This window comes from Rossellomorea sp. SC111 (assembly GCF_024733565.1).
Classification (GTDB): domain Bacteria; phylum Bacillota; class Bacilli; order Bacillales; family Bacillaceae_B; genus Rossellomorea.
On sequence record NZ_JANIOC010000009.1, the window covers coordinates 172,892 to 215,641 of the forward strand.

40 protein-coding genes and 2 other annotated features are annotated in these 42,750 nt (G+C 45.6%); of the genes, 9 read left to right on the forward strand and 31 right to left on the reverse strand.

All coding sequences use genetic code 11. The features are described from left to right. Positions 1-1,257: FMN-binding glutamate synthase family protein (locus NQ095_RS13615; protein WP_258264011.1), on the forward strand; the 1,257-nt coding region annotated here is incomplete at its 5' end. A 263-nt stretch (positions 1,258-1,520) separates the two neighbouring features. Here the strand turns inward: NQ095_RS13615 and NQ095_RS13620 are convergent. Then, entirely contained in the window at positions 1,521-2,000 is a 480-nt protein-coding gene (locus NQ095_RS13620; RefSeq protein WP_258264012.1) for a hypothetical protein, read from the reverse strand. A 515-nt stretch (positions 2,001-2,515) separates the two neighbouring features. Between NQ095_RS13620 and NQ095_RS13625 the strand changes: the two genes are divergently transcribed. Beyond that, positions 2,516-4,201, forward strand: a complete 1,686-nt coding sequence (locus tag NQ095_RS13625; protein ID WP_258264013.1) for a phosphatase PAP2 family protein — start codon at positions 2,516-2,518, stop codon at positions 4,199-4,201. A gap of 39 nt (positions 4,202-4,240) precedes the next feature. Here NQ095_RS13625 and NQ095_RS13630 read toward each other — a convergent pair whose 3' ends face one another. The 14 genes from NQ095_RS13630 to NQ095_RS13695 form a co-directional block, all read right to left on the reverse strand. Next, positions 4,241-4,798 carry a GNAT family N-acetyltransferase gene (locus NQ095_RS13630; RefSeq protein ID WP_258264014.1) on the reverse strand — a complete coding sequence of 186 codons (558 nt, stop codon included), beginning with the start codon at positions 4,796-4,798 and terminating at the stop codon, positions 4,241-4,243. A 731-nt stretch (positions 4,799-5,529) separates the two neighbouring features. Then, positions 5,530-5,703, reverse strand: coding sequence for a hypothetical protein (locus NQ095_RS13635; RefSeq protein ID WP_156030071.1), 174 nt, complete (start codon positions 5,701-5,703; stop codon positions 5,530-5,532). Between the two features lie 97 nt (positions 5,704-5,800). After that, positions 5,801-6,397: a hypothetical protein gene (locus NQ095_RS13640; protein WP_258264015.1), complete on the reverse strand. Its 597-nt coding sequence runs from the start codon at positions 6,395-6,397 to the stop codon at positions 5,801-5,803. Continuing rightward, a complete protein-coding gene (gene proS / locus NQ095_RS13645) occupies positions 6,394-7,824 on the reverse strand; it encodes a proline--tRNA ligase (RefSeq protein WP_258264016.1) in 1,431 nt (476 codons plus the stop codon). Before proS ends, NQ095_RS13640 begins: the two co-directional genes overlap by 4 nt. Before the next feature lie 74 nt (positions 7,825-7,898). Further along, positions 7,899-8,103, reverse strand: a binding site (T-box leader). Between the two features lie 46 nt (positions 8,104-8,149). Beyond that, positions 8,150-9,175, reverse strand: coding sequence for a hypothetical protein (locus tag NQ095_RS13650; protein WP_258264017.1), 1,026 nt, complete (start codon positions 9,173-9,175; stop codon positions 8,150-8,152). A gap of 27 nt (positions 9,176-9,202) precedes the next feature. Beyond that, positions 9,203-10,426: an MFS transporter gene (locus tag NQ095_RS13655; RefSeq protein WP_258264018.1), complete on the reverse strand. Its 1,224-nt coding sequence runs from the start codon at positions 10,424-10,426 to the stop codon at positions 9,203-9,205. Between the two features lie 59 nt (positions 10,427-10,485). Then, positions 10,486-10,736, reverse strand: a binding site (T-box leader). Positions 10,737-10,788: 52 nt separating this feature from the next. Beyond that, complete coding sequence (locus tag NQ095_RS13660; RefSeq protein WP_258264019.1) at positions 10,789-11,430, reverse strand: hypothetical protein; 642 nt, start codon at positions 11,428-11,430, stop codon at positions 10,789-10,791. Continuing rightward, on the reverse strand, positions 11,420-11,968 hold the full coding sequence (locus tag NQ095_RS13665; protein ID WP_258264020.1) for a sigma-70 family RNA polymerase sigma factor: 549 nt from the start codon (positions 11,966-11,968) through the stop codon (positions 11,420-11,422). Before NQ095_RS13665 ends, NQ095_RS13660 begins: the two co-directional genes overlap by 11 nt. A gap of 124 nt (positions 11,969-12,092) precedes the next feature. Beyond that, positions 12,093-12,293, reverse strand: a complete 201-nt coding sequence (locus NQ095_RS13670; protein ID WP_034761269.1) for a hypothetical protein — start codon at positions 12,291-12,293, stop codon at positions 12,093-12,095. Positions 12,294-12,618: 325 nt separating this feature from the next. Continuing rightward, positions 12,619-14,067 carry a carbon starvation CstA family protein gene (locus NQ095_RS13675; RefSeq protein ID WP_258264021.1) on the reverse strand — a complete coding sequence of 483 codons (1,449 nt, stop codon included), beginning with the start codon at positions 14,065-14,067 and terminating at the stop codon, positions 12,619-12,621. 261 nt (positions 14,068-14,328) lie between these two features. Further along, entirely contained in the window at positions 14,329-15,042 is a 714-nt protein-coding gene (locus NQ095_RS13680) for a LytR/AlgR family response regulator transcription factor (RefSeq protein WP_258264022.1), read from the reverse strand. Further along, positions 15,039-16,778 (reverse strand): sensor histidine kinase, encoded by a 1,740-nt coding sequence (locus NQ095_RS13685; RefSeq protein ID WP_258264023.1) that lies wholly within the window; start codon positions 16,776-16,778, stop codon positions 15,039-15,041. The genes NQ095_RS13680 and NQ095_RS13685 overlap by 4 nt, the downstream gene beginning before the upstream one ends. 117 nt (positions 16,779-16,895) lie before the next feature. Next, positions 16,896-17,738 (reverse strand): YihY/virulence factor BrkB family protein, encoded by an 843-nt coding sequence (locus NQ095_RS13690; RefSeq protein ID WP_258264024.1) that lies wholly within the window; start codon positions 17,736-17,738, stop codon positions 16,896-16,898. 17 nt (positions 17,739-17,755) lie between these two features. Further along, a complete protein-coding gene (locus tag NQ095_RS13695; protein ID WP_258264025.1) occupies positions 17,756-18,175 on the reverse strand; it encodes a hypothetical protein in 420 nt (139 codons plus the stop codon). Between the two features lie 256 nt (positions 18,176-18,431). On the opposite strand from NQ095_RS13695, the gene NQ095_RS13700 reads away from it, so the two are divergent. Continuing rightward, on the forward strand, positions 18,432-18,659 hold the full coding sequence (locus NQ095_RS13700; protein WP_258264026.1) for a DUF1128 domain-containing protein: 228 nt from the start codon (positions 18,432-18,434) through the stop codon (positions 18,657-18,659). An 80-nt stretch (positions 18,660-18,739) separates the two neighbouring features. On the opposite strand, the gene NQ095_RS13705 is transcribed toward NQ095_RS13700, so the two are convergent. From NQ095_RS13705 to motA, 10 genes are all read right to left on the reverse strand, one after another. Further along, positions 18,740-19,255 carry a type 1 glutamine amidotransferase domain-containing protein gene (locus NQ095_RS13705; RefSeq protein ID WP_258264027.1) on the reverse strand — a complete coding sequence of 172 codons (516 nt, stop codon included), beginning with the start codon at positions 19,253-19,255 and terminating at the stop codon, positions 18,740-18,742. Positions 19,256-19,330: 75 nt separating this feature from the next. Beyond that, on the reverse strand, positions 19,331-20,638 hold the full coding sequence (locus tag NQ095_RS13710; RefSeq protein WP_258264028.1) for a lysine N(6)-hydroxylase/L-ornithine N(5)-oxygenase family protein: 1,308 nt from the start codon (positions 20,636-20,638) through the stop codon (positions 19,331-19,333). Between the two features lie 203 nt (positions 20,639-20,841). Beyond that, positions 20,842-21,840, reverse strand: a complete 999-nt coding sequence (locus NQ095_RS13715) for a class I SAM-dependent methyltransferase (protein ID WP_258264029.1) — start codon at positions 21,838-21,840, stop codon at positions 20,842-20,844. Then, positions 21,837-23,153, reverse strand: coding sequence for an FAD-dependent oxidoreductase (locus NQ095_RS13720; RefSeq protein ID WP_258264030.1), 1,317 nt, complete (start codon positions 23,151-23,153; stop codon positions 21,837-21,839). Before NQ095_RS13720 ends, NQ095_RS13715 begins: the two co-directional genes overlap by 4 nt. A gap of 274 nt (positions 23,154-23,427) precedes the next feature. Continuing rightward, a complete protein-coding gene (locus NQ095_RS13725; protein ID WP_258264031.1) occupies positions 23,428-25,860 on the reverse strand; it encodes a PAS domain-containing protein in 2,433 nt (810 codons plus the stop codon). A gap of 131 nt (positions 25,861-25,991) precedes the next feature. Further along, positions 25,992-26,921, reverse strand: a complete 930-nt coding sequence (locus tag NQ095_RS13730) for a pseudouridine-5'-phosphate glycosidase (protein ID WP_258264057.1) — start codon at positions 26,919-26,921, stop codon at positions 25,992-25,994. Between the two features lie 19 nt (positions 26,922-26,940). Further along, positions 26,941-28,035 (reverse strand): carbohydrate kinase, encoded by a 1,095-nt coding sequence (locus tag NQ095_RS13735; protein ID WP_258264032.1) that lies wholly within the window; start codon positions 28,033-28,035, stop codon positions 26,941-26,943. A gap of 131 nt (positions 28,036-28,166) precedes the next feature. Beyond that, a complete protein-coding gene (locus tag NQ095_RS13740) occupies positions 28,167-29,558 on the reverse strand; it encodes an alanine/glycine:cation symporter family protein (RefSeq protein ID WP_258264033.1) in 1,392 nt (463 codons plus the stop codon). Between the two features lie 319 nt (positions 29,559-29,877). Continuing rightward, a complete protein-coding gene (gene motB / locus NQ095_RS13745; RefSeq protein ID WP_258264034.1) occupies positions 29,878-30,669 on the reverse strand; it encodes a flagellar motor protein MotB in 792 nt (263 codons plus the stop codon). Next, positions 30,656-31,447 (reverse strand): flagellar motor stator protein MotA, encoded by a 792-nt coding sequence (gene motA, locus NQ095_RS13750; protein WP_258264035.1) that lies wholly within the window; start codon positions 31,445-31,447, stop codon positions 30,656-30,658. The genes motB and motA overlap by 14 nt, the downstream gene beginning before the upstream one ends. 177 nt (positions 31,448-31,624) lie before the next feature. Here motA and NQ095_RS13755 point away from each other — a divergent pair, with 177 nt between their 5' ends. Then, on the forward strand, positions 31,625-33,106 hold the full coding sequence (locus NQ095_RS13755) for a methyl-accepting chemotaxis protein (protein ID WP_258264036.1): 1,482 nt from the start codon (positions 31,625-31,627) through the stop codon (positions 33,104-33,106). 44 nt (positions 33,107-33,150) lie between these two features. Further along, entirely contained in the window at positions 33,151-33,336 is a 186-nt protein-coding gene (locus NQ095_RS13760) for a histidine kinase (RefSeq protein ID WP_375162840.1), read from the forward strand. 38 nt (positions 33,337-33,374) lie between these two features. Here NQ095_RS13760 and NQ095_RS13765 read toward each other — a convergent pair whose 3' ends face one another. Then, positions 33,375-33,752 carry a DnaJ family domain-containing protein gene (locus NQ095_RS13765; RefSeq protein WP_258264038.1) on the reverse strand — a complete coding sequence of 126 codons (378 nt, stop codon included), beginning with the start codon at positions 33,750-33,752 and terminating at the stop codon, positions 33,375-33,377. A gap of 187 nt (positions 33,753-33,939) precedes the next feature. Between NQ095_RS13765 and NQ095_RS13770 the strand changes: the two genes are divergently transcribed. After that, positions 33,940-34,107, forward strand: a complete 168-nt coding sequence (locus tag NQ095_RS13770) for a hypothetical protein (RefSeq protein WP_258264039.1) — start codon at positions 33,940-33,942, stop codon at positions 34,105-34,107. A 103-nt stretch (positions 34,108-34,210) separates the two neighbouring features. Here the strand turns inward: NQ095_RS13770 and hmpA are convergent, their stop codons facing one another. Then, positions 34,211-35,419 (reverse strand): NO-inducible flavohemoprotein, encoded by a 1,209-nt coding sequence (hmpA, locus tag NQ095_RS13775; RefSeq protein WP_258264040.1) that lies wholly within the window; start codon positions 35,417-35,419, stop codon positions 34,211-34,213. Positions 35,420-35,580: 161 nt separating this feature from the next. Here hmpA and NQ095_RS13780 point away from each other — a divergent pair, with 161 nt between their 5' ends. After that, a complete protein-coding gene (locus NQ095_RS13780; RefSeq protein WP_258264041.1) occupies positions 35,581-36,030 on the forward strand; it encodes an RrF2 family transcriptional regulator in 450 nt (149 codons plus the stop codon). 141 nt (positions 36,031-36,171) lie between these two features. On the opposite strand, the gene NQ095_RS13785 is transcribed toward NQ095_RS13780, so the two are convergent. Next, positions 36,172-36,564, reverse strand: a complete 393-nt coding sequence (locus NQ095_RS13785) for a hypothetical protein (RefSeq protein ID WP_258264042.1) — start codon at positions 36,562-36,564, stop codon at positions 36,172-36,174. Positions 36,565-36,792: 228 nt separating this feature from the next. Here NQ095_RS13785 and NQ095_RS13790 point away from each other — a divergent pair, with 228 nt between their 5' ends. Beyond that, on the forward strand, positions 36,793-38,025 hold the full coding sequence (locus NQ095_RS13790) for an aminopeptidase (protein WP_258264043.1): 1,233 nt from the start codon (positions 36,793-36,795) through the stop codon (positions 38,023-38,025). Between the two features lie 248 nt (positions 38,026-38,273). On the opposite strand, the gene NQ095_RS13795 is transcribed toward NQ095_RS13790, so the two are convergent. Further along, positions 38,274-38,858, reverse strand: a complete 585-nt coding sequence (locus tag NQ095_RS13795) for a DUF6944 family repetitive protein (protein ID WP_258264044.1) — start codon at positions 38,856-38,858, stop codon at positions 38,274-38,276. A gap of 186 nt (positions 38,859-39,044) precedes the next feature. On the opposite strand from NQ095_RS13795, the gene NQ095_RS13800 reads away from it, so the two are divergent. Then, positions 39,045-40,334: an MDR family MFS transporter gene (locus NQ095_RS13800; protein ID WP_258264045.1), complete on the forward strand. Its 1,290-nt coding sequence runs from the start codon at positions 39,045-39,047 to the stop codon at positions 40,332-40,334. A 42-nt stretch (positions 40,335-40,376) separates the two neighbouring features. On the opposite strand, the gene NQ095_RS13805 is transcribed toward NQ095_RS13800, so the two are convergent. Both NQ095_RS13805 and NQ095_RS13810 read right to left on the reverse strand, forming a co-directional pair. Then, positions 40,377-41,840, reverse strand: a complete 1,464-nt coding sequence (locus NQ095_RS13805) for a hypothetical protein (protein ID WP_258264046.1) — start codon at positions 41,838-41,840, stop codon at positions 40,377-40,379. 33 nt (positions 41,841-41,873) lie between these two features. Next, on the reverse strand, positions 41,874-42,750 hold an 877-nt coding region (locus tag NQ095_RS13810; RefSeq protein ID WP_258264047.1), incomplete at its 5' end, for a hypothetical protein.

Consider the following 42,750-nt stretch of genomic DNA (forward strand, 5'->3'; position numbering starts at 1 on the left):
TACATACGTAACACCCTTTTCCCTGTCCAACGGGACGAACTCCGCATCGACAACTCACAAAAAGTCAAAACCAAAATTTACAAACTTGATAAAGATAATTTACTAAGCCGAAGGGAACATCGCGAAGAATCTGAAGCAGATCCCTTTCTCCTGAAAGACGAAGATGCCCAGGTCATCGGGCAACAAACCTGCAGACATCCATTCAAAGTGAAAGGGCTCATCGGACAATCCGCCATGAGCTACGGGTCCCTTGGTGAGCAGGCCATCACCGCCCTGTCAACCGGATTGAAACTCGCTTCAGGTTCCTGGATGAACACCGGTGAAGGCGGATTATCCAAACATCACCTGAAAGGCGGAGTAGACATCATCTGCCAGATCGGCCCCGGCTTATTCGGCGTCAGAACAAAGGACGGCGAATTTTCATGGGAAGAATTCAAGAAAAAGAGTGATCTCAAGGAAGTGAAGGCATTCGAATTGAAACTCGCACAGGGTGCAAAGACCCGAGGCGGGCACGTTGACGGAAAGAAAGTGACAGAGGAGATCGCCAACATTCGTAACGTGGAGCCATGGAAATCCATCGACAGCCCGAATCGGTTCAAGGAATTCAGCAGCAACGAACAAATGCTGGACTTCATCGAACAACTCCGGGAAGTTGGCGGCAAACCCGTCGGAATCAAACTGGTCGTCGGGAACACGGATGATATCGAGAGCCTCGCTTCCTATATGGGCACGTCAGGAAAACATCCCGACTTTATCACGGTTGACGGAGGAGAAGGGGGGACTGGGGCTTCCTATCAAGAACTGGCGGCTTCTGCCGGGGTTCCGATCAAATCGGCTCTTCCCTTCCTTCACGACACCCTCTTGAAATACGGCGTACGGGACAAAGTGAAAATCTTTGCTTCCGGAAAATTATTAACACCCGACAAAATTGCTTTTGCACTCTCCCTCGGTGCCGACTTTGTCAACATCGCAAGGGGACTGATGTTCTCCGTGGGCTGCATCCAGGCTCAAGTATGCCACACGAATAACTGTCCCGTCGGCGTTGCCACCACCGATAAGAAACTGCAGCGGGCACTGATCGTCGAAGAAAAGTCATTCCGCGTCTGCAACTACATCATCTCCCTCCGCGAAGGTCTGTACAACCTGGCCGCTGCCGCGGGAATCGATACACCGACGAAGTTCGGGCGTGAGCACATCGTATTCAGGGATGAAGACGGACGATTGCACCCGATCAAGCCGGAAAAGGCGATGTCATAATGGAAAGAAGCAGCCGATCGGTGTAAGTAGTTCAGTGTTAAGGTAGAAAAATTAAATTAACACCATAATTTCAAGTCCAATTCACAATAGAATTGGACTTTTTATTTTTGTTGATATACCAATGTTTAAGGGCAAAAGGTGTGGTAAGAAACTAACTCCCGCACAAAGATTAGGGATTACTGATAAAGTGTTCGATATAAAAGATATACTTTACCTTAGATAAATTAGTTCACAAAAGAAGGAGCATCATAACTCGATGCTCCTTAAAAGTTTATATTCAAGGTGTTCTTTAACCCCATAATAAGTTCTGGATGTTTTTCCTTAGATGAATAGATTATTTCTTTCTTGTTGGTGCTTTGAAATTGAATACTTCCATCTTTGAAAAAGTTCATATGAAACACTTTATTGTCCATATTTTTAGAGTCGGATAAAACAAACGTATAATTCCCTTGATTGTTTAATTCTTTGACCTTTTTACTCATTTCATTTTGTGAAGGTTTTATAACATCCATTTTATTAACTTTCTCTATAAACGAATTGATTTCTTTTTCGTCAGTGATATATTTGCTTGTTGCTTCTGACGAAACACCCTTAGCATCAACCCCTTGAATATACAAAACAGTGTATTTATCAACATTTGGAATATCTATTGATGTACTTGTAGCTTTCTTCTCTCCAATTGCACAGCCGCTTATTAATACAGTGCTGATTATAAACAATAATAAGATTCGAACAGTTCTCATACAATCCCTCCAGACTTTGTAATTAAATGGTATATGAAAAGTTGCCATGATACAAAGAAAATTTTATGAATTATCTTCCAATCACCTCAATTAATTTCCAATAAATATTTACTTTCCTTTAAACAAATTAAAGAACAATTGTTTCCTTTTTCAAATTTTACAATAACAAATAACTAAAAAAGGTGTCGTATATTGCTGACACCTTTTTATATGCTATTTATACTGTTATTTTAGCCTCAAATACAATGCTACTTCCCTTGTTTATTGGTGGTTTTTTTAAGAATTTCTATTTCAAAACTGAACTACTTACGATTGGTGTCGGCTGCTTTTTTTCGGAGGTGACAGGTTGGTTATCGACCGTTCTCCATTTTCCCACAAAGCCCGCACCCTCTCCTCATACAGACCAAGCGGACAGTCAACCGATCACCCTCCCACAAAAAAACAAATGAAACCTCCCCGCCCCCTCATCCGTATATACACTATAAACAGAATCACAACCTTGAAAGGGGAACACTATGGGAAACATCTTACTATTTTCATTGATTGTCGGATTGGTCATGGCCTTATTGCTCGTACCGATGGCTGTCATGAAAAAACAAAATAAAAAAGAGGGATATCCATCCTTTCCGGCCCTGTTTGGAGCCACTCTCATCATCACATCACTTGTCGTATTCGTCTTCTATTACCTGACGAATCTCGATCAGAACTTCACAAGCATGTGGATCCTGTTAATCATTGCTTCAGGATTCGGCGCTGCACTCGCAACAGGGAAAGAACGAATGGCGAAAGGGGTTCTGTTCCTTGCCACCCTCTTGGTCGGTGCTTACTTCATGACAGCTTTTGTCTTCAATGCCGATGAGAAATTCGAATCGGCGAAGATGGACGTCAAAACCGAAATTCAAGCTTTTGATGAAAAGGAAACGCCGGCAAGCGTCCCTCCACAATTTGCCCGGAACAAAATGAAAAAAGCCTTCGGGCAGGTTCCGAATACGAGTTATTATGAGCTCGGCAATCTGCAGATCCAGAAGGTGGACGGAGAGTATGTCTACATCGCTCCCGTCGAATTCTCCGGATTCTTCAAATGGTTCAAGGGAGACGAGACTCCAGGGTACTTCAAGCTGAGTGCAACGGATTCAAACGCAAATCCTAAATTCGTCAAAGAAGAGATGGTCTATACTCCTTCAGCTTACTTTAATAAAAAAATTGAGCGCCACATCCGATTGAACTATCCGAAGGAAATCTTCAACGGGGACGTGCAGCTTGAAATCGATGATGAAGGGAAACCATTCTATATCCAAACTTACGGAAACTTCATCTCTGCACGTAACGGCTTTGAAGTGAAAGGGATTGTCATGGTCGATCCGCAATCAGGTGATACCAAATCCTATGCCATCAAAGATGTCCCTGAGTTCATCGACGGCGCAGTTTCACCTGAAACGGTGAGCCTGCAGAACAGCTATTTCGGTAACTATGTCAAAGGATTCTGGAACAGCCGCTTCGGTAAATCGGATGTAAAACTTCCTTCAGATGAAGGAACGGAAGCGAACGTAAGCCCTATTTTTGATGAAAATGGTGACATGTATTATTTCACCGATTTCACGTCACCTAAAGAAGGCGTCGATTCCATGCTAGGCTATTCCCTGACAAACTCAAGAACCGGTGAAGCAACGTTCTACACTGGTAACCTGGAAGAATCGTATATGGATTCACAAGGTGCCCTGCAGATCATCCAGAAGAAATTCATCGAGAAGAAATGGGACGGAGAAATGCCTGTTCTCTATAACTTCTACGGTGAAGCAAGCTGGCTGACGCCGGTGCTTGATGCGAATGGTTTCTTACAGAACTACTTCATCGTCTCGGCAGCCAATCCGGAAATCTCTGCCTATGCAAATACTCCGAATCAGGCACTGAAAGCCTATAAGACAGCTCTGCAACGCGGCGGAGGAAGCGTCGACGGCAGCTCAAAAGCAGAGGAGAAAAAAGCCAATGGTACGGTCGTCCGGGTCTACAAAGAAAAATCCGGTGACTATACCGTCGTTTCCTTCCTCCTCGACGACGGAAAGAACTATATCGTTTCTTCTGAAAACAGCTTACTTGCGATCTACTTGAAAGAAAATGACAAGGTGAACGTCACGTATATGGATACAGGTGAGGCATTCCTCCCTGTAAAAGATATGTCGATCGAAGGATTGCAACAGTAAAGAAAAGGCCGGAATCATCAACTGATTCCGGCCTTTTCTCTATTCTCCCGCATTCACATAGTACACCAGATTATCCGTCCACTCCCCAAATTCATAAATGAACCCTTTTCGTGTACATTCATACTCCATGCCCACTGCTTCCGCAAGTCGGATCGAAGGCGTATTGTCCAGATTGATATGGGCTTCGATACGGTGGAAATTCAATTTTACGAATGCCAGCTGTAGAGCTGCCTTCATCGCTTCCTTCCCGTAACCACGGTTCCAGTAACGATTATGTACCGTGTAGCCTGCCCTGCCCCAGTTAAAGTTGTACCGCATCAGCGTCGAGAAATCGATCGTCCCGATATTCGCGCCATTCTCTTTCAGGAAAATCCCGAGGATATACACTTGATCTCCCTCGATCATCTCGTCATGCTTCTCAAGCATCTCACTGAACCAGAACTCCGTGCACTCACTCATATCCTGATAGCCGACATCATATTTATGCTGTGACGGGAGCCTGTTCAGATGTTCCCTTAACCAGTTTTCATAATCACTGTTCACGAAGGGCCTGATCACCAATCGTGGTGTTGCGATGGTTAAGTCCTTATGCTTCATCCTCTCCGCACTCCCTCTTATGTAATATGTTAATAGTACCAACCACTTAAGTAGAATGGTAGTTCTTTTCGCAAAATTATTGTTTCTTACATAGGAACTGCCAAGGCTCTGTCTAAGTGTAAGTGCGATAAATGGTGATGGGAACGGCTTCGCTTTCCGGCGGACGAACGACTAATCCTCCTCAGCTTCGCTTCCGGGGTCTCGGCACGCCCGTTTTTCCGCAGGAGTCTACGCCGTTCCCCTCACCATCTTGAAGAGATATCGTGACAGAGCTTGCTAGTAAAAATATTTATAAATTTGGATCTTACTATTAGTTCATATGGACACTGCATACGGTGAAAAAGGTGTTTTCTCGACGTGCATGCTAGTAGATTTGGCTTTAACACCCGTAAAGTTGATTGGAGTGGAAGGTGCTCGACTCCTGCAGGAAACGCTGGACAGTACGAAAAGCGCAGGCGGCTCGCACAGACCCGACAAGCATAATATGAAGGGGCCGGGAAGGCGCTCTTTGCCTTCTTGGACTATTCATATTATGACCTCGAGGGGCTAGCCGACGGAGCTGGGCAGGTGAGACCCCGGAGGCGTAGCCGAGGAGGCTCACCGCCAGCCCCGCGGAAAGCGAGCACCTGCAGCGGAGATCAACCACCACTCGCTACCTTAGCACAAAGTATGCGAAAAGAACCTTTTCAAAAAAACGGAAGGCGCTTCTCTACGGAGAAACGCCTTCATCATTATTTTTCATTATTCCACTCTTCCTCTAATTCCTTTTCGATCTCCTCATCGGATAAATACTCCTCATCCAGCTGCTGAACATGCTCGGTGATCCGGTTGAGCTTGGAATGCACGATCCATAGGCTGATTACCACGAATACCATGAAAAAAATGACGATGAGTCCCACATCCATATTAATCGACGCCTCCTTTACCTATATTTATTAAGTAAACATAGAAAAAAGAAGACTTTCGTCAGAAAAAGTCCGGAAAGGTCCGAAAGTCCCCTGCTTATCCGGAACTGACGTAATACCAGTGTTTATCGAGCTTCTCAAGGTCCATAAACTCTCCCCCAAAATCACCTGACTCAGGTTTATTCCCTGAAGAAGAATAGACAAATCCGGAGAAGCTGTCCAGGATGCCACGATAGGTAAAAAAGAGAACCAGCATTTCATCATTCTTCTTCTCTACCAATATATCTCCGCCACCCCTTGATAACGTTTCATATTCTTCCGGGAGGTGTATAACCGAATCATTGTATGGAACGTTGGGTGTAATGGCACCTTCCCGCACTTTCTTTACCACTGTGTCCCGATCGGCACGGTTTTTTTCATAATCCATATTCAGAACGACCTTTGTAATCGGGAAAAAGAAAATGAAAATCACGGTCAAAGATTGAAGGATTAATGCTTTCCATTCCCTTCTTTTAAAAACGGCAATGATGGAAAACACGATAGTGACAAGGAAAAAACCGCCTGCCATCAACCAAAGAAAAGGCATCAAAAACGGTGTCAGGATGTGGACGAGGTGCCACTGAAAAAACGCCAGTGCCACCAGCATCACACTGCTGACTAGGGACAAAACGAGAACGATACTCTCCTTCCTCAATACGCCTTCGCCCAATACACCAAATGTTTCCCATCCTTTTCACAGCATACGCATGTATCAGACACCTGCTCCTGTTCAAACGGCATGCATCGTGATGTGGCGCTCGTTTCTTCCTTGATCTTATCTTCACAGGCTCGATTTCCGCACCACATCGCTTTGATGAAACCACCACTTTCATTAACCGTCGTTTTGAACTCTTCAAAGGTTTTGGCGATCGTTGTTTTTTCTTCACGGTGCTTTCTCGCTTTTTCCAATAGATTGCGCTGAATGTCTTCTAGCAGTGCAGCTACTTTCCCTTCCAGCTCTTCCATCGTGACCGTGACTTTGTCTCCGGTATCGCGTCTCGCTAAAATCACCTGCCCGTTCTCGATGTCCCGTGGACCGACTTCAAGGCGGAGTGGGATTCCCTTCATTTCATACTCATTGAACTTCCAGCCAGGCTTTTTGTCACTGGCGTCAATCCCGACGCGGGCAACACCTGCAAGTTGTGTCTTCAGATTATAGGCAAAATCAAGGACGCCATCCTTATGCTGGGCAATCGGCACGATCATCAGTTGTGTCGGAGCAATCCGTGGCGGTACGACAAGACCCCGGTCGTCCCCGTGCACCATGATCATCGCCCCGATGATGCGGGTCGTGAGTCCCCATGATGTTTGCTGTACATGTTGGAGCTTGCCGTCACGGTCCGTGAACTGGATGCCGAATGATTTCGCAAATCCGTCCCCCAGATGGTGGGATGTCCCAGATTGCAAAGCTTTCCCATCATGCATCAAACTCTCGATCGTGTACGTATATTTCGCACCGGCAAACTTCTCTTTCTCCGTTTTCTGCCCCTTTATGACAGGAATCGCAAGCATCTCCTCACAAAGCTCCGCATAGACCTCGAGCATTTTCACCGTTTCATCATGTGCATCCTGGTCTGTTTCATGACATGTATGCCCTTCTTGCCACAGGAATTCAAGCGTTCTGAGGAATGGACGGGTCGTCTTTTCCCAGCGGACCACATTCGCCCACTGGTTGTAGAGCTTAGGCAGATCCCGGTAGGAATGGATGATATTTTTATAATGCTCACCGAATAACACTTCGGACGTCGGACGGACGCAGAGTCTTTCCGCTAACTCCTCATCACCGCCATGGGTCACCCATGCGACTTCAGGTGCAAACCCTTCGATGTGATCTTTCTCTTTTTGCAGCAGGCTTTCCGGGATGAAAAGGGGCATATACACATTTTCATGCCCGGTTCCCTTTATTTTCGCATCAAGGGCACCCTTGATATTTTCCCAAATGGCGTATCCGTAAGGTCTGATGATCATCGAACCCCGGACGCTCGAGTAGTCGATAAGCTCCGCCTTCGTCACGACATCTGTATACCACTGGGCAAAATCCTCATCCATGCCCGTTACATCTTTTACAAATTGTTTAGCCATTTTAAGCACCTCATTTTTCATTGGATTGTTTTATCAGCTAACTGCCGGTAGAAACAAAAAAAGCCCTGCTTCTCATCAGGGACCATTTCTGGCGGTACCACCCTGATTCAAAGCAAAGCTTTACACTCATTCCATGATAACGGTTTCGGACCGCTGATATCTTCATTCGATACAGAACTTAGAGGCAGGTTCAAAGGTTCATCAATGGGAGCTTCTCACCAAACCGCTCCCTCTCTTAAAAGACAAGATCCCTTTACTGATCCTCTTCAATGTTTCAGTTATTTTAGATGATTATATAGAGATTTGATGGGAGTGTCAATATCTGTTAGAGGGAATAAATTCGTTCCATTTCCCGTTCAAAGAAATCATTCCCATTCCTTTTATCAAAATCACACGCAATTTCCTCTGCCACTTCACTCATCACATCCACGGCAAACCCCGGGCGATGCCCCGCTTCCAGGAGCTTCCGGTGGAGGACGATTGCACTCATATAAAAATAGAACATCCCATACGGGTCTTTCCCGCTGTCGGCATACTCGATGTGGCGCTCCAATACTTTGATGCCCCTGAGAGGTTCCGTTAAAGCAAGAAACTGGATATGCTCCGAGGCCTCAATGAGAAAGTGGGGTTTATCGTAAATGAAAAAGTATCCCTCGGATTGGTAACGGCGGGCTTCCTCCACCCGGCCGTCCTCATAATAAGGAAGGAGCAGCTTACTGTACGTAAGATGGGGGATTTCACCACAGCTCACTTCCTTTGACAACAAAAGCTTTTCGAGTGGAGCCGCTTTTTCCTTTTCTCCGGTAAAATAGAAGTACTCAAGCTGAGTCTGATATTCACACGCTTCACAGTCCGCCAGGGAATCCCGTTCTGCGGCGAGCCATTTACGATAATAGGCGTGAGCGTCTTTCACTTCGCCAGTCTTCAAAGCCCGTTTATGCTGATGCTGATAATAAGGGCGAAGACTGTATCCGTAGCGGTCATACGCTTCCTGGAAGTCATTGAAAAAAGCATCCAGAAGTTCCACTTCAATGCCCGGCATCTTCACGAGATGCTCCGCCATCCATTTATAGATCCAGAGGAAGCTTTCCACCCACTCCTCCAAGTTCTCTTCATTATCTAAAAAGAACCCGTTGCACCACTCGAAATGATCGAATAATTCCTCATACTCCCCAAGATAGTTGACGGTTCTCATGATTCCGAACCGGCAGCAGAATTCCTTATAGAGATCCCTTTCTTTTTGGGCGATGAACAACAGATCCTCCAACCCATCCCACTTCTCAAAGCTCGCTTCTTCCCGACTCATCAGCTCTTCCCATTTATCCCAATATTGATCCACCGTCATCTTCATCCGCGAACCCCCTTCATGAGTGTGTTTTTATTTATTATAACATTCTGACTTATAATTTAACTGTTTTTTCCAAGAATTCTTCCTTAACGCTCCCCCCAAAACGAGGGTGACCCCAAGCATGACCATCGAACCTGCAACGACAGCTGTCCGAACCGATACCACCTCGGCCCCCACTCCGATCAGTATCGTTAAGATGATGACAAGTACACCTTCCAACAACCCATACAGGCTCCCCACCCGTCCCATGATATCAACGGGGATATGTTCTTGATAAAAAGTCTCGAACCCCGTTGTCGCAAACGCCAGCGCAAAGGATAAAAGAGTGAATCCAATCGCAGCTGTCATGAAATCGTATGAAAATGCATACATGATATATCCCAATGAAACGACCACAGAGCCGACACCCATAAGGTGCATATGATGAAGTTTATGAGACAGCGCAGCATTCAGGAGGGATCCCAGTACAAACCCTCCCCCTGCAATGCTTACAAGATATCCGTAGGTGCTATTGGAGAGTTGCAGCACCTCTTTTGAAAAAGCGGCTTCAAGGGAATCGATCACGGCCGTCATCACAAGAATGCAGGTGAACAGAACATACAGGACCATCACATACGAGGCTTTCTTGCTGAACCCCCATACGACTCGCCAATCAGCCTTGACCATCTCCCAGTTGATACCGCTTATGTGAACCGGCCCCCCATCCGCAAGCTTCGGTAAAAAGAGAGTGATCATTCCCGATAATAATAGGGCGAGGGCATTTATATAAAGGGCAAACGTCGGCGTCCCCAACATGAACATCAGCCCGGCCACCCCGGGACCGATCAGAAACGCCCCCGACCCGATCAGTCCCCGAAGAGCATTGAACCGCTGCCTGTTCCCCCTCGGAATCAAGGTCGTGATATACGCCATCGATGCCGGATAAAAGATTGCACTCCCCATGTTGATGAAAAGCACAATGGCGTACATCCACCACTCCGCTGAAACGAAAGGTAGCATCGCGATTAACACCGCCCTGAAAAAGTCCAGTGCCGCCATAAGATTCCGCTTGTTGACCCGGTCAATCAAACTCCCGGCCCAACCGTTTGTGAAAAGCGTCGCAACCGGCTTCAACACGTACAACATCACCACCGCCACCGGTGATCCCCACTCATCCAATACAATCAAATTAAGGGCAATCAGATAAATCCAACCCCCGATACTCGAAATCCCGATACCCGATAACAGCAACAAAGGATCCTTCCATTTTTTCATCCACTATTCCTCCCCGCGATTTTGGTAAAACAAAAAAATCCCACCCCCAAGACCTTGGTCTTGGGGGCGAGATTATAGATCGCGGTGCCACCCCAGTTCACCAGCATGTCACCACACCGGCCTTTTCGGGTACGGCCGATCGGCTTATACCCTAGCTCCATAACGGGAGCTCCCGTCACACCATCCCCATTCCCGGTTCCGATGCACTGCTCAGAGCCTTGGTTCAATACCGTCCTTCCTGCCCCTTTTCAGCTGCCAGGGCTCTCTTTAAAGAATTCGGGATATCTACTCTTCTCTTCATGGCATTTTTTTGAAATTTTTATTATGGTAGCATGAATGGGGTGGGATTGTAAATAAAAATATCACATGATCATCTTTTGTTTCAACAAATCTTCATACCCTGGTTTTCGTTTGATGATATGGATGATAAGTTCCCGAAGTTCATCCAGTTCCCTGGCGTCAGCAGTCGTATTGCAATCAGAATACCGGTATTCATACATCTCCTTATTCATCCTGATTTTCATGGCATAGCTTCTACTCGGTTGGATATAACAACTGCCCTCATCTGAAAGGTATTTTTCTTCTTTTAAATCCAAACTCTTCACTTTTGTAAAAATCTCCTCGGTCTCCTGTTTTGTAAAGGTCAATTCTTTCCTCTCCCCCTCCTCGCTTGTCAGGGAGTCAGTGAAAGTACTTATCTTCATGCCGCCACCGTACAGAATCTCTACATCAAAATTAGACTTATTGGTAAAGAAACCACTCAGTTTCTCATTCCCCAAGAATCCCCATTGTTCACCCTTCACCACCGCAAACAGAAAAAGGAGGAGGAGAATCATCCCCATACTGATAAGGGGGGCATACCATCTGCGGCGATACTCTTTTTTCGGTACTTCACCGTCAGTTCTATCCCTGACCTCCTCCTTCATTTTGTCGCTAAAATCAAAGCCCCTCAATCCCTCATCCGTCATCTTCCTAATTTGTCGCTGAAGTTCCCTATCCATCATAAGGCACCCCTTTTGGATACATTTTTTTCAGTTTCTCTTTAGCTGTTTTCAATCTCGTTTTTGCTGTATTGATATTGATTTCCAGGCATTCGGCGATCTCTGAAATCTTCAATTCCTCATAATAATAGAGAAACAGTACTTCCCTATACTTAACGGAAAGGGACAGTAACTTCTGATGCAGTTCCCTGCTTGTTTCTTTATGTAAGGCTTGAGTTTGAGGGTTATTCGTAAACTCATGTATTATTTCATGTAGTTTATTCGTAAACAGAAGCTTCCTCGTTTCCCATTTTTTAAGATGATCCTTACTCTGATTGATCGCAATCCGAATGATCCAGGTTTTCAAAGATGATTCATTCCGAAACGAATCTACCCCCTGATAAAACCGAATAAACACCTCTTGGGCAATATCTTCGGCTAAACGGTAATCTTTCACGTAGGAATAGGCTATATACAACACTTCTTTGCCATATAGACTCATCACTTCTTCGAGCAAGTCATCCTTAGTAGGAGTCACTTCGTATACGCTATCCTCATTCAAAGGGAACTCACCTCTTTTCTACTACTTTGACGAACGTGGAGGGGAAAAGGTTTGATTTTTTGTGGAGCGGGATTTCAAAAAGGCAAAAAAAAGAGCACTCCACCCGAGCGCTCCTCTCCCCATATTAGCTTCCCATCTTCCGGCGGGTATTGCTTGGCTTCTTCGTTTGCTGACTTTGCATGCGTTGGTTGGATGCAAGGCCGCCTGTTGCCTGCTTGCCGCCTGCCTGTGCTTCTTTCTTCTTCGCAAGCTGCTGCTTCATCGCTTCCTGAAGGCTGATTTTTTTCTTTTCTGGCTGTATTTGTTGGTCATTAGTATTCGACATAATGGGATCTCCTTTTTGAGACTACTAAATTTTTGAAACTATCTCCATTATAATACATCCTTCAGAATAAAGACATCTGCCTGACAAATAAAATAGCCAACCCCCTGAAGGATTGGCTTAATGATTTCTAGTGATATCCATTCTGTCCGTTTGCAGAACCGGATGTTTTTTGTTTCGGTGTATGTTTCCCGTTTTGCTTTGTGCCGCCGTCTTTTTTCGTTTTCTTTGTCATGCTGAATCACTCCTACCATATAGTTTGTGAATCATATTTATTTTGTGCAAAAAAAGAAAAGAGTTTCCCGGTAATAACCGGAAAACTCTCCATTTATGCTGCTGGCTGCGGCACGTCTTCGTCGACCTGAATGACCGACCCGTCGTTTAAGCGCTTTCTCAATGTGTAGATAAAAGCCAGGATCGCTGCGATCGTCACAATGGATGCTCCCATATAGGCTGTCACCATGGAAAGACCGAATCCGATCGGAGCATTCAGGATATACGTGAATGTCACCATCGTCATGAAGATCGCCGGGATCGTTGCGACCCAGTGTGGTTTCTTTTGCAGGGCAAGGTACATGGCACCTACCCAAAGAGCAATCATCGCCGTCGATTGATTTGCCCATGAGAAGTATCTCCATAAGAGATTGAAGTCCATACGTGTCAACACGACTGAAATCACGAACAGGGGAACCGCGATCCATAGGCGGCTGGACATTTTCACTTGTCCTACTTTGATGTAATCCGCAATGATCATACGTGCACTTCGGAATGAAGTATCCCCGGATGTGATCGGGAGAACGATGACTCCAAGGATGGCAAGCGTTCCGCCGATGGAACCAAGCATCAGAACAGACACTTCACTCACGACCGCTGCCGGTCCTCCGTCTTTCAAGATCGCATTCAGTTCATCAGGCTCGAACAAGCTCATCGCTGCCGCTGCCCAGATCATCGCGATGATCGCTTCTAAAATCATCATGCCGTAGAAAATCTTGCGTCCGTTCTTTTCGTTTTGAGTCGTTCTTGAGATGATCGGTGATTGTGTTGCGTGGAAGCCTGAGAGCGCCCCACACGAAATCGTCAAGAATAATAAAGGAAAAATAGCGATAGAATCAGGGTGCATATTCGTTAAAGATACTTCAGGAATATCCGCTCCCGTGATCACCAATCCCGCTCCGATTCCTACTGCACTGATCAAAAGCAGTGCCCCGAACAGCGGGTACACTTTACCGATGATTTTATCAATCGGCAGTAACGTTGCCACAATGTAGTAAATGAAAATCGCTGCGATGATGACACCGAGTGAAATCCACGCAGGAGTCAGATTCGCAATCAGGGCTGCAGGTGCAGTCACGAAAACCGTCCCTACCAGGACAAGTAAAAGAATCGAGAATGCGTTCACCACATGCTTCATCGTTTTACCAAGGAATCTTCCGGCAAGCTCCGGTAAATGAGCCCCTCCATTACGGATTGAAATCATTCCCGTCAAGTAATCATGAACCGCTCCGGCAAAAATCGCCCCGAGGACGATCCAAAGGAAGGCAACCGGTCCGTATAATGCTCCCATGATCGGGCCGAAGATCGGACCGACACCGGCGATATTCAACAGCTGGATCATGGAGTTCTTACCTGTTTTCATCGGAACATAATCCACTCCATCCGCCTTTGCATATGCAGGGGTGGAACGACTTTCATTCACTCCAAAAATCTTTTCGATAAATTTTCCATATGTGAAGTAACCAATAATTAAGACAACAATCGAGATCAGGAATGTGACCATGTATATGATCCCCTTTCGTTCAGTTATGAATACGCTTTCATTATAGCAAGCACATTCACATTTTCGACACATTCTGTCCAAGATGTTATAAATACGTGCTGAAATGCAGGAAGCAGGGATTGACGTGCTTAGGGAAAAGGGCGGTGCCAGGCACTGATTGTGTACTTGGTGCCTGGTACAAATCGAGTGTTTTGTGCCAGGCACCAAAAACAAAAAATGTACCAGGTACAAATCCTCCCCATTGTACCTGGTACACTACAACTACAATTCCAATCGCTCCCGCAATTCCTTCACATAATTCCGGCTCACAGGGATCGCCTCATCAGCTCCATGAACCTTCAGCTGGTACACGCCGCTCCCCCATGGAATCAATTCTTCCACAAAGGGCAGCTGAACGAGATAGCTTTTGTGGACGCGGAAGAAAGGATAGGTGCCGAGTTTCGCTTCCAATTCCTTGATCGGCATCCTGCACGTATATTTCTTTTTTTTCGTACAGATAAATGTTTCCCGCTCTTCTCTGAAAATATAGAGAATATCCTCCGGCCTGACGAATACAATCTTATCCTCATCATGCACGGCCAGTTTTCCCAGGGATGGATTCTCACGGGGTTCGACCTTTACTAAAGACTTCAGCCTCTCCATCGTTTGTGCAAGCTGATCTTCTTCAAAAGGCTTCAGCAGGTAGTCGACAGCCTCGACCCTGAACGCCTTAAGGGCATAGTCAGGGTACGCCGTGGCAAAGACGATTTCCGGCTTATGCTTCATGTTCTGAAGGGCTTCTGCGAGATCCACTCCGCTCATGCCAGGCATTTCGATGTCCAGGAATAGGACGTCGGGCTCTTTCGTCAAAATGATCTCAAGGCCTTTTTCCGCTGAGCTTGCTTCCCCGACCACCTCCGCCCAGGGATAACTTCCAAGGAGATGCTTCATTTCCTCCCGGCTGTACGGTTCATCATCGATTATCGCGATTTTCATTCCGGTTCACTCCTTACCGTAAATCTAACGGTGGTTCCACTTTCCTTTGAAGATGATACCTTTAGCCCTGCTTCTTTTCCCATCATCATTTCCAGGCGTTTGTTCACATTGTATAGACCGATTCCCGTGCCTGACTGTGATTCTACCGGCTCCGACACTAGCTTGCTCAACCTGTCTTCATTGATTCCACAACCATTATCTTTAACACTGACGGTCACTTTGTCTCCTTCTTTCCTTATGGAGATCGTTAATACAAATCCTTCTTCGACATTCTTCATCCCATGCTTGATCGCATTTTCCACGAGCGGTTGCAGGGTGATGGAAGGGACTTTCGCCTGTAAGGCATCTTCATCGATTTTATACACGACTTCAAGACGGTCAAAGAATCTTGCTTCTTCAATGGCCAGGTACGCTTTCACATGCTGACCTTCTTCTTTAAGGGTGGAGGTTGATTTCGTGCTCCCCGTCAGATTCTGTCGGACGAATTGGGAAAGGGAAATAAGCAGTGTCCTGGCCTTATCCGGATTGATCCGCGTCAATGACACGATGACATTGATCGTATTGAACAGAAAATGGGGGTTGATCTGGGCCTGCAGCGCCCTCACTTCCGACTCTTTCGCAAGCTCCTTATGGGTATCGATTTCCGCAAGTTCCAGCTGATGACTAAGGAGGGTGGCGATCCCCTTCGTTAATTCCATCAATATCGGTGAAATTTCCTTTTCAGAATGAAAATAGAATTTTAGGGTCCCGACGATCTCGTCCCCATTTAGTAGCGGTGCCATGATGGCCGCTCCCAATGGACATCCGTTCCGGTCACACTGGATATCATCCCGTCCCACCTTCATCAGCTCACCGGTCTCGATGACCCGCTTCGTTGCTTCCGTCTGAATCGGGCGCCCTTCGTGATGATGATCAGAAGCAAGTCCGACATGGGCGAGGATATGGGACGTGTTCGTAATCGAAACGGCTAGTGCATTGACATCCCTCATGAGGATCTCACATGTTGCCCGGGCTGACGATGCATTCAATCCTTTTCGCATATATTTCACCGTGCTGTCTGCCAGGCGCAGTGCTTTCTGGGACTGAGCAGCCCCCATCCGTTCCTCTTCTTGAAATACACTTTTGATGATAAGCAGGAAAATCCCTGTTCCGACACCATTGGCCAGAATCATCGGCCAACCGATATCAGACACGAGCAAATATGCATCGTCAAATGGTTTTGACAATAACAGGATGAGAAGCATCTGCATCCCTTCCGCAAGAAAGCCGACCAGAAATGCCTTTTGTGGGGAAACAAGCCTGTTTTTCTTTTCCCGCTTGCCGATCCAGCCTGCCAACAGACCTGCCAGTACCGTCGAGATACCGCATGAGAATGCCGTGAACCCTCCAAGGAAAAAGCGGTGGACACCCGCAACCAGTCCTGCCCCGAGACCGATCCATGGGCCACCGAGTAGTCCTGCTACCACAACGCCGATTACCCTCGAGTTCGCAATCGCTTCATTCTGTTGAAGATGCCACTGCCATTTTGTATATTCTTCCTGAAAAGGATTCACGATCAACCCTGTATATGTACCAACGATGCCGAAGAAACCAAACAAGAGGATAAGGAGGAACGTCTGGGATTTCTGCACATGTGTCCGTTTTTCAATCAGGTGACGAAAGAAGCCGATCCTCGTCATCACAAAGGCAATCGTCACGATGATGCCTAATCGTTCGATCATTGCGGCAATTAACATATGCCCCGCCTCGCTTTCTATATCACATAAAAAAAGAAGACCCTTTAAACACGAATGTTTAATAGAATCTTCCCCTACTCCTACCTTTACTATGTCCAGGGAATGATTTCCCCTATTTTAACACGAATCTTTGTCTTTAATCGTCACAAGTGCATTGATTTCTCCACCGATCATAATGATGATTCCTGTCAAGTAGAACCAGATCATGAGCACGATGATCCCACCAATGCTGCCGTATGTCGCCGAATAGTTCCCAAAGCTCCCTACGTAATACGAAAAAGCCAAGGACGCGAGTACCCATCCAAGAGTCGCAAAGATCGCTCCCGGAAACGCACTTATACATTTGATCCGTTTACTTGGAGCAAAAAAATACAATCCGACGAAAATGATAAAGAGAATGATGGGTGTGATGGCCCAGCGAATCCCGTTCCAAATCGTTAAAAATTGATCTGAAAATCCGAATTGAGAAAATAAGAAAAGACCAATCTGCTTACCGAATACCGGAAGCAGGAGTGCGATGACAAATACCAGGATCATGGCAAATGTCAATAGAATGGACATTAGGCGCGTGGCAATGAACGATCTTGATTCTTCGACATCATATGCCCGATTCAAGCTCTTCACAATGGCATTCATTCCGTTGGACGCCGACCAGATCGTGGCGATGATACTGACGGACAGTAAGCCTGAATTGCGGTTGGACATGACGTCCTGCAGTGTTTCCTCAATCATCGACATCGTTTCACCGGGTGCAAAATCCCTCACCAATCCGAGAATGTCCCCCTGATCAAAGGGCAGATATGGAAGAAGTGTGACGACAAAAATCAGCAGTGGAAAGAGCGATAAAAGAAAATAATAGGCAATTTGCGCGGCAAGGCCCGTTATGTCATTCGCACTGATATTGGCGAAAAGACTTTTCGAAAATCCTTTCCAATCTCCTTTGACCGTCTTATCCGACATGCTTTCACCTCATTTCATTAATATCCCTTAAATGAAGAAGCAATCGGCTGACTTTCTTCATCCTGAGCAGTTAGTTCATTTGATGTTTCTTGAACTGAAAACGTATCTTTGTACGTTTCTGAAGAGTCTTCAAACGTTTCTTTCGTCTCCTCTATGATCTCTTTCACCTGAGGGGTCATCCCTTTGATTTCATCCACCTTTTCACTGATGAAGTGGATGTCCCTCGAGACCTGATCGGCCGTCATGCGCAGTTTCTCATACACTTCCCTGGAAGATTCAAGCAATCTCTGAGGATTTTTTGAATAGGCGGATATATAATGTCCGCTATTTTTTAAAGTGGAACCCACTTCCTGACGCGTGGATCTGTCCAGGAGAGACAGAAGACCCCCTGCAACAGCACCAAGCATGACCCCTTTGTAAAACTTATTCCTTCCCATATGTATTACCCTCCTCCAAAATAATCGGCTCCAGCCGGATTCCACTTAATCATACACTTCCTGGCAATAATAGATACCAGGTACTCATCCATTTCTCACGTAATAGCTTATCTATTCATTTCCCATTCCTTAATAGTGTAAAACATTCTCCGAAAAAAATCCTCCAGGAGTCACTTCTATCCATGGCTTATTGACAGGAAGATAGAATCATGGAAAGATGAATGTACTACATTGTACGTCAGAAAGGACGATTTAGATGGATTTATCACAAAATAATGCAGAAAATATCAATTTCATGGTCACAGCAATCAAAGAAAAATTAAGAATGGTCAATGCAGGTGCCGTCAAGCCTGAAGACTTTAATGAAGAAATGTACGAAGATCTCCACGACCTATATGTCATGGTGAATCGCAAGGATCATTTCAGCCCGAGCGAAATGAATGCCATCATTGAAGAAATGGGTAACCTTAGGAAAAAAGCGTGAACAGCAACTAAAAAAAGGGGACATTCCCACAAAGGTACAAAATACCTTGGGGAATGTCCCCTTTCATTTAACTGCCTGCCTTATTTAGAAAGAAGCGCGAGTGATTCACGGTTGAAAGCCGGGATATCATCAGGCGTCCTGCTGGTTACAAGCTGGTTGCCGCACACGACGACTTCTTTATCTTCGTATGTCACACCTGCATATTCCATATCGACTTTAATCGACTTGAATCCAGTCGCTTTTCGTCCTTCCAATGCTTTGGCCGTGATTAATAATTGTGGACCGTGACAAATCGCGAATACCGGTTTTTTCTCATCCATGAAATGCTTTGTGAATTTCACGAAACGGTCATCTGCGCGCAGCTGATCCGGAGAAAATCCGCCTGGTAATAACAAGGCATCAAAGTCTGCAGGATTGACGCTATCGATGCTTTCATCGATTTTCACCGTTGCATCGCCCTGTTTGCCTTTGACTGATTTCCCTTTTTCTTTTTCAATCGTCACGACTTCGTGCCCTGCTTCTTTAAACGCTTTTTCAGGATCTGTGAATTCTACGTCTTCAAACATGTCTGTAATTAATGTTGCAATCTTAGCCATAAAATTTAACACTCCTAGTATTGTTTGATTTATTATCACACTTATACTTTACCCGGCACACAAAAAGTAAAACCCTTATTTATCCATAGTGAATTGAGAGAAAATCGTATCTCTTTGTACTTCATACACTTCTTTCCCCACGATGTCGTTGATGATATGGATATTCCGGTCGACGGCCAATCCAAGATTCGTCGCACTGGCACCGTGGGAGTGCTCAAGATTCGTCACGGTGTAAAAATGATGATCTCGATCCGGGTTTTCTTTAAACTGAAGCTTATAGTTCCGGGAGACTTTAAATTTCTTATCATCTTCCCACACGATTTTGTCTTCGAACTCCTCAAAGAACCATTCAGGAATATTCGGCTTGTACCCTGTCGCTAAAATCACCTTATCACTTTGATAATTAAATTCGCGATCTTCCTGCCATTGGCGGCAATTCAGGACGTAACCATCTCCTTCATGCCGGATTTTGTTCACTTCCGTCAGGGGCTGGATGGTCGTGCGGGGTGACCGGTCGCTGACGGAATGGTTATAGAGAATGTTATAAATATTGTTAAGGGTGTCCGGATCGATCCCGTTCCTAAGCTGATCGAGGGTTTTAAGGGCTTCCAACCGCTTTTCATACGTCAGTCCATGGAAATAGTCCACGTAATCCGGGGCAAAGAATTCCTGCCCGAGCTTTGACGATTCAAGCTGCAGAATCCCTTCGGAACGGGTCAGCCACGAAAGCTGATACGAATGATTCTTTTGCTCCTTCAATAAATCAAAGAACACCTCGGCTGCACTTTGACCGGAACCGACAATCGTAATGGATGCCCCTTCCATCGTCGTTTTTTTATGAAACAGATACTTGCTCGTATGATGGACGTCTTCATCCGGCAACCCTTCCATTCCTTCTAAAATAAGGGGTTTACTTCCCGTTCCCATCACAATATGCTTCGCATAATAAACCTCACGTTCATCTTCCAGCCGGTTATCGACCACCACTTTATAACAGTCGCCAACATCCGTCACCCCGATCACTTCGCTATGAAATTGACAAGAGCTCAGCTGACTCGAGACCCAGCGGGCATACTCATTGTATTCCTGACGCGGCATTTCAAACTTTTGAAAAAAGAAAAATTTATATAAACGATTATGGGTATGTAAATAATTCAAATAACTATACCGGCTCTGTGGATTCGCAAATGTCACGAGGTCTGCTATGAAAGGCACCTGCAGATCTGTCAGGTTGATCAGCATTCCCGGATGCCACTGAAATTCCGGGGTCTGATCGAAGAACTTCACCTTTAGATCGGTCCTTTCCTCCATCAGGGCAGCCAAACTCAAATTGTAAGGCCCTATCCCGATTCCGATACAGTCGAATATTTCATGTTTACTCAATCGGCTCTCCTCCACATTCATGATCTACTTTTCTATTTTTACCCTAAAATGACGAGTGTTTACCCTGTTTCACGAAAATAATTATGAGGAATGTGTGACCATGGGGTTTTAGCTGGTGAATCTCTTAGGTGTATTTCAGAGGAGAATCTCAAGCTAATTCCGTAGTTGAGCTATAAGTAAACTCTAAAAAAACGGATCCCTTCTTACAAGGATCCGTCTTTCCTGAAAATCATCACGTACCATCCGCCTTCTTTCACGATCGGCTCGACGGACTCGACGTTGAAATGAGTTTTTCCCGCAAGTGTCTCCATCTCCTTCTGTGAAGGAATAGGGTACAGGTTCTGGAATGTCATGAAGAAGCTGTTGAAGGCACTGGAGAATTGTTTTCCATGCTTGGATTTCTGCATCGGTGTCAGGACGAAGAACACCCCTTCGGACCCGAGCCACTCAGATGCTTTTTCAAAGAATTGCAGTCGTTCGGATGGATCGATATAGTGAAAGAGATTGTTGGCCATGATCATATCAAAGTGCTGTTCGGGCTCATATTCATGTAAGTCCCCACAGTGGATATCGATGTTTTCAAATTCTTTCAGGGATTGTTCCGCTGCCTTGGCGACGGCTTCATGGATCTCGATTCCCACCATTTTTTTATCCGGATAACGCTCTCCAATCCTCTTTACATACCCTCCCTCTCCGCATCCCAAGTCCAGGATGGAGTCCGCATTGTATTTTTTAATCGCCTTCTGCACCTTTGGAAAGGCAAATCGTTCCAATAGAATCGACGTTTTCGCAACGGTTGAGCCATGGACATCGGAGTTGAAGTGCTGTTTCGTCTGATTCCGTAGTAGTTGAGGGTACGATAACAGAGCCGGGATATGGAGTTCCATCATTTCTTTCAGCAGGATCCCGGATGAGTGGGGATCTTTTTTGGATGTAGGAAGCTTCCATCTGTTCCTCGTCGTGACTTTTGCGTCCTCAACCCGTTTCAGATGCTTGATGGTGATTCCTACTTCCACCCACTGTTCAAGAAGATCCATTTCGATGTTTTGAGCAACCGCCACCTCCTGGATGGAAGCAGGCTTTGTGAATTTTTCGAACAGGTCCATCTCATAACCTACATAAGCATGCCAGCTGTACAGGAAAGGGACATTCTTCTTCATCCAAGTTCGAGCCCGCCATACCTTTACCATTTCTCCAATCATTTTAGTGCCTCCTTTCCTTTCCAGGGGTAATCCTGGTCTGACGTAAATGTAGTCGTATATTTTTCTTCTGGTGTTAACGAATCATGTCTGATCGGGAGCATGCCCCCCTGGATCATACGGTCATAAAGGGTCTCCCTCCACATGCCGAGACCTGAAATGTTCAGCATCTGTTTATAATGGGAAATCGAGTCTCTCTCCATCCTCTGCAGGCTTTTATTCCGGAGCCAGCCGACGGGTCGGTAAGGATAAGAATAGACGAGGGCGGATAAGTGACTGAGGTGCATTTGATGGGCGACCCTTTTTTTTCTTACGTTTGGATACCATTCCAAATTGACCGGATCTAATTTCCCCTCTTTAAACATGTCACATAACAGTTCCCCAAGGATGCTGCCATCCTGAATCGCCATATTCATCCCTTCACCCGCCATGGGATGGACCGTATGGACGGCGTCTCCGATAAGGGCGAAATGATCCTTCACATAGGTCTCAGCGTGATATTTCAGTGGGACCATGAGCTGGATTTCCTTCCAATCATCTATCTGATTCACATACCCGTCCAGATCCGGGCACATTTCAATGTAGAGTTTATGAAACTCTGAAATCGGTTTTTTCCGGAGTGTTTTGTATTCACCTGCAGGAATGAGATAAACCGACCTCACTTCATTGTCCGGTAGTGGAAATAAGCCTAAAAATGATTGATATGTAGAAATGATGCGCCCCTTCACCATTTCCTTTGGCCGTGGGAATGTGACCGTGAGGAAATGATGATTATACTTTTTCTCCTTCACATCCACTTCCATATAGTTCCGGGTGACCGAGCTCCTTCCCTCTGCCCCGATGATGAAATCACTATGAATCTCCTCTTCTGCCTTCGACTCCCGATTTTCGACGGTCACCGTATGCCCATTTATCTTTTTACAGACGGTATTCGCCCGATAATGGAAGGATGGATACGCTTCCCCTTTTTTTCGCAGGATGTCCTTTAGCGTTTCGTGATGGATCATGAGGGAAAATGGATACGGAGTCGGTAGGATGGAATAGCTCATGGTTGAATGGTCAGCCTTCAATTTGGCCCGTTTCAATTCAATCAGTTCCAGATCGGAGATGCTGTGTCCGTTTTGAAAGACATCGTCTATGACTCCCAGGGAATCGAATATTTCCAGGCTTTTCGGCTGAAGAAGCTCACCCTTGTAAACGGAACCCTTCCCTGGCAACCGCTCTACGACGGTTACATCGATGTTACACTGGGCGAGTTTCAGACCGAGTGTCAGACCGCCGATGCCTCCACCGCTTATAAAGACGTTCGTCTTCATCTCTCTTCACCTCTTTCCATTCATTTATCCTATTTCCAGGATGTTGAAACTTGCCGGTGTGCTCTCGCCAAGAAGTGACAAGTTCCTTCCATGAGAACCCTCATGAAGAAATTTGTAGAAGATGCTATTTCCCGGGAAAATATTAAAGTTCCAGGAGACACCCCCTATGGTTTCCTACAGTATTTGTCGGATTATCCCCCCTTGAAAAATCGACAATAACCGGGTAAATAAAAAAACTCCACGACAAGATTCACCTCTCATCGTGGAGCAAGATCTATTTCTGTTTTGCAATCGGCAAAAGGATCGTGACGGTGGTCCCTTCGCTGACGTTGCTTTGAATCGATAGGGAACCATGATGCTCTTTGATGATTTTTTGACAAATCATCAGCCCGAGACCGGTCCCTTTTTCTTTCGTGCTGTAAAACGGTTCCCCCAGATGCTTCATGCGTTCAGGCGGGATCCCGCTCCCATTGTCCTGGATCGAGATTTTCCCATGGCCATCGACCTTTTCCAGCTGAACATTGAGGAGTCCGCCTGCAGGCATGGCTTCCAGGGCATTTTTCATCACATTCAAGATGACCTGTTTCATTTGATGGGAATCACAATAGATTTCAGCTTCCTCCACAGAGAACCTCACATCGACCCCCTGCTTCAGGCATTCCATCTTGATGAATTCCACAGAACTTGTGAGAAGGGTTGTCAGGGAGGTCAGGGAGAATTTGACGGCCCTTGGTTTTGCCAGTGCCAGAAACTCATTGGTAATGATCTCGATCCGGTCGAGTTCTCCTTGGATAACACCAAGATAAAAGTCATCCTCGGCATTTTCCTTCATGAGCTGGAGGAATCCTTTCAGAGTCGTCAGGGGATTCCTGATTTCATGAGCGACGCCCGCTGCAAGCTGACCGATCATCGCCAACTGCTCTGACTTCTTCAGCAGGTCTTCGTTAAGCTTCTTCTCGGAAAGATCACGTATGATGGCAGAAATACCGATTAAACGTCCACCATCATTCAGAATCGGATTCATATTAAAAGCAATCTCAACCGGGGAGCCGTTTTTCCGGTACCGGACGGTTTCATAGTCTTTGATCCGTTTCCCGGCCATCACCGTGGCCAGGTTTTGTTTAAACTGTCCGACCTGCTCTTCCTGATGGAGAAAGGTGATTTCCCTTCCAGTGATTTCATCCTTCGTCCAACCGAACATCGATTCAAACTGTTGATTCACCTTTAAGACCTTTCCTTCCGGATCCAGAAGGGCGATCCCGTCTCCTGCATGCTCGAAGTATGCTTCCAGGAGCTCCTTCGCTTCTTTCAGTTCTTCTTCCATCTGCAGTTTTTCCGTGATGTCCTGTCCAAAACCGTAAATTCCGATCACCTTGTTCTTTACTCGGATAGGGATATTGGTGACAGCTACATGGCTTTTGCCACCTTCTCCATTTTCAAAGGTGGTCACGAATCTTGACGCTTCCCCTTTAAGGGCGATTTCAAATTTTTTGATGGCCGTTTCCTTACTGCCTTCTGCAATGAAATCACTGAAGTGACTTCCGATCATATGCGGTGAAATGTGGTCCCACTGGGTTTTCACAGTCGGATTCACTTCTTGTATGATCCCGTTTGTATCGACCATATAAATATTATCTGGACTGTATTTTACGATCGATTTATACTTTTGTTCGCTTTCGATCAGTTTTCTCTGTATGTCCTTGATCAGGGAAATGTCTGATATGGAAACGATGATTTCCACCACGGCGCTATTTTGAATAACGGGGACAATGGAAGCCAAATACTCCAATTCCTTGTATTCGTCTTCATATGTCAGCTCTTCCCCCGTTTCCCATATCCGCTTTAACTTGGGCTGGATCTTTCCTAAATGGTGGGAATCGAACACTTCCTGGATCGTTTTCCCAATCACTTTAGAAGGAGTCAAATTCAGCTTATTCAACAGCTCACCCGCTGCCATTTCAATGACAAAATCCTGATCGCTTTTCTTTATCTTGTACGTGATCGTCTTTTGAAGGCGGAGGGTGTTTTCAAGTTCCACCTTTAAGGACATCAATTCATTTTCATACTTTTTCTTTTCAGTGATGTCGTGAAGGATGATCCCCACGCTATCCACCGTTCCGTCACTCTTATAATTGGCTGGGGAAATAGTAATATTGCAGGTGATTTTCCGTTGTGACCCCAAATTGAAAGTAACTTCTTCCCCTGTCGTATTCAAGCCTTTCAAACCATTTTTGACGATGGAATGAAAGGGTTGATTCTGCAGCGGGGGCTGCTGACAGAGGGGTTCTCCCAGAATGGCATCAGAAATCCGGAACAGCTCCTGGAAAGACTGATTCATTTCCATCACGTTTCCTGTTTTATCAATGATACATACACACGTAGGCGTGTTGTGGATAAGGGCTTCATAAATCGCCGAATGAGAATGAATGGAATCGTCGTGTGATACGGCGGACCCCAGTGGGATCATCATAACCAATTCTTTGGACTCATCAATCTGTTTTCGCTTGAACCCGTAGTATTGATGATGCAAGCGAATCGAATAATCTTCATCTTCCACCATTTTCAGGAGAAGATTGTCTTCTTTGAGGGTGATTCCCCTCCATTCTGCATTTTGTTCTATAAAAGATGGTTGTGTCACATCGATTATTGCTGCCGGGACTGGAATTGAATCTACATTCAATGCATGATAAGAGTGCATTTGAGCCATAGTACCTTCCTTTATCGTAACGTTATTACCCCCATTTTACCCTACCTTTTGCAACATATAAACGAGGAATCTCAATTCACAAGAAAAACCCGGGCACACATTTATGCCCGGGTCACTTACAGTCATCTACATTAAATCGCTTCAATCCGGCTAAGTCCGGCATATCGAACGGCAATCTCTGCGCCGATATGAGCATTATGCTTCACGAGGGCGATATTGGCCGTCAGGCTCTTCCCCTCAGTCAGCTCCTTTACTTTTCCAAGCAGGAATGGAGTGGCATCCTTTCCTTTGATCCCTTCTGATTCCGCATCTTTTAATGCTACTTCAATGATACGTTCCATTTCCTGGTCATCCATGGCATCCTCTTCCGGAATCGGATTTGCCACAACCACTCCTCCCTTCAGACCTAGTTCCCATTTCGCTTGCAGGATGCCGGCTGTCTCCTCTGCTGATTCAACTTTATAATTCACGGAATAAGGACTGCTTCTTGTATAAAATGCCGGCAATGAGCTGGTTCTGTATCCTAAAACGGGTACTCCCTTTGTCTCCAGGTATTCGAGGGTCAAGCCGATATCCAATATGGACTTGGCCCCTGCACACACAACTGCCACATTCGATACGGCCAGTTCCTCAAGATCCGCCGAAATATCCATTGTCACCTCAGCGTTCCGGTGCACTCCCCCGATCCCACCCGTGACAAATACCGGGATGTCGGCAAGCTCTGCACAAATCATCGTTGCCGCCACTGTCGTCGCCCCTTCTTTACCAGAGGCCAGAATATAAGGGATATCACGGCGGCTCGCCTTGACCACGTCTGTTGCCTGCCCTAAATATTCAAGCTCCTCCTGGGATAATCCGATTTTAATCTTTCCGTTCAGGATCGCGATCGTTGCCGGTACAGCGCCTTTTGATCGAATGATATCTTCAACTTCCCTTGCCGTCTTCACATTTTGCGGATATGGCATGCCGTGAGAGATGATCGTCGATTCCAGTGCAACGATCGCTAAGCCCTTCCTTTTCGCTTCTTTTACTTCCTCTGAGTATTCCACATATGAAGTGATTTTCAAAACTATTTCCCCCTTAATAATAGAGACTGAACTCCTGTTGCAGCTTGCTTTCGTTAAGAGTCGGTGCCACCGTATGTCTCGACTGAAGTGTGATCGACGAACAAATCACCCCGATCCTGCACGCCCCGTCCGTATCGGACCCCTTTAAATAGCCAAATAATATGCCGGCTACGAGGGCATCACCAGCACCGGTCACATCCTGTACTTCAACCTTCGGAGGCAGAATGGCCGTTGCTTCGTTGTATGTAGTGTAATAAATCAGTCCCTGATCTCCACGGGTAATGACAGCACGCTCGGCGCCCCTCATTGTCAGTTCCTTCGCCGCCTTGAAATAATCACCCTCCGTTTCGATCGTCATATCCAGATACATCTCTGCTTCCCTTTTATTGCAAATGAACCATGACACACCCTCCAAAGAAGTAGGGAGCTTCTTGACCTTCGGAGCCGACACAGGGATCACTGCCAGAGGAACTCCTTCAGATTGACATCTTCGTATGATGTACTTCAGCACATCTTCCGGAAAATTCGTATCGAGAAGCACCATTTCTGAAGATGCAATCAATCCCCATCGCCTTTCTATAAACCCAATGTCAACGCTTTCATAAATATTCATGTCTGCCAAGGCAAATAACAGTTCACCCTTTTCGTCCAATACGGCAGAGTAAGCGCCTGTGCTTTCATTCAATAGCTTCTGGCACCCGGATACATCTGCGAAGGTTTTCGTCTCGTTCATGAGCCAGCTGCCTTCTGTATCTTCTCCTACGACGGTTATGAGATTAGTAGACTTCCCGAGTCTACCAAGATTCTCAGCAACATTTCTCGCCACCCCCCCACTCGTCTGTTCCGATCTCGCAGGATTGGACGTTTCCGGGATCATCTCACCCAGCAACTGCAACTTTCGGTCGATGTTGGCTCCCCCTATGCAAGTGATCCCGTTCCCCTTTGGAATCACATAGGCACGGCCTAAGATCTTTCCCTGCCTGACCAGATTGGAAATATAACCGGCTACGGCCGATCGTGAAATCCCGCTTCGCTCAGATAATTCCTGTTGCGTCATAAACGGATTCTCTTCAATGAATGACAATAAAAGCTGTTCTTTCTCGTTCACTTTCTCCCACTCCTATAAAGAAAAGTAACTTTTGTTAATATTCTAAACTTTTGTTTTATTTTACACAAGTTGGAAGTTCGCAAAACAAAAAAAAAGACTTGTTCTTCCCTTCGGAAAAACAAGTCTAAAGTTTAAGATATTTTCTTTTCTTTCACTTTACCTGTGTCCTTTAAGTAGTATTCGTCGGAAGTAAAGAACTCATTGGTGAGTCTTTTAACCTCTTTACTCAGTAGAAGGACCGCGATGATATTCGGAATCAATATTGCCGCCAATGCTAAATCAAGGAATTGCCAGATGACCTTGGCCGCTCCGACAGATCCAAAAACGATGGCAACGGTATAAACCACTTTGATCCCCTGTGCCGCCTTCCAGCCGAACAGGAATTCAGCCTGTTTTGCCCCATAAAAGACAATGACGATGATCGTGGACAAGACGAAGAAAATCAATGAAATCGTGACGAGGATCCCGCCAAACTCTCCGAAATAGTTCGTAAATGCCTCTGTTGTAAGGGCTGAAGGATCATCTAAAGCGTTTTCTGCCGTCCACACCCCTGATGATAAGACGACAAACGCCGTAGCTGTACAGACAATGATGGTATCAATCACGATTCCGACAATCGCCCACAGACCCTGTCGCACAGGATGATCCGTCTGTGCCGCTGCATGAGCAATCGGAGCCGTTCCGAGCCCTGCTTCATTGGAATATAATCCACGGGCAAACCCCCAGCGAATCGTCTCTGCGATGGCCACTCCGGCAAAACCTCCCATTGCAGACATAGGTTGAAAGGCATGTGACAAAATCAAACTGAAGAATTCAGGTACTGCACCCAAATTCATAAACAAAATCACTAAGGCGCTCCCTACATAAATCAAGGCCATGAACGGAACGAAGATCTCTGTCACCTTACCAATCCGTTTGATGCCGCCGAATACAATCAGCACGACAATAAGCGCAACGATAATACCCGTAATCAAGCCATTAACGTTAAAGGTTTCTTCTACGGTTGAAGCTACGGCATTCCCTTGTACCATGACGCTTGGAATCAGCTCGATCATAAGGGCAAAGGCGAACCAGACGCCAAGCCACCTCATGTTCAACCCTTTCGTCATATAGTACATGGGACCGCCGACAAATTCTCCTTTTTCATTCTTCTCACGATAGCGGACCGCAAGCACACTCTCCGAGAACTTAAGCGCCATCCCGATAAGGGCAATGACCCACATCCAGAAAACGGCCCCGGGACCACCGAACATGATCGCAGCCGGGACACCGACGATATTCGCGGCCCCGATCGTGGAAGACAGGGCAGACGTCAGCGCCTGGAGGGGAGTGACCGTCCCTTCTCCCTTCGGCTTTTTAAATACACTTCCAACCGTTTGCTTAAAAATGTAAAGAGGATACCGAAATTGTATGAATTTTAATAATATTGTTAAGTACAAACCCGTTGCACCCAGGACAATGATTAATGGCGGACCCCATAACCACGCCGAAACTTTACCTATGATGTCGAAAAACGTATCCAATCGTGCTCCTCCTTTGATAGAGGCAGTGGCTAACATTTGGAATAAAACGCGGGGGAATTGTTGGTTCAAGCGTATGTATAAAGCCTATCGATATCTTTCACAGACCCCGGATCCTGAAAAATTAGCCACTACTTCTACATGCTTTTTCCAGACTTTTCCCTGAAATGGGGACCGTGAAACATTATTTTATGAAAAGTTTCTCAGTACATGACCATCTGCCATTCTCCAGCACGGCTTCTGTATTTCGACAAGATCCCTCCCTTTCCCCGGAAATACGTCAAAAAACCTGCAACGGATCTTCCGTTGCAGGTCCCCTCTTCTATTCTGTCACCCTCGGCAATATTAACACTTCCACCCGGCGGTTCTGTCCCCGTCCTTCTGCTGTTCCATTGTCTGCAATCGGTTCGAATTCACCGAATCCTTTCGCACTGAACCACTGGGGGTCAAGGGCTGGATTGTCTAATATGATTTTCATGAAATTGACTGCCCGCATGACGCTGAGCTCCCAGTTCGAGTCGAATTCCGCATTCCGGATGGGCACATTATCTGTATGACCGCTGATGATGATGTTTCGAGGCGGATTCATCTCGAGAAGGCCCGATAACTCCTCCGCAACATTCTGGTCACTGCCCTGGACCGTTGCAGACCCCGAGTCGAATAATACATTGTCGCGAATCGTGAGGAGGAGCCCTTCATCCGTCAGCTTGGTGACGAATTGAAGCTCCAAGTTATTCGTTTTGATGTATTCGTTTATTTTTTTCTGGATTTCCTTCAGTTCTTCCTGATCCTTCATAAAAGCTTGCTTTGCAAGCTCTTCCTTACTTACTTCCTTTTCTTTTTCCTTATCTATCCCGGCTGATGCAGCCTGCTTCTGTTCTTGATCGCTTGACTGCTGGGGGGCGACAGGGCTTGGATACTCCATCATTCCCGTGCCCCCGGTGAAGATTTCACTGAACACCTGGGAGAGTTCCTTGAACTTCTGGGCGTCCACTGAGCTTGATGCGTACAAGACGATAAACAGTGCCAGCAGCAGAGTGAGTAGGTCAGCATACGGAATGAGCCAGGATTCATCCATATGTTCGTCGTCATGTTTCTTCTTACGCCGCCTCATCCTCATCCCCCTTTAGTAACAAGATCCGCTCACTTGCCGGTAAATAGGATGCCAACTTCTGTTCGATCACCCGGGGAGATTCTCCCTCAATGATGGAAAGGATGCCTTCCACCATCATCATTTTCATTTGAACTTCACCCTTGGATTTCCGTTTCAGCTTGTTGGCAAAAGGATGCCACAAAACGTAACCCGTGAAGATACCAAGCAATGTCGCAACGAAGGCCGCAGATATCGCATAGCCGAGTTCATCGGTATTATCCATATGGCTCAGGGCTGCGATTAACCCAATGACTGCCCCCAGGACCCCAAGTGTCGGCGCATACGTTCCAGCCTGTGTGAAGATGAGGGCCCCTGCACTGTGACGTTCTTCCATGGCATCGATTTCTTCATGGAGCACATCCCTGATGTAATCGGCACTCTGTCCATCCACTGCCAATGAAAGTCCGTCCCTGAGGAAAGGATCATCTACTTCCTGTGTTTTGGCCTCCAGTGCAAGCAGCCCTTCTTTACGTGCAAGATCTGCCACTTGCGAGAAGAATTGAATCGTTTGTTTCGGGTCCTGCAATTTTTGCTCTTTAAACAATATACCGAAGAGCTTCGGCACTTTTTTGATTTCGTGTGTCGGGAATGCAATGGTCACTGCGGCTACCGTACCCAGTAAAATAATCAAAATGGCTGCAGGGTTCAATAAGGCAACCGGGCTTACTCCTTTGAATACCATCCCTACCCCAACCGCTATCAATCCTAAAATGACTCCTATTAAAGACGTCTTATCCATCTGATCGCTCCACCTTACTCATCGTAGTCTATTACTAATATCGGATAAAGCCTCTGATTATTGAGTGATAGTTTCATTCGAAATTTTGTAAAAATTACTGCAAAACGTTATGAAGAAGCACCCTGCATTTGTCGATATATGGAATATACGGGATTTTATTAAAAGGAGAGAAATGTCATGACCCCCAAGCAATTGAAAGAAATCGATAGTAAAAGAAAGAATCTTCTGCTGCTGATCACCTATGGAATCAGCCTTGCAGCCGCCCTCACGTATTCAATACTGAATGAATCGGGCACCATCACCGTAACGGTATTCGCATTACAGATCCTGTTTCTAGCCGGATACTTTGTTGTGCTTCAATTCATGCTGAAAAAACCGAATCTTTATGTATATTTCGCCATTCCTACTTCGTATATCATAATGGGAATCTGGCTTTTTCTTGAAGGATCGAACCCTCCCGATTTAGTCATCCTTCTATTTTTAGCTGTTATCAGCGCCATTCACTTTAATCCTGTCATTTTCGGAATTGGATTCATATCCGGTCTTGCCATGCTCTTACTGAATGGATTGCTTGCTCCAAAGGGTGATCCCATTTTCACTGAATTATTTATCCCTTCTCTGCTCAGTTATGTGTTGTTAGGCATCGTCCTGGCCGTCGTCATCCAACTGAATCGAACGCAATTCAGGCAGCTCCAGGAATTTATCCACACAACGGAAAATGAAAGCAGAAAAAAAGAAGATCAGCGAAACTTCTTACAAAAAGAACTGGCGGCCATCTCGGGAAGCATCCAGCAAATCAACGAACAGGTGCAAATCCATCTCGTCTCCCATGATGAAATGAAAACGGCAGTGAATGAAATTTCAGCGGGAAGTGTCACCCAAAGTGATCAAATCACTAACATAGCCCTTGTGACAGAAACGACAATGAGTAAGATGGAGGAAGTCGCGAAGCTGTCCGATGACCTTACCACCCACTCAACCGATGCGAATGCAATTGCCGTGTCAGGAAGCGAACGGGTCATGGAGCTGCAGGAAAATATGATTGAATTGAAAAACATCATTGAAGGCCTTCACAAGACCTTTAAAGAGCTCACCAGCAAAATTGAAGAAACCAACAGCTTTATCGGAAGCATCCAGGACATCACGGACCAAACCAATCTCCTCGCTTTGAATGCTTCCATTGAGGCAGCACGGGCAGGAGAAGCAGGACGCGGCTTCAGTATCGTAGCTGATGAAATACGAAAATTGGCCGAAATCACGCGGAATACGGCAACACGCATCAACGACAATCTCTCAGCTGTCAACGCAGTGAACTCTTCTGCTGTTGAAATCATGAATCTAAGCTCTGATAAGCTTAATGAAAATGTGGGGGCTACAGGTGAAGTCACGGCGTATTTCACATCATTGCGCGAGAAGCTTGACGCCCTGTCAAACGAATTCCAACGACTGACCTCCACCGCATCTGACGTAAGGGGCCAGACCGAGGAAGCAGAGCTTTCAACGAAGGAGCTCGCCGCTGTCATCCAACAGACTTCTGCAGGCTTAGAAGAAATCAGCGCCACCATCGAAACCCTTCATGGTGACAACCGGACGATTGCCCAATATGTTCAAGATACTGCCACAAGTGCAGCCCGGATTCAGAACAGTGTCAACACCTAATCTGTGGTAAACTAAGAAGAGAAGCTTTAAAGGATGTGGCACTGTTGAAAAAACGATTCACCATGATCATCCCCATCATGATACTCGTTGCCGTTGCATGTTATTGGATGCTCGGCAAATATTATTCCGAGATTGAAACTGGTTCCAAATTCATGCTGATCATCGGGGGCACGCTCCTATCCGGCGTGATTTCCTTCTTCCTCTTTAAAGAGGACGAGGAACCGAAATAAAGAAAACACCACTTTCAGTGACGAAAGTGGTGTTTTCTTTATTTCAGCAGCTTGTCTTCCAGTTTATGCTCATAGTTTTTGAACAAGGAACTATTTGTTTTGATTCTTTTCTTCGAAAGCATGCTATTGTATTTCAGCATTTTCTCATTCAGATTCTGCTTTAATTCCCGTTCTTCCTCTTCATTCTCACAAACCCTGATCAAGTCTTCGATCCTCATCATTTCTTTTTTTACATTCATCTCGTCCGCTGTGAATCCTGCATTCTTCATGATCCGATGGGCCATCTTTAATTCCTGGGGAACCCCTCTGTCATCGTCAAGATTAAGCGGTTTTCCATATCCGGGAAGGTTCTCGAACTCCCCGTCCTCGTAAGCCTTCTTAATTCGTTGCTCTGAAACAATGGTTGAAAAATCCAACACTATCACCCCTTAGAAATGGATTGGTTCTAAAGAAGCATTTCCTGAATCTGTTACTACTAGTATATCCAACCGGAAGGAAGGCTGCACATGTAGGTTGCGTCTATTTTCTGACAATTCACTTTCACATATTTTCGTTCCTCCCCGGAAAACCTACCAGTATCACGAACGAAAAGGAGTGGCTGATATGGCACGTGGTAAATCATTCGAATCAAAGAAAAAGGGACACCCAGGGAACTTCCCTCAAAATAGTACAGCTAGTAAACATTCTGAGGATGCCGTTGGCGATGAAGAATTGATTGTGACACAGGAAGCGTTTAAAAATCGTGAAGATAACGATGAACATCGCTACTAAAGTCGAAAAACGCTAGGAATCCTAGCGTTTTTCTGTTATCCTTCACCGAAATGAATCTGTATGCTGATCCGTCCGAGCACTTTTCATATCAGGAATGTAATCGTTAAACCGTCACACTTTCCTGCTTGCTTAAATCCATTGCCGGACCGAAGAACTCGAAACGCACCTTGGCTACACCCATTTCCCTCAATGTGCCGATGACAGCTTTCATAAATGGTGCAGGACCACACACGTAACATTCGGTTCCAGCGTCCACATACTGCTTCAGAATCCCTTTATTCACATACCCTGTAAAGTGGGGTGGAGATTCTTCCCGTGGATTTTCATAAACATAGCATACTTCCCCGTTTTCAAGTTCCGCCATGAGCTTTTCGACATCCCCTTTAAAGGCATGCACGCCTTCATGTCTGCTCGCATGGATAAATGTTGTTTTACGTTCCGGTGTGGATTTGGCCACTTGTTCGAGCATACTCATCATAGGTGTGATTCCGACACCCCCGCTTATAAACGCAACAGGTGAATCCCCGTCCTCTAAATAGAAATCCCCGGCCGGTGCACTGACTTCGATCTTGCTTCCCACGATTGCTTTATCATGTAAGAAGTTGGACACCTTCCCTTCCGGATCGCACTCTGCTTCTCTCTTAACAGAAATTCTGAACTGGTGGTCCATTGGCGCGCTTGATAAACTGTACTGACGAATATGAGTGAATTCTTCACCGGGGATCGTCACTCTGACAGATAAATATTGACCAGGCATGTAGGTCGGGACACTGCCGCCTTCTTTTGGTTGAAGATAAAAAGAAGTGATGACGTCACTTTCCACTACTTTTTTAGCAATGATGAACGGTTTAAAGTCTCTGTAGCCGGCATCTTTGTTTTCAGTTTCATTATACATTTCTTCTTCTACATCGATGAATACTCCTGCGATGACACCGTATGCATCTCCCCACGCTTCGATGATCTCATCTGTCGCTGCATCTCCCAGAACCTGTTTGATGGCTTGAAGCAGATGCTCGCCAACGATTGGATAATGCTCAGGCTTAACCCCTAAACTTCTATGCTTGTGAGCGATTTGTTTTACAACAGGCAGGATCATCTCGAGCTTATCGATATTCTGAGCTGCAGCATACACCGTATTGGCTAAAGCCGTTTGTTGTCTTCCCTTTTTCTGATTAGCATGATTGAAAATATTTAGTAATTCAGGATGATTGGTAAATAAATTTTTATAAAAAGTAGACGTAATTTCCGTTCCTTTGACTTCTAATACAGGAGCAGTGGATTTCACGATTTCAATGGTTTTTTGAGATAGCATTTTGGTCACCTCTAAAGGTATATTTTGAATACATCTTTAGCCTACTCCTGCTTATCGATTAAAGCAATATATAAAATACATCTTTAACAAAACAGTCACATTTAGACACAGACTTACTTCCTTTTGTATAATGGGGATAATGGAACGGAAAGGTGAGATACATGAGACTAACTTTATACACTGACTACTCACTGAGGGTCCTGATTTTCCTGGCGTCAAAACCGAAAGACGAACTCTCTAATATAAAAGAAATCGCAGATGCCTACAGCATCTCTAAGAATCACCTGATGAAAGTGACGTATGAACTGGGAAAAATGGGGATGATCGAAACGATCCGCGGCAGAAACGGCGGGATCAGGCTTGCACAGTCCCCTGAAGATATCAATATAGGCAAACTTGTCCGTGCGACAGAAGAGGATTTCCATCTTGTTGAATGCTTCGATGCCGCAAACAACTCTTGCATCATCACGCCGGTATGCGGATTGAAGCATGTCCTTGGCAAAGCATTGAACGCTTATCTCTCTGTCCTCGATGCTTACACCCTGTCCGACCTCGTCCAGAATCCCATGGACTACCGGTTCCTCTTTCAAGAGCAGAAAAGGGATACTTGAAGATCCTTCTCACCGATTTGCGGTGGGAAGTTTTTTTATGAGATTCTTGTGTTGGTTCAGCTGCTGAATATTCTTCAATAATCAGCAGCTGAACGATTGACCCCATAACACAAGAAGCCTGCCTTCCAACCGGAACTTGCCTTATTTTTTACTCTCGCTATACTTGAATGTCATCAATAGAAACAGGAAAAAGCTGAGTAACAGCGTGCTTCCCCCGACAATATAAAAGACGGTCGTAAACCCCGTGGGCAGATTGAATGGATTCAAATTGTACATCCACATCCCGACGGTCAATCCGATTGAACCGATGATGGTCGTCCACACATGGGCAAATGCCAGTTTAGAAGATTTCGGTACCTGATAGGATCGATAATAGGAAGAGTAGGCAAATAAGCTCAACCACCCGACAACCAGAATATGAGCGTGGATCGGCTTGAATGCATACGATCCGGCCCCGGCCATATGAGACCCGAGAAATGCTCCGATAAACCCATAAATGGCGGACATTCGTAATAATAGGACATTCCAAGGCATATTGTCTTCCCCCTTTTTTAAAAGCGCTCCCATCATTATAGTATAGTTGTCTGAATAGAAGCTATGAATCTTGATTCAATGCCATACAACGTTCAAATTTAAAGGCATGAATAAATACATTCCTCTTCTTTGACATACGATACAAAGATAGGTGTAAACACTTGCAAACGGTGCCCGCACTGATACAATAAGGATGTAATAGAACATTCTGAAAAAAGGAGAATACATATGACTAATTTCCAACAAAATTTAGAGAAATACGCAAGTCTTGCAGTTGAAGTCGGAGTGAATGTTCAAAAAGGACAGACCCTCGTCATCAACACGTCCATCGACTCTGCAGAATTCGTCCGCTTAGTAGTAAAGAAAGCCTATGAAGTAGGAGCTAAGCACGTATATGTAAACTGGAGTGATGACACCGTCAACCGTACGAAATACGACCTTGCCCCGGATGAAGCATTCCAGGAGTTCCCTGAGTGGAAAGCACGCGAAGTCGAAACGCTTGCGGAAGGCGGAGCTGCCTTCATGAGCATCGTTTCTTCAAGCCCTGACCTTTTAAAAGGCGTCAATCCGGACCGCATCTCGAATTTCCAAAAGGTTGCCGGTAAAGCGATGTCCAAATACCGTCAGTTCATTCAATCTGACAAAGTCAGCTGGTGTGTGCTCGCCGCTCCTTCGAATGACTGGGCAGCAAAAGTATTCCCGGATGCTTCTGAACAAGAACAAGTCGACCTATTATGGGACGCGATCTTCAAAGCGGTCCGCGCCGACCAGGCTGACCCTGTCCAGGCATGGAAGGATCACGACGCAAACCTTCACGAAAAAGTGGAATACCTGAACGAAAAGAACTACCAGAAGCTTCATTACACAGCTCCAGGGACGGACCTTACCATCGAGCTTCCAAAAGGTCATCTGTGGGTAGGAGCCGGAAGTGTGAACGAAGAAGGAACGACTTTCATGGCGAATATGCCGACAGAAGAAGTATTCACGGTTCCACTAAAGACCGGGGTAAACGGGACAGTTTCAAGTACGAAGCCGCTTAGCTACGGTGGTAACGTGATCGACAACTTCACGATCACATTCGAAAACGGTCGCATCGTGGACGTAAAGGCTGAAGAAGGCGAAGAAATCCTGAAACGCCTTGTGGATACCGATGAAGGGTCTCACTACCTTGGTGAAATCGCTCTTGTACCACATCAGTCCCCGATTTCTCAATCGAACGTGTTATTCTACAACACATTATTCGATGAGAACGCATCAAACCACCTTGCGATCGGGAATGCCTATGCGTTCTGTATCGAAGGCGGAAAGAAAATGAGCGAGGAAGAGCTAGAGAAAAACGGGTTGAACAACAGCATCACCCACGTTGACTTCATGATCGGTTCTGACAAGATGAACATTGATGGAGTGAAAGAAGACGGCTCGACTGAAGCAGTATTCCGCGATGGCGGTTGGGCGTTTTAATCTATGTATTGCGAAATCCCCGGGAAGCGGCTTGGCTGCTTTTTGGGGATTTTGTTTTTTTGGATGGGTGACTTAGCTTATTTTTTGACTGAGCGCTCAATCGAATGGGTTAATTTATAAAAAACGCAATTAACCATATTTTTGATGCAATTACCTAAAAAATGACGCAATTCCTGGTTCATCCACCATCTGATTCCCTTTCCACCTGCTATGTAGTCAGGCATCCAGCCCATATCAGTTCAATATCATCAATATCCATACTGTTTCGTTAACGCAATCGCAGCAATTGTCGCTCCTGCCGCCTGGGCATAGCTCCCGAATGTCGTGATCTGGAGTCCGAGATCCTTCCTCTCCTTTAAAATATATACTTCCCCCACCGCTTCAAGGGTTGCCCCCAGGGATTGAAGCGTATTCCCATAAGCAAGAAGCTGTGAATAGGCACGCGTGCTCAAGGTAGCTCCGTATGCTTCAAGCCCCGCACCTATAGATTGAACGGTATCGCCGAAGATATCCAGATTCAATCCTTCTAGCTCTTTTCCTGAAAATTGGAGCTCCGCAGCATAGACATTCGTCACGTTTCCGGAGGCTTGGATCCAGTCACCGATGATACGGTAGGTCTCTCCAATCGATCCATCCGACAATTTCTCGGCACCGACAGCCTGCAGGGAATTTCCCGCTGCCTCGAATCCATTTCCGATAGAGACGAGCCGAAGACCGACTGGCTCCTGATTCAATCGTTCTTCCCGAATGATCATGGTTTCACCGGTGGCTGCAATCACCGTACCGACTACCTGGGTCCACACTCCCGTAAGGAGAATTAGTCTATCGATCACCTCCATCCACCGATCCTTTCATCATTCATATATTTAATGTATTCAAAGGATTAAAATTGGTATCTTTGGACCCGTGTCCGTCTTAAGTGAATATTTACAAATACCAGTAAATGAGTCTTGTTTAATTTGTCCCATCGGGCTATGATAATCTAGTTCATCTAGAGTTTCATAAGGGGAGGGATTTAGATGAGAATTCGGGATTGGGACCGCAATTTAAAGGTCCGGCTGTTTGGGGAAGCAGCGATTAACATTACCTTCTGGATGTTCTTTCCGTTTTTGACGATCTATTTTACTGAGTCGTTCGGAAAGCAGACAGCAGGATTATTATTGGTTCTTTCACAAGTATTCGCCGTACTCGCGAATCTGATGGGAGGCTACTGCGCCGACCGTTTCGGCCGCAAGCGGATGATGGTCATCTCGGCATTCGGACAAGGCTTTGCTTTTTTAATCTTTGCACTCGCCAGCTCACCATGGCTGGATTCTGCCATGATCGGCTTTATTTGCTTCAGTCTGGTCGGGGTGTTCGGTTCATTTTATTGGCCGGCAAGTCAGGCCATGGTCGCAGATGTCGTCGATGAGAAAGACCGTAGCCATGTGTTTGCCGTCTTTTACACGTCCATCAATATCGCCGTCGTCGTGGGACCGATATTAGGTGGCATTTTCTATGTCCATTACCGCTTTCAATTATTGATCGCAGCCGCTCTTATTTGTATGCTTTTAGCACTTCTTCTATCTAAAATGACGAGGGAAACGGCACCCGCCGACAAGAATAAGCTTCTCGTCACAGAAGGGAAGAAGAAAGTATGGCATAGTGTGTTGTCTGATCAATTTAAGGATTATAGTGTCATATTTAAAGACAAAACATTTTTATTGTTTATTTTAGCTGGGGTCTTGGTAGGTCAGACGTTCATGCAATTGGATCTCCTTATCCCTGTATATATTAAAGATGTAGTGGATAAAGCTACGCTGTTCAGCTTCGGGGATTGGTCCTTGACACTCGTGAGTGAGCAGGTATTCGGTTTGATCCTTTCCGAAAATGGATTGCTGGTGGCCCTTCTGACAGTATTCATTACGAGATGGATCACTAAATTCCGTGAACGTAATGTGTTCATTCTCTCTTCTGTCATCTATGCTGTTTCAATCTTTATGTTTGGTCAGACGAGTTCAGTATGGATGTTTGTGATCAGCATGGCGGTGTTCACTTTTGCGGAATTGATGACTGCCGGTATTCAGCAGAGTTTTGTATCAAAGCTTGCACCGGATCATATGAGAGGACAGTATTTTGCCGCTGCCAGCCTGCGTTTCACGATTGCCAGGACGATTGCGCCTCTCTCCATCACCCTGTCTCTTTATATAGGGTATGATTGGACGTTCATCATTCTTTCGATTCTTGCTCTTGTCAGTGCTGGACTCTTCTTCATCATGTTCGAGCGCTTTGAAAAAGAAGAGATGGAACTGAAGAAAGCTGCTCATTAAAAAAAGGAATGATCCGCAATGGATCATTCCTTTCTCTTTCTATTACAGTCCTAGATCAAATCCTTCATCATCAGACTGTAGCATAGTATTTAGACCAAGATCTGTTGAAAGACCAAGGTTGAACTCTGAATCTGAAGACTCTTCATTTTCCCATTGAGTGTAGCTTGCATCTGCATTTACACCAAGGTTTGATAGAAGAGAAGATTCGTTGTCCTCGTCAGACACTAAGAATCCAAGAGCCGTATCCGTACCTGCATTCAATCCGGCACTTCTATACTCTTCTTCTCCAGAATCCATTGATTCAGCCCATAGCCCCGCATTCACTGCGTTCATGACAGTTGCTGCAGATTCATTGTCTTCATCGTTTGTCATAGCACCAAGCAAGAGGTTATTCGCTGCACTCGCTTCGAACTTGGAATAGTCGTCGCTGTTTTCAACAGTCGTCATAACAGAAGTTTCGTTCATAGCTTCTACTTGAGAAGAATCACCATCTTCTTTGTCCATTGTTCCAAGTACTAGACCATTTGCAGATTCAGTACCAAATGACGTTTTAGAAGAATCGTTTTCTTCACTGCCTTCTTTCATCACCCATACATTGGAATCGGTGATTGCATCAGCCATTACTTCATTCTCTTCATCAGATGCAGAAGCATTAAGACCAGAAGTAAGATTCCCGGAAGTAGTAGAAGCATAAGAATCGTCTTCTTCATTGTACATTTTTTCGTTCATGATCCCAGCATCCGTCATAGCGTCTACTGCCGCTGAACCGTCTTCTCCTTCAACCGCTGCATTCACATTTTGAGACGCTCCCGCTTCAGTCATGGTTGTGAAAGAATCGTCTTCTTCACTGTACATTGTTTCATTCATGACACCAGCTTCTGTATCAGCATTCACTTCTGCTGATCCATCTTCTCCTTCAACCGCTACGTTTACATCTTGAGATGCTCCCGCTTCTGTTGTTGAAGTAGCTGAATCTTCTTCCACTGTTGTTTCATTCATGACAGCCGCGTCCGTATCTACATTTACTTCTGCCGATTCGTCTTCTCCTTCAATTGCTGCGTTTACATCCTGAGATGCTCCCGCTTCTGTCTTGGAAGTAGCTGAATCTTCTCCCACTGTAGTTTCATTCATGACACCAGCTTCTGTATCAGCATTCACTTCTGCCGATTCGCCTTCTCCTTCAACTGCTGCGTTTACATCTGAAGTCGCTTCTGCACCATTGTTCGTAGTAACAGAATCCTTTTCTTCATCAACGACAGTTTCGTTTACGACGTTTGCATCAGCATCAGCATTGGCATCCACATTCGATTCATCATTTGATCCACCGATGTTCAATCCATCTAATAGTCCATCTTCAGAATCCAGGATGTTGACGTTTTCCAATAATCCATCATTGCTGTTCAGCAGTGAATCATTCCCTGCCGCTAAGCTTGTGTGACCTCCGATTGCAAGACTTGCTGCTAATCCACCTGTCATAACTAATGTTCTAAATACGCTTTTTCTCATTTTATTTTTCTCTCCTTTTAAAAGTTTTTAAGTTTATATACTTTTGAAAAGAAGAGAATCTTGAGGTGGTTGGGACGGTGGTGCGTTTAACCACTGATCATAGTAGAGATTGTTTTTCTCGTACATATTGGCTTTTTGGAAGTTAATGGCCGTTGCATATTGCTCCGAAAAAACCCATAAAGAAGATGATCCTGTTACCTGTCCGCTCGTTCCACTCGTACTGGATGACTGACTTGTTGAATTCATCGTAGTCGTCGTCAGGACCGGTTCCATCTTTTTACGGGGTGGAGAAGGCTGGTCGTTCTGATTTTTAGGTGCTTCCATCTTAACGGCACGCTCTTTCTCCACTACAACCGGTTTTGTAAGTATGGTTTCAATATGGTTTTTGGCTTTGCTTATTTGAATGGAGCTTTGATCAGTTTCGACCGGAACTTCTTTTTTGACCGGTTCCTTTCGAGCATCTTCTCTCTCCCTTTTGACGACAGAATCTTTATCCTCTGTGTCGATCAAAGGCTCGTCAGGCTCTTCTGCTTCAACGTCCACTTTGACAGCTGGTTCGTTTGAAACATCGGCGTCGACTACACCGGTATCCACTTTGACCTGTGGATCTTTTGACACTTCGACATCGACGACCCCTGTATTCACTTTTACTGCAGGATCATCTGACAGATCTACTTCCAACAGAGGTTTATCGTCTGTCAATGATTCCGTCACAGGTTTCGTTGTTTCTACCACCGTTTTGGTGACCGTCTTCGTCGTTGAATCCACCGTTCCGGTTACAGATTCCGTCGTATTTTCAACGGTTTTGGTAACTGCTTTGGTGGTATTGTTCACCGCTTCCGCTACAGGAGCCGCTGAGTCCCCTGCGATATCTGTAACTGGCTTTGTCGCTTGTTCAACGGTTTTATTC

Coding starts and splice junctions, on each gene's coding strand:
- NQ095_RS13620 (WP_258264012.1), bottom strand. CDS start 2,000: ATGAGAACTGTTCGAATCTTATTATTGTTTATAATCAGCACTGTATTA.
- NQ095_RS13625 (WP_258264013.1), top strand. CDS start 2,516: ATGGGAAACATCTTACTATTTTCATTGATTGTCGGATTGGTCATGGCC.
- NQ095_RS13630 (WP_258264014.1), bottom strand. CDS start 4,798: ATGAAGCATAAGGACTTAACCATCGCAACACCACGATTGGTGATCAGG.
- NQ095_RS13635 (WP_156030071.1), bottom strand. CDS start 5,703: ATGGATGTGGGACTCATCGTCATTTTTTTCATGGTATTCGTGGTAATC.
- proS (WP_258264016.1), bottom strand. CDS start 7,824: ATGGCTAAACAATTTGTAAAAGATGTAACGGGCATGGATGAGGATTTT.
- NQ095_RS13650 (WP_258264017.1), bottom strand. CDS start 9,175: ATGAAGATGACGGTGGATCAATATTGGGATAAATGGGAAGAGCTGATG.
- NQ095_RS13655 (WP_258264018.1), bottom strand. CDS start 10,426: ATGAAAAAATGGAAGGATCCTTTGTTGCTGTTATCGGGTATCGGGATT.
- NQ095_RS13660 (WP_258264019.1), bottom strand. CDS start 11,430: ATGATGGATAGGGAACTTCAGCGACAAATTAGGAAGATGACGGATGAG.
- NQ095_RS13670 (WP_034761269.1), bottom strand. CDS start 12,293: ATGTCGAATACTAATGACCAACAAATACAGCCAGAAAAGAAAAAAATC.
- NQ095_RS13675 (WP_258264021.1), bottom strand. CDS start 14,067: ATGGTCACATTCCTGATCTCGATTGTTGTCTTAATTATTGGTTACTTC.
- NQ095_RS13680 (WP_258264022.1), bottom strand. CDS start 15,042: ATGAAAATCGCGATAATCGATGATGAACCGTACAGCCGGGAGGAAATG.
- NQ095_RS13685 (WP_258264023.1), bottom strand. CDS start 16,778: ATGTTAATTGCCGCAATGATCGAACGATTAGGCATCATCGTGACGATT.
- NQ095_RS13690 (WP_258264024.1), bottom strand. CDS start 17,738: ATGTCGGATAAGACGGTCAAAGGAGATTGGAAAGGATTTTCGAAAAGT.
- NQ095_RS13695 (WP_258264025.1), bottom strand. CDS start 18,175: ATGGGAAGGAATAAGTTTTACAAAGGGGTCATGCTTGGTGCTGTTGCA.
- NQ095_RS13700 (WP_258264026.1), top strand. CDS start 18,432: ATGGATTTATCACAAAATAATGCAGAAAATATCAATTTCATGGTCACA.
- NQ095_RS13705 (WP_258264027.1), bottom strand. CDS start 19,255: ATGGCTAAGATTGCAACATTAATTACAGACATGTTTGAAGACGTAGAA.
- NQ095_RS13715 (WP_258264029.1), bottom strand. CDS start 21,840: ATGATTGGAGAAATGGTAAAGGTATGGCGGGCTCGAACTTGGATGAAG.
- NQ095_RS13720 (WP_258264030.1), bottom strand. CDS start 23,153: ATGAAGACGAACGTCTTTATAAGCGGTGGAGGCATCGGCGGTCTGACA.
- NQ095_RS13725 (WP_258264031.1), bottom strand. CDS start 25,860: ATGGCTCAAATGCACTCTTATCATGCATTGAATGTAGATTCAATTCCA.
- motB (WP_258264034.1), bottom strand. CDS start 30,669: ATGAGGCGGCGTAAGAAGAAACATGACGACGAACATATGGATGAATCC.
- motA (WP_258264035.1), bottom strand. CDS start 31,447: ATGGATAAGACGTCTTTAATAGGAGTCATTTTAGGATTGATAGCGGTT.
- NQ095_RS13755 (WP_258264036.1), top strand. CDS start 31,625: ATGACCCCCAAGCAATTGAAAGAAATCGATAGTAAAAGAAAGAATCTT.
- NQ095_RS13770 (WP_258264039.1), top strand. CDS start 33,940: ATGGCACGTGGTAAATCATTCGAATCAAAGAAAAAGGGACACCCAGGG.
- hmpA (WP_258264040.1), bottom strand. CDS start 35,419: ATGCTATCTCAAAAAACCATTGAAATCGTGAAATCCACTGCTCCTGTA.
- NQ095_RS13780 (WP_258264041.1), top strand. CDS start 35,581: ATGAGACTAACTTTATACACTGACTACTCACTGAGGGTCCTGATTTTC.
- NQ095_RS13785 (WP_258264042.1), bottom strand. CDS start 36,564: ATGCCTTGGAATGTCCTATTATTACGAATGTCCGCCATTTATGGGTTT.
- NQ095_RS13790 (WP_258264043.1), top strand. CDS start 36,793: ATGACTAATTTCCAACAAAATTTAGAGAAATACGCAAGTCTTGCAGTT.
- NQ095_RS13800 (WP_258264045.1), top strand. CDS start 39,045: ATGAGAATTCGGGATTGGGACCGCAATTTAAAGGTCCGGCTGTTTGGG.
- NQ095_RS13805 (WP_258264046.1), bottom strand. CDS start 41,840: ATGAGAAAAAGCGTATTTAGAACATTAGTTATGACAGGTGGATTAGCA.